Source organism: Acidiplasma sp. (assembly GCF_038728925.1).
Taxonomy (GTDB): domain Archaea; phylum Thermoplasmatota; class Thermoplasmata; order Thermoplasmatales; family Thermoplasmataceae; genus Acidiplasma; species Acidiplasma aeolicum.
In genome coordinates this window covers 1-42,657 of sequence record NZ_JAVYSZ010000012.1, presented here as the reverse complement: position 1 = coordinate 42,657, position 42,657 = coordinate 1, and the positions used below count along the sequence as shown (strand labels likewise).

The following is a 42,657-nucleotide window of genomic DNA, read 5'->3' as shown; positions in this document are numbered from 1 at the left end:
TTATGATGTATCAATTGGAGAAATAATAGTTTCATACAACTGCATTGTAATGGCAAATAAAATAACCGGAATCTCAGGGGGGAAAATAATGTACATCGTGAGTTAACGTATGTTTGGACACTCTATATATACAAAAAAATATATGTAGATTTACAATCCAAATTTATGAAATCTCTGGTAATAGGTGGTTCAGGTTTTATTGGAAGGAACATTATAGAATTATTGAACAAAAAAGGTCATTATACCATATCATATGACATAGCAAAAAAGGATAATGATGCAAATGAACACATAATTGGGAATATATCCGATTATGATAAATTAAATAATTCTATGAAAGGTATTGATTACGTTTTTAATCTTGCTGCGGTTACAGCTCCGCCAGAATTTGAGGATATAGATTCACATGGTTATGAAATTAACATAATGGGAACATATAATATACTCAAGGCAGCGTATAAAAATAATGTAAAAAAAGTTATATTAGCATCATCATCAGCAGTATATGGAAACATAAATGTTCCTGTTAAAGAGGATATGTTGACTGATGCATATCCAAATTTATATGCAGTCACAAAGTATACAAATGAAATAACAGCAAGGTCATTTTCTCTGTTAAGGCATCTGGATTCAGTTTATTTGAGGTATTTTAATACATATGGTCTGGGAGAGAACAGCAAGGGAGCTTATTCAAGCATAATATATAAGTTTATAGAGGATTTAAAAAATAAAAGAAACCCGGTAATATTTGGTGATGGCACACAGAGAAGGGATTTTATTTATATAAAGGACAATGCAAGGGCATCCGTTCTGGCAATGGAGAAAGGTAAAACAGGAGAGGCATACAATATTGGAACAGGAATTTCAACGGATTTTAATACAATATATAAAATTATAAAGGAGGAGATGAATTCTAATATAGAGGCCAAATATGAGAAAAACCCATTTTCAAGCTATCAGATGTTTACACAGGCAGATATAGAGAAGGCAAAAAATGATTTGGGATTCACACCAGAATATGATATAAGATCGGGCGTCCGCGAAATGCTAGGTCAATAAAAATTAAACTTTGATACAACTTTATATAAAAATTTTGGAACATATTCCTTAATTCTTGAATTCATTATTTTAATTGCCAAAATTGTAACAAACATTGGAATTATTGCAGCCTTTATGGGCATATTTGAATTTTTATCATGGTTCCATGTTACAGGGACCTCATTAATTTTGTAACCTGCCCTTTTAACATGGTATAATATAGAAACATCGAATGTCCGGTTTCTTACATACACAGCGGGAAGTATTTTATCTATAACCTTTTTATTGAAAAACTTTGCACCGCACTGGGTATCTTTAACATGAAGCCTAAAAAGTGCATTTACAAGGAAATTAAAACCCCTACTGGATATTCTGTTAAATAATGGTTTTTTATTAATCCATTTGCTATTTTTAAGATACCTTGATGCAATGGTACAGCAGTTATTTTTCATGCTTGAAAGCAAATTTTCAAAATCTTTTGCACTTAAGCTTCCATCTGCATCTACATATCCCATATAGCTATATTTTGCAAGCGAAAATCCCCTTTTAACGGCTCCACCTTTACCTAGTCTCATTAAAGGTTTGTAATAACTTAAATTTTTAATTCCATTTAATAAATTTTCTGTACCGTCTTCTCCATCTATTACCACTATAATTTCATATTTTAGACCAGTGGATTCAAGAACAGGTATATATTTATTTAGGCTTTTCATGATCCTATTTTTTTCATGGTAAGCAGGTATAATCAATGATATTCCCTCTTCGTATTTTATAGGATTTGCATTATATTTAAAAGATTCCATTATATCCAAATAGCCAATAAATACTTGTATATAAACATTGGTATAAAAAACCTTGATTTTACAGTATTTGTAAGATAATATTGAAATATTACATAAATCAAATTATGCAATTCTTTTGAATAAATGTAATGCCACGAATTGAATTAGATTATACCATTACCGTTTATTGATAAAAGGAAAAATAGCGATGGTTTAATGTATTATTATAGAAGTTTATTAAAGAACCTTAATAATGCTTACAGAAGAAAACATAATTATTATAAGATGTTGATAATAATTTCTCATGAAATGGAATGATTTTTGTTTAACAATCAATATTCAAGATAAATATAGAAAAAGTTCAATATTAAAAAATGTCAGGTAAATCCATAAAAGTGCCAAGAACTTTTAGCTTAAAAATAATCTTTTAGAATATTTAAAAACAATAAATAAATTATATAGATCATCTCAATAATTTCTTAAAAATAAAAAAATAAAAATTTTTTTAATACAAGTTTAATATAATCATTACAATGAGTATATTTAATTCAAAATTACAACAGAAATGCAAACTGAAAAAGCACATAATTTCACTCGCAATAATTGCCATTGGTATAATATTATATAACTATATATGGGATATTATAACATCTGCAAAGATATATTCATTTGGGGCATCTGTTTTTGACCTTGGTGTTTTTTATCAAAGCCTGTGGATTACCCTCCATGATCCATTAAAGGTTTTTATTTCAAACCTTAAAAATGCCCCAATAAATTTTCTGCTCTCCCCATTGTCACTGGATGATAACATGTTCTTTTTTGTGCATCTGCAAACCCTCTGGCTATCATTGACGGCAGTGCCATTATATTTTATATCGATAAAAAAATTAAACTCCAGATTTTTGGGCATACTAATATCATTATCCTTTTTGGTATTCTTTGGGTTAGCAGGTGTAAACTGGTTTGATGTTCATAGGCAGTCATTATTTATACCGTTGTTTATATCAGGCTATGCATTATTAATTTATAATAAAAACAGGGGTGCAATAATTTTACTTGTATTATCAGGCCTTGTCAGGTTTCCATATATTATTTTTCCGCTTATATTTGGCCTTTCATATATTATTGAAAATTTTTATTATAAAAATTTTAATTTTAAATCAAATAAGGTGTATTATTATATATTTTTTATTTCACTGATTTTTTTTATAATAGGCATAGTGCATATCAGTTCTGCAGGTTCACTGATATCAGAGGCGCATGGGAATACAAATTATTTTAATAATTTTAAATCCAGTCTTGATAATAAAATTTTTACGGTATTCCTATTCTTAGCACCCTTTTTTATGCTTCCAGCATTATCAAAGAGATGGTTAATATTAATGCTTCCATTCTTTTTTTTATCCTTCTTCTCAGGATATCCAGATTATGCATTCCCAAATGGCCAGTTTTACCAGTATTACAGCGCAATAATTCCCTTTTTATATCTAGGTTTTATTGATGTACTGTCCAATTTAAAATTTAATGATGACCATTTAATAAAAGAAAACATTTTTAGGATAAAAAAATATGTTTCTGCAAAATATAAAATTGTAATTGCCATGTTCATTATAATTATTTTACTGGCACTGTTCTATGAGCCCTACGGAATATTTAATAGTGATACCCAGGCTAATTTTGACCTTAAGGGGACATTGGATTATAACATTACAGAATATCACGACCTTAAAAGTGTTGTTAACCTAATACCCGGAAATGATCCATATATAATTTATCAGAATAGCATGCCAGAGGTTAGCTTTAGGGATCCAATGGCGCAAACTAGCTATGTTTGTTATATTCCAGATAACCATACATTTTACATTAATAATCAATGGACAAAAAACATTAATTATGTTGTAATAGATCCAAATTCCTGGTTTTGGTTTGCTAATAACGGTGCAAACAACAGCATTTACTCCGCATTTAATTATTATATTTTAAGTGGTGATTACAGGGTTAAGGCCGAAGATAATAATGTTGTGCTTCTTGAAAAAAATTATAACGGAAAGCCAGTTATTTATGATCCAGACAATTATGTAAATGCTTATAAAACTCCTCTAAAAATTAATAATACAAGCGGAAGCACATTTTTAGCAAATTACATTTCGTTACAGCCAGGAAATTATACACTTAGTTTATGTGTGTATACCAATAACATATCAGAGCAAAATTATATTGAATTAAATCTTACATATTTATATGAGTTTAATCATAAAAGCTGGACAAAAGTTCCACTATTTAATATAAGCTCTGAAAACATTAAAGTTAAAAATACGTTTGAAGACATAAAATTTAATTTAAATATACCAGTGGAAATGGCAGGTGTCAATCTATACATAAATAAATATAATGGAACAAATTATTTTGAAATAAAATCAATAAAAATGCATCAGGATAATTATATAGTGTAATATCTTTAATGTAAATTCAAATAGCCCTTTACTATCCTTAATCTACGTCCATATTTATGTATTTCCTTATCAGCCATTACTCATTTATATCCATTGCTATGACATAATTAGTCTTGATAATGAATCATTGCTTGGAAATGCACCTATGTTTTAGTCCTTCTCTTTAAATTTAATACATTCTTTTTGATGTACAAATTAAATATTAAGACCTAATGAAATTGAACGGACATAATTTTATATTTAAATTTACATACACAATTTATATGAACGGGATTTTTAACAATCAACATTTAGTTCTTAAGCGCAGGAAGTTCGATAAGAACCTAATTATAACTTTAATAACAGGAATTATATTTTCTGTAATATTCTCGGCATATTCCATTTATAAATATTATTCACTTGATGCATCTGCATATGACCTGGGCCTTCATTCAAATATATTATGGAATGCAATTCATGGAGAATCATTTTATACCGGGCTTTTGGGAGGTAATTTTTTAGCTGAACATTTTGCACCATTTGAATATCTGCAGCTTCCATTATATTATTTATATCCAAGCCCGGTTTCCCTGCTTTTATTCCAGGACATATTCCTTGCAATCTCTGTAATACCCCTATATGAGATTCTTAAATTCCTTTTAAAGAATAAAATAAAAAATGATTTTCTTTATTCAATAATAATTTTCATAACATTGTTTTCGTATGAACTATCACCGTTTACTGCAAGCATTTACTCCTTTGATTTTCATAACATGGCATTTCTTCCATTCTTCATTTTTATGGCTATATATGCATATCTTTACAATAAAAAGATATTAAATATTGCAATGTTGATATTTATAGTTACACTTCATTCAAATTTTGTTTACATTTCACTAATGATTATTCTTTTTGAAATGGTATACAGCAGGAAATATAAAAATCTAAATTTAATGTTTTCAGAAATAAGACCTAAATGGTTATTATTGGTATTATTTATTTTATTTACATTAACAGGATTTGCCTATATTGAGTTTGCAGGAATAATGAAGGGAATTATTTCAGGACATGTATCATCTGTCACACTAACCACCGGCGAATCAGGAACTGTTCCCGGCGGATTAATGGGCATGGTCAGGGCATTATTCACAGACCCGGCATATTTATTTTCGTTTATATCCGCAAATTACATGCTCAAAATTTCATATTTAGTTTTATTATTTGCAACAACCGGTTTCATGCCGTTGTATTTTCCTGAAATATTAATAATAGGTCTTCCTTATTTTGGGTATGCATTTACATCTTCATATGGATCATATTACACATTGGGATATCAGTATGCCGCAATGATATATCCTGTTATGTTTTTGGGCATTGCCTTTGGAATCTCAAAAATTATTGATAATTTAAATTCAAATAATAAGAACAGGTTGACGCCAAAAAAAATATATAATTATTATAAAAGCCATGGCCAGAACAACATTATAAAGGTGATAATAGTTATATTAATAATTGGATTAATTCTTGGCCTTGTATATAATCCACTGGTTCCATATGATTCAATGGCACCAAATGATATATCTGGAATACACATGACACCTGATACAAGATTCCTATTGAATGAGAGAAAGTATATACCTGAAAATTCAACAATACTCGTTGAGAACAATTTAATGCCCTTATTTTCTGATTATAAGAATGTTTACTCACCACCGTTTTCCCCACTGCCCAACTATACAGAATTTGACTATATAATATACATGAACAATACCTTCTGGGCGGATACAGGTGGGAACAACAGTTTAATTTACATAGCAACATATCTGCTTGACCATGGTTATATAACGCCATATGCAGAGTACAATAATCAGGTAATAATCCTTAAAAAGGCTTAAAATAAATCAATGGTATTTTTATAGTATAAACAAAGATAAAATATGTATTATTTCATAATTTTACCATGATATTCCGAAAGTTTATTTATTCAAATATTAATTACATGATGGTGTTTTCTTGATAAGAATTGGCGTGATTGTTCCTGCCGATAATGATACTGTTCTTGATGATTTAAAAATTGGCCTGAATAATAAATATGAGATAATTGACTACAGAATGGAGGAAACCGGGACCAATGGATATCCTGAAAATTGTTATGAAGAGAATAAATTCATTGATGATTTAAACAATGCTGGAAATTATTTTAAAAGAAATAATGTAAAATACATTGTTTACGGCCGTGGATATGGCACATATAATGATGTGGGCAGGGAATCAATAAAGGCAATTCTTAAAAAGTATGCAGAGGATGTTTTGCTCCCAACTGATCTTATAATGCATAGAATTATTGATTCAAATGTAAATACTATTTCAATTGTTTTACCATATACAAGGGAAAGGGGGATAACAGATATAAAGATGTTTGATGAAAAAAATATAAAAGTTGAGCATGATTTTTATTTAAACACAGATGACGGAAAAATAATCTCAGGCATTGATGGTGATAGGTTATGCAATTTATTTAAAGAAAATTTTGAGATGATAAAAAATAGCAAAATCATAGTAATACAGTGCACCGCACTTCATACTGCGGATATAATTGAAAAACTAAAATTATTGGCTGGCACTGAGGTATTATCATCAAATTCGGTCATAATTGATTATTTAAGCCAAAAAATTTAAAAATATGCAAATTTATTTAATTAATTCATTAAAAGTTTTAAGTATACATTAACTATATATCACCATGAATAAAGACCATGACAGGTTATTATGGAATCCTGATATAGCCCCGGTAAATAAAAATGTAAAGAACTGGGGATATCTGCCGCTTCTTGGTGTTTGGGCAAGCATAGCCGCACCAAACTCCATGCTTGTTGGCAGTGCTGGAATAGTGTTTGGATTTAATGTTGTTCAGGTTATTTTAATAGCCCTGTGCGGTGACCTAATAACATTGATACCCTTAATTATACAGAGCCATGGCGCTGTTAAGTATGGGCTTGCAGAGCCACAGCTTGACAGGACAAGGTTTGGTATATGGGGCACATACATTCCTTCATGGATCAGGTTCTTTGCCGCCATGGGGTATTTTGGGGTGCAGACATTTCTTGTCACGGAGGCAGTCATTGGATTTGTGCTTGAGATTACTGGAAAGGCATCAGTACTTGCAGCTTATAAATCTGTTACACCCGCACTTCTTGTATCTCTATTTCCAGATCTTTTCTGGATTACATTTATATCAATAATTATTGTTCAGACGATAATTCTGATACTTGCAAAGCCCATTAGGGGATCGCCATCGCTGAAAATGCTTGGCTATGTAATGCCGTGGGTTTCCATTATTGCATTGACATTCACATTCGTTTACTTTGTATCATTATATCCATCCGCCCTTGTATCGGCACTGCATCAGCCATATGCACCGATATCAATTTCCATAATACCAATATTATTGATATTTCTTGTATCAAACATACACGCAACCCAGATTATTAGCTGGCCTGATATGATGAGGTTTGGCACGGATTTCAGGCACATGGTTGTTGGCCAGATAGGCCTTCCTATATTCTACACACTTGTCGTGGCCTATGGTGCAATAATGTCGGCAATAACAGAGGTTTTAACAAACAGTGCAACCTATGATCCGAGCCTTCTAATAATAAGATTCATAACTGTACCGGCAATAGCCATATTCATACTGATCTTCTATTCATTTACAATGCTTAACACAAATATATTCAGCAATGTGGTCCCGCCAATATATGACCTGAACAATACATTTCCATCCAAATTAACATGGTTCAGGGGGACAATAATCATCACGGCGCTGGGAATATTAATAGGTGCATGGTCGCTTTATTTAAAGGGCATTTATGTGTATTTCAGCACATGGATTTTATTTATATCAGGCCTTCTCGGGCCAATAGCCGGAATTATAGTTGCAGATTATGCAGTATTAAAAAGGTTTAAATTAAATATAGATGATGTTTATAAAAGAAATGGATCATATACTTATTTAAAAGGCTTTAATCCTGTTTCAATAATCACGCTTATAATAACATTCCTCATAGTTTTTGCACCGTTGTATGGAGTAAAATATTATATATTTATAATTCTTAAGGATGCCTCGTGGATATCAGGGTTTATCATAGCATTCATATTATATTTAGTATTGAGCATTATCCTGAGGGATAAAAAATGGGAAAAAGCATCGGAATCATAATATCATCGGAGCACCCAAGGTTTGATGAGGAATATAAAAATACATTCATTAATATTGGTTATGGAGTAAAAAAATACATCATGGATTTTGTTCCGGGCCATGGCCTTAATGATGATGAAAGAGAATTAATAAAGAACCATATGGAAATTGCAGGCAAATCATTGGCTGATTGCGATGCCATTCTCTACGCAAGGTCCTACGGTGCATTTTATGATGATGGCATTAAATATATAAGATCATTTTTTGATATGCCCGTAATATTTTCCACCGAGAGCATCATCAAAAATATCAAAAAATATGGAAATAAAATATATACCATAACACCTTATGCGCAGAAAAGGCATGATCTTGAGATAAGGTGGCTCAACCATTATAAGATCAGGTCAGCGGCATCAATGTCCCTTGGCCGTGATGATGGCTATCTTAAATTTATAGAGCCGGATGACCTTAACGAGGCTGTAAAAATTGCAAACAAGTCATTAAATATTGATGCAATTTATATAGCATGCACATTTATGCCGGGGATATCCGGAAGGAATATTATTGAGAGGGATTCAAAAATACCCGTGATTTCCGCCAATGGTGCCATGCTCAATGACTTCCTAGAATTAAATATTTAAAATTATTTTATTCACAATTTATTTGTATGATATTCTGAAATGGATACCTTAATAAATTTATTGTTTTTCAACTAACTTGCCCTGTTTTCTTTATATTCCATTAATGGTGTTGCCACAAATCTATTATTTATGGATAATGATGTGTGTTCTATCCTATAATTATAATATTCCATTCCTTTAATTGGAAAAGAATTATATACCATATTCCGTTATTATTGCTTTGGGTTTGTCATATATTTGTATTGATTTTATTAGTCTTATTAATCTCAATAATAAATATCTCATGAAATGGAAGGATTTTTGTTTAATTATAAATAGCCAAGATCATTTATGCAATTAGGTTAATTTATAACATCATTTATAAAATTCAACATGCTTTCTTCAAAATTTTTTTGAGAAAATCTGTTTACAGATTCATGTATATTTTTGGCATCTTCATAATTTATGCCTTTTATAATATCAGGGCATTCGTATATATTTTTATATGAATACCCGAATTTACCTCTTGATACTATATCAATCCAGGGACCACCACTTTCCGGTACAACCGGAATGAGCCCATAGGACATTGCTTCTAAGACCGATATACCGTAATTTTCTTTGGGGTTTAAATGAAGGTAAATTGATGATTTCCTGTATAATTCTATCTTAGTATCATTATCAATATTTGGAATTATATTAACATTATTGGGCTTAACAGATAACAATGATTTATAATACGCTTCCATACCTTTATTTACCGCACCTGCTATTGTAAAGTCATAATTCTTTAGATGCCTGGCTATTTCAAATACATATTCATAATGCTTATCCGGGTGTATCCTTCCAATGCTTATAACCCTATTTTTCTGCTTAATTGAAAGGTCTATATTATGGTTTTCCACGGGAATGTATATTACCCTTGCCTTAGATGGCTTTATGCCAAGTACCGGGAATAGGTTCTTAGCGAGATTTTCTGTATAAATGCTATTGTACATAAAATTTGATTTATTATATAATTTATATATGCCCAGAGTTTTAATAATAAATAACATGGTTTTATCTATAATCTGCCCCGCGGAATCAATAATCGGGTCAAGGAAGGAAAAACCATGCATGACGTTTATATTTCCTTTATAAAGGAATACATTTGGATGATTGTTGATTATAAGCTGAAATCCTTTATTATTATCTTTCATAAACCTTTTGGTTTTTAGGGCATAATAATAAAGTTTAAAAAATGGTATATTTTCATAGTATTTATATGGAGTTTTTATTATATTCTCAGCATTAAGGTATGTAGCATATCTATCACTTTCAACAAAGGTTTGGTAATGGTTTTTCACAAGGAAGTTTATAAGTATATTGGCAAATACCTGACCGCCACCGATTCTAGAAAATTCATCAATTACCATAGCCTTTTTTATTTCCATGATTTATAAAGTGATTACATGCATTAATAAATATTTTATATGGTAATAATATAAAATATGAGATTAAATCATTATTAATATATCTTAATGGAGACCAATATACCTGAAATTTTATGTATAAAAATAAATGCATTTATATGTTTTGATTTCTTTTAAATGCTTTCTTAATAAAAGCTTTTTTAACAATTCCTGGTGATAAACTCATAATCATATATATAATTCCTATTTTATATTCATATGACTGCTTTCTTCCATGCATAAAACTAAAAACAAAACGAAAATAATATGTAAATCCAATCTTAATTTTGCTGTTATAAATTTTCATAAGAAATCTGTTTAAAACCATATCATTTATTATTATCTTTGATAAATCTGGAAACATTTTTTTATATTCATTTAACTGTTTATAAATCATTTCTGAAACATCATACTGCATTTTTATAAATTCGTCTATATTATTATGCATTTTAACCGAGGTGCTGTTATGTAGCCTGTACATTGTAAGTTTTAAATCAGTACTGCATATTCTCGCATTTTTTGATAAGGCGCAGTAAAACATAAAATTATCTGGGCAGGTTTTTATGCTCTTTAAAAAATTCATATTTATTAATTCTTTCCTTATTGAAATCGACGATAAATTGAATGATAGATTATTTGTATTATATCTTTTAATATCCATCTCATTTGATGTAAAAACTTTTTGAGAGTTGTGTAAATAGTTACACAAATTACTAAATTTTTCAAATATAATTGTTAATTTATTGTGAGAAAAAAGGTCATCATCATCTAAAAATGAGATTACATCACCCTTTGAAACAGATATCCCCTTGTACAGAAATTCTCCAATAGTGCCGTCCATTATGATATTTATAATACCATTTGAATTCAGAAAATTATCTATATTTGTATCTGTAAAATTTTTAACAACTATAATCTCATAGTATTTCCTTTCCAGATTTTGGTTTAAAACACTATTTACTGCATCAGTAAGGAATTCCTGTCTGTTATATGCAGTAATTATTACAGAGATAAACATAATTCGTTATAACTCTTATTTACTTAAATTATACTTATAAATTTTGTCTTTATTTATCGATGATTTTGGGATTGATTAAGTTCCCCCATTAAACTGTATATTTTCGGAAGAATCTTATTGCAATAATAGTCACTAGCCCTTGAGATAACATTTGGTCTTATTTGTTTTATTATGTATTTATTATTTACAAGCCAGCTTAATTTCTGCTTTAATTCATCCTCATTGTTTACAATAAATCCATTCTCACCATCTTTTATCAGTTCATTTGTTGATGGAATGGAAAATGCAACCGGAATGCATCCATAGGACATTGCCTCCAATAGCCCAATGCTGAACCCCTCATTAATGGATGGAAATAATATAATATCCGTTATTTGATAAATTGCCTGCAGCAGATCATTATCCACGTATCCTAAATTAACAACATTTTCTTGGGGATTTTCATCATTATATCCTGCAGTTATGAGCGTTACATTATCCATGCCTTTAATAGCACGTTTTGCTATGTTTAACCCTTTTCTTACAGGATCCCTGCCAACCCAGAGCAGTAAAGTTCTGCCGGAATTTTTGAGTTCATATATAATATCAAAGTTTTTATTTATTTTATATGGTGGTTCTATGCAGGTATTTATAACATTTATATCATTTCTACCGGTTATTTCCTTGAAATACATTGCTGTATGTTCTGAAACAGAAATTACCATTTGTGATTTTCTGCACGATGCTATTTCAAAAAAACCGTTGATACTATCCAATATATATGATATTATATATTTAATTGAATGGGATTTTGTCCTTAATTTTAAAGTTTCACTAATGCTTCCGTGCAGGGTCATTAATGTTTTAGCTCCCTTTATAAAAGGAATTAATGAGCCATTATCCCCATTAATATGGATGATATCATAGGCAGATTTGTTTTTATTTACGATAAAATAAAGTTTCAGGTTATAATAAAACTTTGCCAAGCCAATTTTCCAGACAAACTTCGGTATATAAACCTCCATTGGGCTGCAACCATTAATTTTATTTTCACTTGCGTATGCAATTTCAACAATATTTTTATTTGATTTCAAAAAATTTGCAAGTTTGTATATATAAGATTCAACACCTGCACCGTTTTTACCATAAGGGTTCCTGTAACTTATTTCAAGTATTCGCATAAATTAGCATAATATATTTATATCTTTAATATTTGTTACATTATAATAATTGTTCATTTATTGAATAAATATTTATCTATTAACCTTGAATGCTCCATGGCAACATTATCCCATACATGTATTTTTATAAATTTTTTCTCCGATTCATTTAATTCTGAAAACCTTGAATCCTTGAGCATATTTAGGGCTGTTGATGCCATGGAGTTTATATCAAATTCCTTAACCATTTTTACGTTGGAAAAGCCCTTAAAATATGAAAGACCGGGTATATCATATGCAACTACCGGAACACTATATGAAAGTGCTTCTAAGATTACCAGAGAAAAGGAATCGCTATGTGATGGGTATAACAGAAGCATTGATGTTTTAAGCTCTTCCCTTAATTCTTCATCTGGTAAATATCCTTTATATTTTATTTTTTCTGTTAATCCGAGTTTTTTAATCCTTGAAAAGAATTCATTTTCCTCATACTTTGTGTTAAATTTTCCAATAACTTCTAGATATACATCAATTCTTTCACTAATTTTTTTGAATATATAAGGTATCTCAAGAAGCCCCTTCATAAAATTCAATCTGGAATAATAAATTATTTTGTTATCCTTTTTTGCTGGTGCCTCTATGTAGCCCATAAACCCACTTGATGGATATAAAACCTCAATTGGTACACGGGCTTTTAAATTTATATTCTTTTTCTGTGATGGATTTACAAGTGCTATAAATTTTAAGTTTTTATCATAATTTATCTGGCCTAATTGTTCTTTTATGTAAAAATAGTCATAAACAAATTCTAAATACGGGTAAAAAAAATATTTTCCCATCTTGGCAGATAGGTAAGAAAATGAATAAAAACTGTAAAATAAATGATTGTTAATATCGCCCAGCCCCTGAATGCATATGCCGTACTTAGAATCTAATAGTTTTGAAAGGTATCTTGTATAATTTAGATAACCGCTTTTAAGTCCGTGGTATAATGCATATAAATAATCCATATTATAAATTGCGTCAACATCAGATTCTTTAATATATTTATCCATTAATTCAAATTTATTTTTTCCACTTTTTTCTATAATTTTATAAAATGCATCTGTAATTTTCACACCGTTATCCTCAAAAAATTTTGCATTCTCTTTAAGAGTTTTGATCTTATTTTGATTTATATCTGAATATATCACAGGATCTGGAAAATATGTCACATCATATCTTTTTGCAAATCTAAGTAATACCTCTTTTTGATGTGTTGATCCGCCGCTGATTTTTTTGGAAAGTATATCTGTACCGGTAACTCCAAGTTTCATTGATGTTGGATATTTATATTTAAACAAAAATCTTCCGTTTAATGAGATATTTATCATGGCCTCTTACTATAATCACTCTCTCTTTTTCTACATTTGATATTCTCAAATGAGTTCCATAATAAAGTTATTGCTTTTCATATAACGTATCTTCCTTTTCTCCATATGCCGTTGATGGTGTTACCGCAGGTCCATTATTTATAAACAATGACATATGTCGTTATGGATGGTTTAAACTTAAACATATCTAAAGAGATATTGATGATGTTCAATATTTATTATTTAATATATTCGATTCTTCCATGGGAATATACCATTTGAATACATTGAGATTATCAATTCATCAATGCTTATGGACTTATTATTGTCTCTTATTGCACTGTGGAATTTATTATTCATTTTCTATGACCTGATAATGGGTAATCATTCCTTATTTTTATTATTAAATCCTATATATTTTTATCAATAATTTTAGTTTTTCTTCCTGTCTTCTATAATTTATTCTTTCCATATTTTAAATAATTGTAATATATTTTATTGATATACCTTGCTGAAACATTGTAAATAAATATAATTTAGTTGATGATTCTCCTTTTTCTTTCTGTTTTATTATATATTTTAATTTTTTATTGTTTAACTTCACCTTTTTTTAATTCTCTTTTCCATATTATAATGTTTATATATGAAATCAATTTGGGGCAAGATATTCACAATTTATTTGGATAAATTATTAATTTTTATTATAATATAAGGCCATGAAAAATTCGGTATTAATACATGGCGGTGCTGGATCGCCATCATCAATGAGCAGCATTCTCGAGGGCATATTGAATAAAATAGAATATGATGATGACCCATTAAACGTTGCCGTAAATTCGGTTGTTTCACTGGAGGATGATCCAGCATTTAATGCAGGCACTGGGTCAGTCCCAAGACTTGATGGAACCATACAGATGGATGCTGCAGTAATGTCCAATGGTAATTTTGGATCTGTAATATGCATAGAAAATGTAAAAAACCCTGTTCTTGTTGCACGGGATGTTATGCTTAACTCGCCGCATATAATATTGTCAGGTGACGGTGCCGTAAAATTCGCAAGGTTAATGGGCCATAAATACTATGACAATAGCACAGAAAAATCAGGCAAAATGTTAAGAAAATTTTATTCTGAAGCTTTTAAAAAGGATTTCCATGAAACGTTTGTTACCAAAAAATCTGGTGATACAGTTGGCGCCGTTGCAAGGATAAACAACAAATTTGCCGCCGCAGTTTCAACCGGTGGATCCTTTCCAATGCTCCGCGGGAGGGTTGGTGATTCCCCATTAATAGGTGCTGGCATATATTCCGGACCTGATGGTGCAGTTGTTGCAACTGGAATTGGAGAGGAAATAGCAAAAAAATTATTGAGCTATAAAATTTACTCAAAAATAAAAACGGATTCGCTTGAAAATATTGTTAAAAACGAGGTGAATTCATTTAAAACAAGCTGTGGAATTATAGCCATAACAGATGATGAATACATTGCATACTCAAATACAGACATGGCGTATGCATATAAGGAATTTTAAAAATTTTTATTATTTTTCAATTACTGTTCCGGTATCAATGGAACCTATGTTTTTTATTGATGTTATATAAACGCGGGTTCCGCCATTTTCAATAAACCTTAAGGATGCCAGAATTTTGGGCTTAATAGTACCCTTCTCAAAGTTGATTTTATTATAATAATCAAGCATTTTAGCATATTTTATTTTGTTTATTTTTCCATTTTTATTTCTGTAATCTAAAAAAACATTGTCAACATCTGTTATTATAATAAATTCAGACGCACCGATTGAACTGACCAGAGCGATGAGCTCAGGTCCTTGTCTATGGCACCATCATATCCTTTATATTCATTTTGATTGTTAATAACCCGAATGCCACTACCCCCAACTGCCATGGGGACATAACCGTTTAAAATCATGGTTTCTAATGGTGTCCTTCTCAAGTATATCAACGGGCTCAGGCGATTTTACCATCTTTCTGTATCCCTTTCTGAAATACCATGCATTGTTATGCATTTCTTTCCTGCAGTCATTAACATTCTCAATAATTACATGAACTGGATGGTACATGTAATTATCCTTCATGGAATGCCAGGAGGGACTGCCACTCACGGTAAACGGGGTACCTCAAAGCTCTAATCCACGAATTGAAATGGATAATGATGATAATCTATTTCTATCATGGATTAAACCCACAGTTAGTGCATTTAGACATTTTCCAGATTGGGGTGCTCTAATTTTCACCACATACAGGACATTCATATGAAGTCCCATCTGGATTAATAAATTCATGAAAATCCTTGAAAATAAAAGGGTTGACCCAACAAAATTGACAACGCACAGATTTGGTTTTGATGATACAGACAAGGCATTTGAAATGATGGATAAAAAAACAGACAATGTTATTAAGCCATTAATTAAATTCTAATTTATTATAAAGAATTAAATAAGAATAAATCATTAACTTATAAAAATGTTTACGGTCACAATAACCCTTGAGAGGACGAAATATGAGAATTACATAAAATCTGTTGAACCTGAACTTGAATACAGCTTTGGGAGGTCTGAAATAAATTTAAATTCTGATGAATCAAACTTTTACATTACAATAAAATCACCTGATATTTCATCCATGCGTGCCAGCCTTTCATCGATTTCAAGGGTTTTAAATGTTACCAAAAAAATAATGGAGGTAGAAGAATGGTAGAACCGAATATAAATGCATATTTGCAGAATCAGTTAAAACAGGCGCAGGAGATACAGGCACAGATAGAGCAGATAGCAAACCAGAGGTACCAGCTCGATATTAAGGTTAAGGAGCTGGACAGAACCCTAAAGGAGCTTGCCAGTGTAAAGGACGGCACACCCATTTATAAAAACGTTGGGCCGGTACTATATAAAATAGATGATAAGAACAAGCTTGTGTCAGATCTGGAGGAACAAAAGGAGTTAAGCCAGATGAGGCTTAAAACGCTTGAAAATCAGCAGAAAAACCTTGAAGAAAAGTATAAGGAACTTGAGGAGACAATACAGAAGAGATACGAGGAAGCAAGCGGTAAAAAACAAAATTAAAGTGATTCAAGAATTTTTTTCCTTATAATTGATGAGCTGTTATTTATTCCATCATATTTTGATGTTCTTTTAACAGTTACATTTAACCCAAGTTTTTTGCATTCATTAATTATATAATTCTCGTCAAATTTCTGGTCATAGCCAAGTGTTATTATATCTGGCTTTAATTCCTCAACTGTTCTGAATATATTATCACTGCTATGGCCCACAACAGCATAATCAACAGGTTTTAAGGCCTTTATTAATTCAAGCCTTTCATTTTCATTGAATATAAGCTTCTTTCCATGCCTTGTGGCGGTGTAATCTGAGGCAACAACAACCATTAAATAATCACCAAAGGATTTGGACTCCTGAAGGTAATGCAAATGGCCAAGATGCACTATATCAAATACTCCCGTAGCCATTACCCTTATCATTTTAGGACTAAAATGCATAAATAATTATAAAGTTTGGCATTAAAATTTTATAATTATTTTTAAATGTTTTACAGCATAATTTATTAAATTATATGTTTATAATTCAGTTAAATATTCAAATAACTTTAAGTTTATATACAGATTTACAATTAATTGTTATGGAAGGCCTGGTTGGAGATGTGTATGCTGCACTCAAAAATTACATAGATTCTTTAAAGGATAAATCATGTGCCATTGCGTTTTCAGGCGGGCTTGACTCATCGCTCCTTCTGGCAATATCAAATTATAAGTTTATTCCATATACTTTAGGGTTTAGAACATCAAGGGATATAGAAAATGCCCAGAAATCAGAACTATTATTAAATATTAATGTTAAAAAAATTTATCTTGATGATTTAAACATTGATGGATATATTGATGAGCTGTTAAAAATAGATAAAAACATAAGTAAAATGGAAATGGGCTATGAGCTCGTGCTGTTCATTTTAATGGATTTTATTTCAGAAAAATATGTTGTAACAGGCCAGGGTGCAGATGAGATATTCTATGGATATCATAAATTTATGGAAAATCCAGGGCTTTCAAATGAAACCTACCTTAACAGATTATTTAATGTGACACTGCCGAGGGAGAAGAAGATGGCAGAGTATTACGATAAGGAATTAATAACACCATATCTAAACCCAGAAATTTTAAAATTACGTTCGAAAATAACAAGGAATGTTAATATAAATGGCGAAAGCAATAAGCTAATATTAAGGGAAATAGCAAAAAATATTGGCATTCCGGATTCAATATTTAACAGGAATAAAAAGGCTGCCCAGTATGGGTCAGGAATAAACAGATATTTAATAAAAAAATTAAAATAATTTTAAAAATATAATCATAAAAAATAAGAAATTAATAAATAGCATTTCACAATATAGTATATAAATTAACGGGATACATAATGACATATATAGGCATAATAGGAGGGAGTGGCCTTTACACATTAATGACGGAAACTGAGACTGTTGATGTTGATACGCCATATGGCAAAACATCAGATAAGATCGAGATTGGAAGAATAAATGGTGTTGAGGTTGCATTTATTCCAAGGCATGGTAAAAAGCACACAATTCCACCGCATAGGGTCAATTACAGGGCAAATATATGGGCATTAAAGCATATTGGCGTTGAGCGAATTATTGGGCTTAATGCAGTTGGCTCTTTAAAGGAGGACTACAGCCCTGGCGATATCGTTGTGCCCGATCAGTTTATTGACCTGACAAGAAGGCGTGATTTAACCTTTTATGATGGCCCGGATGTTTATCATATATCAATGGCAGACCCATTCTGCCCGGAGATAAGCAGAAAAATATATGAAACCGGAAAATCATTAAATTATAATATACACAGTTCCGGAACGTATGTATGCATAGAGGGCCCAAGGTTTTCAACAAGGGCTGAATCAAAATTATTTCATACATTTGGTGATATAATAGGCATGACGCTTGTTCCAGAAATAAATCTAGCAGGGGAATTATCAATGTGCTATGGCATGATAGCCACTGTTACAGATTATGATGCATGGTCTGATACTGCAGTGGAGGCCTCTGATGTTATGAATATTATGAAGGAAAATGAAAAAAAGGTTTCAGATATATTATATAATGTTATTCCTAAAATTAACGATCAAAGAAATTGCAACTGTTCTTTGAGATTAGAAAATGCGAAGGCATAGAGGTGAAAAAAATGAAAATAAAATTTCTCGGAGGTGCCGAGGAAGTCGGAAGACTGGCAATAAAAATAGAGGATAAGCAGAGCAGGATAATGGTGGATTACGGCATAGAGCCAGAAAAGCCACCAGAGTACCCATTACCACCAGAAAAGGTGGATGACATATTTGTAACGCATGCGCATCTGGATCATACTGGTGCATTACCCGTATACTACCATAGTTACAGCGCCAACCTGCATGCAACAGCAATGACTGCAAACAGCATAGTTCCAATTTTAAAGGATTCATTAAAGATAATGAACCTTGAAAATTATACAAAGATGTACAATGAGGATGATATAAGCAATTTATTTAATTCTCTTGTAACAGCAAACTATGGAGAGCCATTTGAGGTTGGCAATCTTACTGCAAAGGCATATTCAGCAGGCCATATACCCGGATCAAGCATGTGGTGGTTCGAGGATTCAAAATCGTTTATGATAACAGGGGATTTATACACAAGGGATACAAACCTTTTAAAAGGTGCAAAGCCTGTAAAAACAGATATACTTATAATGGAAAGCACATATGCAGGAAGGGACCATGAGGACAGGGAGGAGGTCATAAAAAGGCTTAAGGATAGCATAAAGGAGACAATAGACAATGGCGGCAAGGTAATCCTGCCCACATTTGCAATAGGAAGGACGCAGGAAATGGTAATGATTTTAAGGGATATGAATTACACAATTTACGTTGACGGTATGGGTAATAGTATATCAAGGATTTACATGGACACACCAGGATTCCTCAAGGATCCAAAAATGTTCAGGAAATCCATGGGCAGGGTAATACAGGTAAGGAATAACAGAATGAGAAAGGAGGCCCTTGAGGAGGCAGATATAATTATAACAACATCAGGAATGCTGGACGGTGGCCCTGTTTTAGGCTATATCGATGCATTATCACAGGATCCAAAATCCGCAATATTCCTTACAGGATACCAGGTTGACGGCACAAATGGCAGGAGTCTGATGGAAAACGGTACCATAAAAATAGCCGGTGCAACAATTAAGCCGGCAATGAAGGTTGATTTCTTTGATTTATCTGCCCATGCAGGTCATTCTGATCTGGTAAAATTCATTAAGGAGATTGACCCGGAAACAATAGTGCTGTGCCATGGAGACCAGAGAGAAAAACTTCAGGAAGCAATACCTGAATATAACTTTGTGCTTCCATTCAACGGGCATGAATTTGAATTATAATTTTTTATAATTTTTTAATTTTATTTAAAATGGGCTTTTTGCCATTTGATTTATTGTAATATTTGAAACACCATTTATTTCCATTGTATATATTCCAGGTTTTAAATAATATGTATTATTTGTTAAATATAAATTTATAATAAACTGCATATTACCGTTCCTGAAATATTATGCATTGTTATGCACATACTTCTTGCAGTCATTGAAATTCTCAATAATTACATGATCTGGATGGTACATGTAATTATTCCTCATAGAATACCAAGAGGAACTGCCACTCACGGTAAACGGGGTACCGCAAAGGTATAATCCCCTAACAGCAATGGATAATGATGATAATCTATCCCTGTTAAAGGTTACACCACAGTTACTGCATTCTGATATTTTCCAGATTGGGTGCTTTAATTTACCACCACATACAGGACATTCAGAGGAAGTCCCCTCTGGATTTACATATAATGTTTTATTTTTTGATTTATAATCTATAAATCTTTGAAACAATCTGTATGGCCATGTATTTATATCTGTTCTGAACCTTTTTGATTTATTGTTTTTATTGCTTGCCTTACTGTCCTCATTATTATTTTTATATTTCTTTTTCTGACCCTGTTTTTTTATATTCGTTAAATCCTCGAATACAAAGGTCTTACCACTGTTATCATTGACAATTTTGGTTGTTAATTTCTGTAATTTATCCCTTATTATATTTCTCTGCCTGTGCCTTGATTCCTTTAATTTTCTATTCCTTTTTTCAGGATTCTTAATATGCCTCTGTATCTTGGTTCTCTTCCTTGCATAGTCCCTCTGAGTCTTTGCTATATCAGATGTATCTATTGTATTTGTTTCAACTATTTGATTATCCCTTATAATTGTATAATCAATTGTTTTAAAATTTAAATCAAACCCTATTATATTGTTATTTATTAAGGGTTTGTTTAAACTTCCTATTATAAATGTAATGCATACCTTATTATCTGTTAATAACACCTCTGATATTTTATATCTGGAATATTCATTGTATTTCCTATTTTTATCAACAATATCAATATATTCATACTCATTTGGCCTTATTGTGAGCCTTAGTTTATTATTGTCCATCTTTATAAGCTCAGAATCTATCCTCATAGCCAGTCTTTTAGCCTTAATAATTTTTAATTTTCCATTATTATTCTTTTTGTATGACCTTAATATTGCTATTGCATTCCTGCATGCAGGATTGATATGGTGCTTGGCGTAATCAATATTATTATCATAATAATTCTTTAATGATTTTCTTAAAACAATAGGGGATGGTAATTTATTATTATTGGATTTTGCCATTGAATATGCATTGATTATTGCCCTATTTATTAAATCCCTCATATCATTTAGATATTTTAGAATGGTGTCACTTGGTTTGTATTCGAACACTATGGTTCTTTTATCACCACTGGATTTCCATGGGTGTGTCATTTTTTTACCGCCTTTAATATATCCTTCATCTTCTGTGATCTTAATCCATATAATTTGGATGAGAATAATGTTATTATGGATATCAAATTGATGTTGGATATTGATTCTTTAACAAAAATCTTTCCATTTCATGAGACATTTATCATCGACCTCTTATAATAATTATGCTTTCTTCTTCTATAGCTTTCCTTAAGATTTTTTAAAAATCTCATATAATATGCCCTGAAGCTGTTGTCATTTTTCCATTTATCCAAAAACTGTATTGGTGGGTAATAATCCAATGTGGAATGTGGCCTTATATTATTATAATCATGGAATGCCTTTTCTATGATTATTTTTCCATCATTGAAATTATTGATTTCATTGATCCATATATAATCAGTCTTAATTGAATTATGGAAGCTTTCTATGTCACCATTCTCCTCAGGTGTTTCCTTTTCTATGTATTCATGCTTAATTCCCATTGTTTTAAGATAATTATTGAACTCCTTGGATATATACTGTGGACCGTTATCTGTTCTCAATGTAATATTATCCGGTACTATGCCATTGAATTTCCTTATAATAGCATCATCTATTGCATTTATGGTATCTTTAGATGTGCATGATGTATTATAATTATATCCATACCATTCCTTGGAAAATGCATCTTTAATGCACATTAAATATGTCATTCCATTGTTTGTTGGGATATATGTAATGTCTGTTTCTATCAGCATTTCAGGCTTATCAGCCCTGAGTAATTTTAATTCCCTTATATTTTTATGGTTATGCAATGGCAATGTTAAATTATTATTCTTCATTATTTTATACACTGTTTTTTTAGCTATATTTATGCCTGAATTCCTCAATAATGCCCAGATTCTATTATAGCCATATGTTATTCTTTCCTTGCATAGTTCTATTATTTTATCTATAATATTATTATCAATCCTTGTTATACGCCTTTTATCTCCTTTATTTTGATGCTTCTTATTGTAATAGTATGTTATTCTATTAATTCCAGAATAATAGCATGCTTTTGTTATTTCAATTCCATTATTATGCATATCATCCACTGAACTCACCTTTTCCTCTTCATATAATTTTTTTTTAATATTTCATTTGCTATGGTCATCTCACCTATTATTGACCTTAATTTTTCATTCTCTTTAATTAAGGACTTATCAGGATCCTTTCCTTCCAATCCCTTTTTGCCTCCTTCCAAGAATTGTTCCCTCCATTTATAAAATAATGATACTGCTATTCCATGGTTCCTGCATATCTCTGCTATTGTAATATTTGGGATTCTGGAATGATTCCATTATAATATTATATTTCTCCTCACTTGTATATATTCTTTTAAGTATTTACATTACCCCCTTTATATATTTATATAAATCATTAGTTATATATATCTCTTTAGATGAGTTTAACTTTAAACTATCCATAACCACTTTTTATTATCAAAGGATATTCCAGATGATATATCGGAATATATTGCATTTATTGTATAACCATTCATAAAGCACCACTGCCTTAACTGCTGTATCTGATTATCTAAATCTTTCTTCTATTTATTTGTTGAAACCCCTGTGTATATTATGGTTTTTCTTTTTACATCCCTGTTAAGAAGCCTATAAACATCCTCATCACTGTAATCATATTTCCTATTTGGCTATACATGCAATGTTTTTTGATATCCTTAACAGGTTCATTACCTCATTTGCCTTCATGGTTAATATTATTATATAATATTAATATATAAGAGTATCATTTTTATTAACCATATAAATGTATTTCATAAATATATGAATTATGAGCTATGTCTGAGCTGTTGTCCTCAAATTCGGTTATATTTAATACCATATTTTTGCTTGAAGTATTATAATATTCAACACGCTCGGATTTTATAAAATTTATTCCAGTACTGGAGGTTTCTATTTTTGTTTCATTAAGTTTTGAACCAACAATATGTCCTGCATCATCTGAATTCGGAAATCCAAAATGCGATTCATCAACGGTTAAATAATAAATGCCTGATAAAATTACTATTATTGCTATTACTGCAGAAATGATGGCCTTTTGTTTCCCCTTCATTTAGCGCTTATTTTTTGTGTATATAAAGATTTTACGTTTTTAAATATAATTATAAATAAATATTAACACCGATGTTATATGCAATTAATGGGAAAATATATTTTTATCAGGCACGGGGAGAGCAATATAAATGTGCTCGGAGTCCTTTCTGGGGACAGTGATGTAAGCGGATTAACAGAAAAGGGAATGGCACAGGCCAGAAGAACTGCAGAGCAGCTAACTGGAATAAAAATTAATGGCATAATATCGAGCCCATTAAAAAGGGCATTTGAAACTGCAAAAATCATAGGTGAAGTTCTTAATATTGATGTTAAAACTGATGAAAGGCTTATAGAGGTAAATCTTGGCAGGGCCAAGGAAAAGAAGATAAATGAGTTTACAAATCCGCTGTATCCGAATTCACATATAACAGGCAGCATAAGGAATTTAATAGGGATGGAGGACTGGGATGACATGATATCAAGAGTAAAATCCGCAATGGATAGTTTTAACGGAAAATACATATTTGTATCGCATTCAGACCCAATAAGGGCAATAGCATCATATTACCTTGGCTGGACAGAGGATGACAGCTTTGGCATAGATATAAAAAATGCATCAATGACAGTCATAGATTCGGATAAAAATAAGGTTTTATGCCTTGGTGCAATAAATCTTGACCCGGAAATAAAAAAATTATTTTATTAAAATTCAGGCTTTTGTTTTTTTAAGGCCTGCAACATTTCCCGGCCTCCATGTTTTAACCATAATGTAATACAGTGCCCCACCAACGGCCTGTATTGATCCCCCTATTAGAAGCGGAAATGCAAGGTTAAAATCCATTAAATATCCGGATGATCCACTTGTAAGCTGCGATGCCCTTCCGGAAACACCCTGTATGCCTGTGGATGTACCATAATCCTCCTTATTTATTCCCCTAACATTGATTGCGCCCCTCAATGGTGATCCTATCCCTGCCACAGCCATTCTAATAATATATATTCCTGCAGTTATATATAAAAATGGCACAAAGGCTATGACTGCAAATAATAATCCCTGAAGAATTCTCGCAAGGGATGCTATTTTAAGGCCATCAAAATGACCATTTAAATATCTGCCGGATATGAATGACCCAAGTGCAGTGGCAGCATACGATATGGTGTATATATCACCAACATATCCTGCCCCTATGTGATATTTAAGCTCAAACCATAATGGAAGCAAAGGCATGGCAATTCCTATGGCCGCTGCATTAAGGCTGTTTGGTATTATTATTCTAAGCATGTATGAAAAGCTCTCCTTTTTCATGACCCTTGTGGTCTTCCTGGGCCTTTTATATTCCCTTAACCTTGAAAGTGCAAGTGCAGATGATATAATTAAAATCAGCGATATTGCAAAGAATATTCTGTAGAACATTAACGCGCCGGTAATCCTCGAAAGAAATGTATAAAGGCCAAGGAATATCCCGCCAAATATTGAGAAAAACGATGCTGTGGCCGTGAGCAGTGATAATTTTGTTACCCTCTGCAATTCATCCGGATAGTTATTTGCCACAAATGCAGTCATTCCCGGTGAGAAGGCACCGCGCATTCCGCCAGCACTACCTGTTATCCCGGCTATGATTGCACCGGTGGCAATAAAATAAATGTTTGTTGAGACGGTAATTAATAAAAGGCCAAAAACAGGAAATATCTCGCTTAATAAAAGAACCTTTGAATATCCTATGGAATCACCCACCCTGCCAAGTATTAATATTAAAATAATATTAAATAGTGTAATTGGCACATATAAAAGTCCTATAAAAATTAAGGAATAATGCAATAAATGTAAATATAATGGCAGGGATAATGTCACAAAAATAAGGGCAGCACTCCTGGTTGCCCTTGAAACAAGAAGAAAATTAAATGATTTATTAACAATTTCAGGTGAATCGGAAAACATAATATTCTATATAGTTTACTAATATATTATTTATTTGTTTTCCCATTCTTTAAAGTTTTTATATTCCTTGATCTTAATTTGAGATAAACATAAATTACTATGGCAATAAAGATGATGACTGCAACATATGAAAACTGGTCAAAATATTTTAGTATGACCTCCCACCTGGAACCAAGGACTATGCCAATATATATCAGTATTGCATCATATATCAGGTCACCAAGGAGTGTAAAAAATGAGAACTTTTTAAGGCTCATCAGTGCCATGCCAGCAGGTATTGAAATAAATGTTCTGAAAACAGGTAAAAATCTTGTGGTAAAAACAGAAAGCTCACCATAGGCGGCAAACCATGCCTTTGTCCTGTCCACTGTATCCTTCTTAAGCATCAGATATTTTCCATATTTAAGAATGAATGGGTCACCGCCATATTTACCTATTGCATATGCTATTAATGCACCAACAAGGTCACCCACGGAGCCAATTATTAATAATAAAATGACATTGATTATTGAATTAAAACCACCCATTAAACCATAATATGCCAGATAGCCTGAAAATGTCATGACAACCTCTGATGGTATTGGTAAAAGCATGCCCTCCAAGAGCATCAGTATAAAAACACCAGAATACCCAAGGCTTAATATCAAGTTCTCAACAAGCTTTATTATATATACCGTTAATTCTGTAATTACACTCAATTTTAATCAATTACCAATTATAATTGTATATTAAAAGTTAATTGTTAAACAAAAAATGAATTAAAAGAAACTAAAAAATAATAAATAATAATTTTGGTTACACATAAACATGTACAATGTCCTTGTTACACACGATTTACCTGGAAATTATATTGATTCAATAAATGGAATAAATATTATAAGAAGACCTGAGGGAGAGGATGCGAATGCATGGCTTCTTAAAAATATAGAAAATGCTGATGGAATTTTAATCACATTAAATGAAAAAATAGACAAAAATTTAATAAACTTGGGTAAAAAATTAAAGGTTATAAGCACCTACAGTGTTGGATATGACCACATAGATGTTGATTATGCCCTAAAAAAGGGAATTAAAATAGGATACACACCGGAGGTTCTTACAGAGACAACAGCAGATCTTATATTTGGCATAATGCTTGCCGCGGCCAGAAGAATTGTTGAGGGTGATAAAATTGTAAGGGAAGATAAGTGGAAATCAGGCTGGAACCCTGAATTCATGCTTGGAGCCGAGGTTCATGGCGCGACTGCAGGAATTCTTGGAATGGGCAGGATAGGAAATGCAATATTAAGGCGTGCAAGGGGATTTAACATGGACGTGATTTATTACAGCAGGCATAAACGTGATGTTGATGCGAATTTTATGCCACTGGATGATGTTCTTAGAAATTCTGATTTTTTATTTGTATGCCTCGATTATAATAAGGATACATACCATTTTATGGACATGCCCAAATTTAAAAAGATGAAAAAAACAGCATTTATTATAAATGGCACCAGGGGAAAGGTTATAAATGAAAAAGACCTAATATCAGCCCTCAACTCTGGTATAATTGCAGGTGCTGCACTCGATGTTTTCGAAACAGAGCCAATTGATAATAATAATCCATTATTGAAAATGAATAATGTTGTATTAACCCCGCATATAGGCAGTGCAACGGATAATACCAGAAAAAAGATGGCAGAGGTTGCAGTCAGCAATCTTATTAATGGTTTGTCCGGTAAGCCGCTTATATATGAGATAAAAAAATAACATTTTTATTATACATGATAATAATTAAGCTACATGGATAACATGAATGCTGTTTGCCTTATCTCTGGCGGCCTGGATTCACCGACAGTCATGGCATATGCAATAAAGATGGGTTATAAGGTATACCCCTTAAGCATAAATTATGGACAGAGACATTCAAAGGAATTAAACTCATCAAGGGAAATTTGCAGGTACTATAATTTAGATCTAAAGATATTAAATATAGATTTAAGGCAGATTGGAGGGTCAGCCCTAACATCTGATATAGAGGTCCCGGAAAGATCTTTAAACGATATTTCAGATGATATACCAGTAACATATGTTCCGGCAAGAAATACAATATTTTTGAGCCTTGCAGCCGCATATGCTGAAACAATTAATGCAAAATACATATTCATAGGGGCAAATGCCATAGATTATTCCGGATACCCAGATTGCAGGCCGGAATTTTTCAATGCTATGAATGATGCATTAAATCTTGGCACAGAATTTGGCATCAGGGAAAATTTTAAAATCATGGTACCGTTGCAGTATCTTTCAAAGGGTGATATAATAAAACTTGGAAGAAGCCTTGGTGTGCCATATAAATTAACATGGTCATGCTATAATGGAAGAGAAAAGGCCTGTGGAAAATGTGACTCGTGCCTGCTAAGGCTGAAAGGCTTCATGGATGCAAATGATTATGATGATATAGAATACGAATCATACCCAGATTTTTATGTGGAATACTGCAAAAGGACAGGCCATAAATTATAAGATTTTAAAGGGTTCTTTTGATTCCCAGCATGACCGCATAATTGCTAATAATTCCTATTGCGAGCAAAAAATGTAGATATGGCATGTATGTTGAATAAAATGCTGAGCTTTTAAATATTATAAAGCCTGAGCCAATTATGCCTGTTAGTACAATTAATCCCGAATTTACCACCGAGAGATTCCTGAGCCTTTTATTAATTCCGGATGGTTTAATTAATATTAATGCAAGTATAAAAAGCAATGTGCCGGTAATTATATGAACATACAGCATTCTGGAATTGAGAGGGTTTGAAATCTGTGAAAGATAAAAACCCAGTGTCATCTGCAGAACAGTTAGGCCAGATACGGACCATAAAAGTTTTTCAAGTCCATCCATTTTATCAAATTTCAACATTATTTTTATTTTTTTGCAATTATTTACAGAATAGATGCATGTTTATATAAGTGATTTACATATTATGCTTTATGGGAGAATTACTTGCAGTACCTGTAACAGGTGATGAGGTTACCGGGCCCGGTGAGGGCATGGAAATCCATATTTACAGCATTGATGGAAAAAACGCAAAAATGATAGAATCATATGAAAACCCTGCCCTTAAGGCCTCCATGACAAGGGGCATATACATGCTTAAATCAATTCTTGAAAAAAATGTTAGGTACCTTATAGTGTCTGAAATGGGAGGTCCCGGATTTAGATTTGTTAAAAATAAAATAAAAATGTACGATTCGGGAGGGCTCAATGAAAAAGATGCAATTAACGCTTTTATAAATAATCAATTAAGGGAGATTACAGAGCCAACCCATGAACCACATCATAATATGGAAAACAAATAAATTTTTATCCCATTATATATTTTTAATTTATGATAAGAATTGCCTTAACACAGCTCAATCCTCCAGAAACCAAGGAAAAAAGCCTTGAAAATATTGAGAACTATGCCAGGCTGGCGAGCAAAAATCATGCAGACCTCGTTGTCTTTCCAGAGTACTATATGTGCTATTATAAAGGCATTAAACCGGCAGATGAGGCCGAGAACATTCATGGTGGGTATGTACAAACTCTTGAAAAAATTTCACAAAAATATAAAATCGACATAATATCAGGAATTCATGAAAAATATGAAAATAGGATATACGATACAGCAGTTTATATAAACAAATACTCGGGCATTTCCAGTTACTATAGAAAAACACATTTATACGATGCCTTTGGATTTAAGGAATCAGATCTATATTCACATGGAAATGGCCCTTTTGATATTTTTAAAATTAACGATTTTAAAATAGGAATGGTAATATGTTATGATATAAGATTTCCAGAAATATTCAGAAATTATTCATTAAACAGTGCAGATTTAATAGTAATAATTTCTGGGTGGTTTTCAGGCCCGGTTAAGGAGGAGCAGTGGCTTAACCTTGTTTCTGTGAGGGCGCTTGAGAATACGGTTTATGTTGCAAGTTCCAATCTTGTTGGGGGCGATTTCACAGGTATAAGCACGGTTGCAGACCCAATAGGTGTTATAATAAACAGATGTGCTGAGGCACCGGATATAATATATTCTGATCTGGACATTAACAGAATAAGAAATGTTAGAAATAAAATGCCTGTTTTAGAACAGCGCAGGCCTGAACTTTACAGGCTAAGGTAAATTTATTTTATAAATCTAAATAATTTATCAGTTCCAGAGGATGAATTTGTATATGAAAGCCTTTCAAGTATAAACTTTAGCATGCTGAATTTATCAGGTATAATATCAAGGACATAATTCATTTCCTCCCTGCTTATTAATTTAAAAGCCTTTATTTCCAATAAATATATGCCAAATCCGGCAAGCATCAATAACAGTATATTTATTATACTGTATGAAAGATGGAACTGAAGGATAAATACAATGCTGAACATGATAATTGATGCGAACCATATCTTTAAGATTCTGGTCCTGTCAAAATTATTTATCTTGAATTTTCTGGCATAATGATAAACAATAATAAAGTTAACAGCATTCATTGATGAATAGGAAATTGCCGCGCCAAGGATGTTAAATCTTGGTATGAGTATTATGGATAACGCAATATTTGCGACAAGTGAAAGGGCAGATGAATATATAAAAATCCTTGTCTGCCTAACACTTGAAATCCCGGATGATAATACCACCGCACCTGCGAATAATGATGTTATGAACATAATTATCATCAGCGGTATATAACCTATTGAATACTGGTCACCTGCAAATACCACCAGAATCGGCCTTGAGAGTGCTGCAATGCCAAGTGCTGCAGGAACATATATTAAATAGCCTATATTTAGGAGCATTTTAATGCTATTTTTAAATCCATCAAGATTATTTAATGAAAAGAAAGACGATAATTTTGGTATTAAAAGATTGGATATTGGGAGAACCATAATTGATGCGGCTGAGGCCACAACAAGCGCAAAATTATAAATGCCGAGAAATCCAAGATTTATAAAATACGATACAACGATGCGGTCTATATATGTTGCACTTGTGTTCATAATCGATGCAAAGAATAATGGTATAGAATAAATTATTATATTCTTATAAGGCTCCCTGACAGCTTTTTCATTATTGACCTTTGGCATTTTAAAATAATTCCTGTAGACCATCATAATAAAGATTAATGCGTATATTGCATCTGTAAAGGCAATTCCATAGAGCAGGGATATTGTATTTTTAAGCAAAAATAGAAGCAGTAATGGGAAGAAATACAGGATGATATAATAAAAAGTATACATGATTGAATATTTTTTATACTGGTTTAAACCAAGCAGAACAGATGCAAATATATTTATTATTACTGACATTGATATTGCAATTCCGATGATTTTTACTGATTGTGCATATATTATATTATGAAAGAACAGTACTGCAACATAACCTGATATATAATAAACCGTAACAAAGGCAAGGATGGCAAGTCCAATTGCCATATATGTGGTCTTAACAATAATTTTTTTGATTGCCTGTGTATCATTTCTGGCAAGATGATATGATAAATAATGCTGAAGGCCGTTTCCAAGGCCAAAAATGAAAACAGCTGAGAGTATATTCATTATTGCATAGAGCAATGATATTGAACCAACAGTAAAAACCGGTAAAAGATGGGCGAGGGCAAAATAAAAGATGGCGGAGCCGAAAAACATGCTACCGACAGCCGAATACTGGAATACCAAACCCTGCCCAAATGATTCTGTTAAATCTGACAACATTAGCTGATATAAACTTTGTTTAAAAATTTATCTATTAAAATGTAACTATTTATATTATTTAAATGGTTAAAGATAAATTATATCTATCTTATGTATAAAATACAGATACAATTTTTAAATGCCTAAATTGGTGTATAATCATGGTTTTTGTCCGGCTTTTTTTTATGATAGGCCCTCATGCACACAACAATCTCGGTCATGTAATAATAAAATGATTTTTCATCCATAATTATTCTTCTGCAGGATAATGATGATGTTTTTACCATTTTAATATTTCTCGTCCTTGTTGATGCAAGAACATATAAAAGTGCCTTATAAACATCAGGCACCTTTTTATCTCCCCTTATTATTTTCTTATTTATTACAAAAAAATCACTTAAAATATCATCAACCTTTGTTATTCCAGGAAATATTAGATGTGTAAATTTAATAACAATGAGATCAAATGCATCCTTGATTGACCTTATTTTTCCGTTAATAAACCTGGAGCCTATAATAACATCATATCCAGAATCAATGTATTTAATCAGTTCTTTTATATTATTAATATCATTTTTATCATTTAACTTAATTATATAATCACTTTTTGCATGGGAAATCAGGTTTAATTCCTCTGTCCCGGTATATGGTGATTTTTTATTATATATCCTTATATTATCAGTGGTTTCTATTCTGTATTTTGTATTATTAAAAACCATAATTTCATTAACCGGTATGTTTTCATTCTTTATGTAATTTAAAATATTGTTTAAATTGCATCTAAATTTATCAGCATTATTAACTGTATAAACTATAGTGTATGATCTTATTTCTTTTTTTTTCAGTGTATCATTTACCATATTTTCAATATTTTTTTCTATAACACTGTAATTAAAAATTGATAATGCATTATTTTTAATCTGATTTCTTATGTTTATAAAATTATCACCATAAAAATTTTTTATTCTTTTTATTTCGTTTATATAGCTGATATAATTCCTTTTAACTATGCTCATATATTCCGTCATTGATTTTATGTATTCCAGTCCAGATATTTTGGGGGCTATTATATACAGTCCTGATGCAAGACCCTCAATTGAGGTAATGCTCAAGGATTCATATTTTGACAGATTAATCATAACATCCGATCTTGCCAGTATTTCTATTTTTGTATTTTCATCCACGAATCCATGGAATGTTACATTGTAATTTTTAAATTTCTTCCTTAATTTATTCATGTTTCCATAACCTATTATATCAAAATGTATATCCTTTGGAGCATGTTTGATAATTTTAAATAGGAGCTTTGAACCTTTATTTTTAGTAATTTTATTTAAGAACACAACGTTGAATCCATTATGTTCTTCAATTTTATATTTATTAAAATCTATATTATTCTGTGGTATTAAATAAATATCCTTGAAATTTTGATTTATGTAAAAATTTTTCTGATAAATATTCTGGGCCTGTACAGATATTTTGCCTGTTATGCCTGAGAATATCATTATGTTTAATATATATTTGATTAAATTTCCAAAAAATTTATGGTTATCCAGTATTTCAAAGTAGCTACCATGATTTGCCAGTATAACTGCAGGAGGCTTATCAAGCCTTGCAAATTTTTTAACGGCGTTTCTAAAGATAAAATTTGGTGTTACAAAATAATAGAGGTCATAACCCTTTATCTTTTCCCATATTTTGTTAAATGAGAATAGGCCTATAAATCCCATGCTGATTCCATTTGTTAATTTCATTAAATGCCTGTTTGAGAATATATCATCTGAAAAGGCATTCTCTATATAATTAAATTTAACGTTAACATTATTTTTCCTTATAAAGGGATATCCAGATCCCATCAATGTAACATCATAGCCCATTCTCATCAGTATTTCGGCTATCTGAACAGCGTTTCTCTCGCCTCCACCATCGTATTTCAGGTCAGCCGAACCAATAATAAGGGCTCTCATGAAAATAATCCTGTTAGTTATATATCTTATTATGATTAATATTTTGCTGTTTATTTTAATATTATAATTCTGAAATAATTTATTTTGTTTGTATAGATATTCATGTTAAATATAGGAATTAAAAATTAAACAGCAAGAATTTAATATACGATTTAATTAATATGGTAATGAAAGGCAGGTACAAATCATTGGCAGTAATAGCTCTGGTTTCATTATTAATATTTTCAATGGCAATTAATGTTTATAATGATAATTATGGTGAAAAAGCTACAGGTAATGTTACTGAGAGTTCCATAAATCCCTATGTGCTATACACATCGGAACCGGCGCCAATGGGAATATCTGCCATGGGTATTGGCCCTGGAAATACGCCCTATTCATTAAAAACCTCTTCCTTTGAGGGCATTATAAATATAACTGATATAAAGACATACAATGCCAGCCTGCCTTCAGGTGAAAAAAACGACGCATCAATTCAATTAAACCTTCACCTTAACTTCAGCTCAGGTGGACATACCTATGATTACTGGATACAGAATGTTGCCATACTGTCCACGTCAAATAAAACACCTGGTGTAAGTATTTTAGATAATGTGTGGAACCAGACCACAAGGTATGCAAATATATACGGATCAACATTGAGTGGAAATGGAACTTTATATAATAGCAATGGCCAGCAGTTTTATATCGATGAACCCAGCATGTATATAACCACTGACAGTATAGGTCTTAGAGAGGTGTATAAAAATATTTCAGGATATCCAACAGTTTACATGGAATATAATACAGGAAGTGGATGGAATATTTATGATACTGTAAAATTTATATTCGCCAAAAATGCATCAAACGCAGATTTCATTGTACAGGGATACAGGTATACATCAAAGGGAAATCCATGTGATGCTGAATTAATTCTTGGAGGCCCGGGCAATGGTGCCAGCACAACGGATGTAAAATCAAACCTGACAATGCAGTTAAAATACTGGAATGGCCATAATTATCAGGCCATAGAAAATGCATACAATTTTGGGTCTGATACTGCTGAAACAATTTCAAATGCCAATTCCCAGATGGCCAAAAATTTTCCCGGGGTTCAAATAAGCAATGGAACCGGAAAATTAAAGATGATTTATAACCAGAATGAATTATCATATCTAAACATAACCGCAAAATACATTATTCAGGGATATGTTCTTGCAAATAATTATAAAACGAATTTTAGGAATTATGCTATGAACATCACGCTTATTCCTGGGGAATATAACATAAGCATATATTCTTTATATGGCCAGAAGATATCAAATTTTTCTGTCCAATTGGCTGCGAAACAAACTTATTATAAGGCAACGGAAAATGTTTATCCGGTAATTTTTAAAGCCATTGGATTAATTAATGGCACCCTCTGGTTTATAAATATGAATAAATTAAATTTAAGCTCAACAGATAATGAAATTGTATTTTATGAAAAAAATGGTACATACAATTATAATATTAGCGGACTGTTTGGTTATTCAATAAAAAACCAGACAGGCACCATAACTGTTCATGGAAACTTTAATTATGTAAACGTAAGCTTTCATGCAAATCCAATAATAAGAAGCATTGAAAAATACGCATTTTATTATATAATAGCACTTGCATTAATTGCAATTATTCTTATGGGAATTTCGGGCACAGGAAGGAAGGATAGTACTAAAATGTTCAAAGAATACAATATTAATAATGATGATGAAAATAATAATTTAAAGAGATAGTTATTTAAAAATCTATAATATATATTATGCGGAATTTAGAAATGTTTATTAGGCATTATTTTAATTATTAACAGTAATGGAAAACATGGACAAGATAGGCGAGGTAAGGGATTATCTCACCAGCAGTTTTGTGGGAAGAGAGGATGTTATTGACGGTGTGCTGGCCGGTCTCATATCAGGTGAGCCCACGCTTTTAATAGGCCCCCCTGGAACAGCAAAAACATCAATAATAGATACATTGAGCAAACTTGTGAATGCCAAATACTTTTATTACCTTCTGACAAAGTTTACTGAGCCTGAGGAGCTTTTGGGGCCAATTGATATAAACGCGCTTAAAGCCGGTGAGTATAAAAATATCACAAAGGGGAAGCTCCCTGATGCAAATATAATATTCCTGGATGAGATTTTTAAGGCAAGTTCAGCAATAAGAAACACGCTTCTGGACATAATGCTCAACAGGAGGCTTCCAAACGGCGATTCAATGCTTTCATTAAATATACTTGGTATATATTCGGCAAGCAATGAAATATCAAATGATGAGGAGGATATGGCACTGTATGACCGTTATCCAATAAAGGTATTCCATAAATATATCGAAAAAACTCTGATAACCGATTTGCTTGAACATGGCATAGATTTAATGCAGAAATCATCTTTAGGTAAAACCATACTGGACGTTGAGGATATCATTAAAATTCAGAATATGGTAATATCCAGATTGACTGAAATGAAGAATAAGGATAGGGCACTTATGGATAGATATACAGATGCATTGATTCAGCTGGAGGAAAACAATGTTCTTTTAAGCGATAGAAGAAAGATTAAGATGCTGAAAATAGCAGCCGCATTTAGCATCTTAATGAATTCCGGAAAAATATCGGGAAATGATATTGCCATGGCCATGAGATATTCGGCTGATTCTGAGGATGATCTTCCAAAAATAGAGGCTGCAATAATAGATTCAAAGCTTGAGAATAAATCAGAGATAATACAGAAGGCAAACACAATAATAGAGGAGACAAAATCCTTAATAGCCAGTACCGAGGAGTCAATTCACAAAAATTCACCTTATAATGAGGTTCTTGATAAATTAAATCTTTTAGAGATTTTCATAAAAAAGCTTGAGGAAATGAAAATAGATATTGGTTCGGATAATAATCCTTACCATAAGGAGGTAATTTATAAAATAAATTCAACACTTGATTTTGCCGGCAGCAAATACCAGAAGCTAAAGGGAAGGTAAATTTATATGGATCAGGATCTTATTTTTAGGAAAATAAATAGCAATATAATCGGAATTAATCCTGAGAGTAATGTTTACAAAACCACAAGGGAAAGAATAGTAAGATATGCGGGCAAGATGGATTTAACAGGTGAATTTAAGGAGGATTTAAAAACATCGGCAGCCGATATGTATTTCCTTTATTACTCAAATCTGGCATATGTTTCCAGTAATGAGAACAAAAGTCCATTCCTTGAGGGTGTTAGAAAAAAACTTGCATCCTATGTGCAATCCGATGAATTTTCAAAATTCAGGGCGTATTCAAAATTAAATGACAGGGTTTCAATGATATACAGCATTAATTTTTTGAAGGCCCTCAATGAGGAATCAAAAAAAGAAAGGCAGAAAAATGGCGATTCCACGGGAAAAAGTGCTTCCGAAATGGTTGACAGGGCCATGAAGGAATCCATGCAGAGGACTGAAAAGGCAAGGCAGCTTGAAAAACTCATGAAGAATGAAATACCCGGAGGAAGAAGGTCGGGTAATGATGACACTGACATAGATAGACTTATAGACCTCTCAGAAAGAATGATGTCTGTTCAGAATGCTGATAAAATTATAACAACCGCCAATAAGCTCATTGACATTATGCCCAAGTTCACAAGAAAAATGAGGGCGCGTTCCACTTCCGGTGAGCTTGGCGGCTATTATAAAACAAGAAATTTATCAAATGTTTTATCAAGGGAACTTGCAATGCCTGATGAGGTATTTTATTCAAAAATTCTTTATGGCTTCACTGGAAAGGAGAAGGTAATATTAAATGAGGGGGCATACTATGTGCTTCTTGATAAGAGTGGAAGCATGTATGAGGCCGACAAAATGGTTTGGTCCAGATCTGTTGCCCTGGCATTATTTAGATTATCCACAATAAAGCACAGAAAATATTTTTTCAGGTTTTTTGATAACAAACCACATGAAATGTACACAAGGCCATATGATATAGTAAACAATATACTTACTGTTGAGGCAAGCAAGGGAACATGCATAGAATGCGCCATACTAAGGGCAATTGATGATATTAAAAACAGCAAAATCCATGATTTAACAAGCACAATAATAGTGATTACAGATGGCGAGGATAAGGTGAATATAATGAATATAGCATCGGCCCTTGCAAAAACCAGCATAAAAATAATTACGGTAATGATTAATGGCTACAATGAGGGATTAAAAAAAATAAGTGAAAAATATTTAAATGCTGTTCTAACTGAACAGGGTGCATTAAATCTTTTAAATATAGCAAAATCATTTTAATTTTTTAAATACGGTACCAAGAACCTTAAGCATATTCATTAATGCCATTAAACCTGCCGCTATCTCAGGGTCCTTTAGCATTGACATCAATTTTAGTATTGATAATGGTTGTGCAGATGATGCACCGTCAACCATGGATTGTGCTATACCTGTTGAATTAAATGAAATTCCCTTAATAATATCTGACATTTCTGGATTTGAAAGCATATAAAGTAACGAAAATATTGTATTGCCAGATTTGGCAACGACATCCGTGAAATCTGGAGATGTAAATGATTTTGCAAAGAAGTCAAGATTATCAGGAATAACATTCTCTGTAATATAATCAAGAGCCTGAACAAGCCCTGCGCCTTTTAACTTCTCTATTAACCTTGAAAATGCATCAAGCACATCCTTATTCTTCTCAAGCTCTGACATAATCTTCTGCATATCTGTTTCATCCATGTAAATCACCCTATAATATACCCCTTAAAATTGACGAGAAGTATGTATCTGCTGATATATACTTCAGGAAATAATCTGAATGACTGGCAAAATTTAAAAATGGCTTTGATGAATAATCAAAGGATAATGTGAATGCGGTATGGTCAGTAAATACGGTTGAACAGCCCATGAAGCCATCAAAGGATGTTTCTGAATAATTTCCATTTATCTGTGAGGCAATTTTGGATGCAACATATGCTGCCATTGAATGCCCCATTGCCCCCACCTTCATTGGAAAATCAACAGCATCACCAACAACATAAACATTGTCATAGTCCCCGTAATTTAATTTTGTTTTATCAACTGTTACATAACCTGTATTTTCTGATAATCCAGATTTTATTAAAAATTCCTGACCCTTGTGCGGGGGTATTAAAACAAGCATATCATAATTCAATTTTTCACCAGATTCTGATGTTATTGTTTTCGATTTTCCATCAACAGTAACATTCTTAAATTTCGGTATGAAATTTATTTTATTTTCCTCAAATCCGGATCTAACAACGTCTGAAACATTTTTGAACGGTAGAACATCGTCCATGGGCATTATCAAGGTTATATCTGATTTATCCCTTAAACCCCTTGATTTTAAAATCTTATCGATGCCAAAGACAAATTCGGAAGGTGCCACAGGGCACTGGAAGGGAACGCTTGCAGGGCCAACCACAATTTTGCCACCATTGAATGATTCCAGACCTTCCTTTAATTTTAAAACATTGTTTAAATCATAAAAATGATAGATACCATCATTATACCCCGGGACATCCTCTGGAACAAGCCGGTCTCCGGTGGCTATTACCAGGTAATCATATGATATGCTCTTGCCATTATCAAGGTCAACGTAATGATCATTCAAATTTATTTTGGTTGCAAGTGCCTTTATTCTATTTATTCCATAATTCAAAACAAAATCTGTCTTTTTAAATGTTTCTTTATAGTTTATTTCATTAAATGGTATTAAAACGCCGTCAGGCTTAAAATATGTGTATTCTGATTTTCCAACAACTGTAATATCCACATCGTTGTCTGTATGCATCCTCAATTTATTTGCTGTTATTATTCCAGCATTGGCATCACCCAAAATTAAAACCCTCTTCTGCACCATTCTTTTTATATAACACCCTTCTATTAAAATTTTATTTAAATTAATTAAATTTGCACCAAAATAAATAAACATAAAAACAAATAGGAAAATAAAATTATCCTGTAATGGGAAAGGTTTATCTGGTTGGTACCGGCCCGGGTGATACGGGCTTGCTCACATTAAAGGCCCTAAAAATAATAAAGAGGGCGGATGCAGTTATTTACGATCACCTTATAAATCCAGAGGTTTTAAATCTTCTTAAACCCGGATGCGAAAGAATATACGCCGGCAAAAAACCATATGTGTCGTCAATAAGGCAGAACGAAATTAATAAAATAATTCTGGATGCATCTAATAAATTTGATATTACTGTTAGGCTAAAGGGGGGTGACCCATTCCTTTTTGGCAGGGGAGGTGAGGAGGCAGAACTTCTCAAGGAAAACAATATAGACTTTGAGGTTATACCGGGTGTATCAGCATTAATAGCTGTTCCGGAGTATGCCGGAATACCTGTAACACACCGGGACGTTAGCCATGGAATAATAGCCGCCACAGGGCATAACGTTGAAAAATTAAATATACCATCACTTGGTGAAAATAAATCATCATACACCCTTGTTATATTCATGGGTTCAAAACATATTAATGAAATAATAGATAAGTTACTTTTTCTTGGATACAGTGAAAATACAAAAATAGCTGTTATTGAAAATGGGACACATAAGGATCAGAGGGTCTTTACAGGAACATTAAAAACCATAAATTATGAGTACAGTGAGGACCCGGCTCTGATTGTAGTCGGAGATGTTGTTTCATACCATGAAAAATTTGGAAGAAAAAATAATAAATTTAAAAAAATGCTTATCTTTTATGAATTTAAAAAAATCAATGTTGATTATGAAAATTATGGCGTGAATATAATAAATTTTAGGATCAGTGATATTTTCATAAATAATGATGTAAAATTTAGATTTAATAGGAATCTGGTCATATCTGGCAATTATATAGGATACTTTATGAAACTAATTAAAAAAATGCATATTGACATAAGGAATTTTAATAGTATAATCACAGATGACCCGGAAGAACTTCATCGGGCAGGCATTTTTAATATTATAGATTTAAATAATTATAATATAAGTGATGATGATAATATTATAGGATTTAATCATAAAAATGAATTAAACATAATTAAAAAAACACTGATTAAAATTGATAATTACATAATAGATTTAATAAACAGTTCAGATTATATTGTCTTTGCAGATGGTACATTTTCATATTATGATATTATTAAAAAATATATTAAGAATCAAATAGTTTGTGCCTTTGGAATATCTGATAATATAAATGGCATTATGAAAATGAATAAAAAAGAGGATTTAATAAAATTGCTGGAGGCAGAAAAAATTGAATAAAATTAATGTTGTTGGTTCAATGCCCGGCTTTGGCCTTACTGATGTGGAAAAAATGATTATTGAAAATGCCGATGTTATTTTTGCAGGAACCAGAAATATTGAACTTTTAAACGTTAATAAAAAAATTGTTAGGCCAATAAAAAAACTAGACACTGCATTGGATGAAATTAAAGATGAGTTTAATAAGAATAAAAATATAGTTGTTATTGCCTCTGGAAATCCCTTATTTTATGGTATTGGTACAGCATTAATCAGGAATTTTGGCGCTGAATATATAAATATTGTTCCACACATTGGTTCCATTGATGTCGCATTATCAAAACTTAAAATTCCAATAAATACCGTACATGCAATAAGCGTGCATGGAAGACCTATTAAGGGCCTTGCACAGAGAATAAAACATTATAAAAGGGTTATAATTTTAACCGATAAAATAAACTCACCAGATAAAATAGCAGGTTATATGATTGAATATGGATTGACCAATTTTCGCTTTATAGTTCTTGAAAGGCTTGGATATAATGATGAGAAAATAAGATGTTTTAATATTAAAGATGCGCTCAACTCAAAATTCTCGGATCCAAATTTAATTTTTATTGATGAGATTGAAAATTTTTCACCAGATGATTTAAGTGATAAAAATTTTTCAATGATTAATGAGAATATCACAAAGGAGGAGATAAGGCATATCTCTGTTTCAAAAATGGCAGTTAAAAATGGTGATATTATATGGGATATAGGGTCAGGGACAGGATCTGTATCAATAGAGGCATGCCGGTATAATTATGATGGTGGCATATACTGCATAGAAAAAAATAGCATGGCCTGCAATAATATAGAAAAAAATATGAAGAAATTTTCATGCGATTTAAACATTATAAATGGGGAGGCTCCTGACGCACTTTACAATCTTCCAGATCCAGATATTGTATTCATTGGTGGTTCCGGAGGGAAAATCGCTGAAATTCTTGATTATTCATATAAGAGACTGAAAAAAAATGGGAGAATTGTAGTAAATACTGTTTTAATAGGCAATTTAAACAAAATTATTTCATACCTTAATAATAATAAAATAGGGTATGATCTTACCCAGGCACTTATAAATAGAAACCACACAATTAAAAATGATATGATGCTTAAACCTGTAGACCCTGTATTTATATTAACGGCGGTGAAAAAATGAATGAATTATATGTTGTTGGCCTTGGGCCGGGAGACCCGGATTTAATAACAGTAAAGGGATATAAAATGCTAATGGATGCAGATTTAATCTATTATCCATACACATCTTTTAAATACGCAGAGAATATTCTAATATCCCTGGGCATTGACAAAAAGAAAATGCAGCCCCTTGAATTTCCGATAAGATCCTTGGATTTATTAAAAAAAATAAGGGAAAATGCATGCCGGATAAAAAATTCACTTGAGTTTTATGATAGTGTTGTCTACGCTGTTGAGGGTGATCCGATGCTTTACAGCACATTCCTTGATTTATACAGGTATCTGGACTGTAAGGTTAGGTTCATACCGGGGATTAGCTCAATAAATGCTGCCGCCGCGATACTTGGAATTCCCATGGCAGAAAAAGATGAGATATTTACAATAATTCCGGCAGTTAATGATTATGAATACATGAAAAAAATGATAATGGGAACAAAAAATGGGGCAATAATAAAGGCCATTGGGGCAAAGGATGTATTAAAAAAATTACTGGATGATGAGCATTTGAAAAAGTATTATATTATGGAAAATGTATCCCTAAAA

44 protein-coding genes and 2 pseudogenes are annotated in these 42,657 nt (G+C 31.9%); 25 read left to right on the top strand and 21 right to left on the bottom strand.

All coding sequences use genetic code 11. The features are described 5' to 3' along the window. Window positions 1–165 precede the first annotated feature (165 nt). On the top strand, window positions 166–1,059 hold the full coding sequence (locus QXW15_RS05745) for an NAD-dependent epimerase/dehydratase family protein (protein WP_342790126.1): 894 nt from the start codon (window positions 166–168) through the stop codon (window positions 1,057–1,059). Here the strand turns inward: QXW15_RS05745 and QXW15_RS05740 are convergent. Then, window positions 1,053–1,841 carry a glycosyltransferase gene (locus tag QXW15_RS05740; RefSeq protein ID WP_342790125.1) on the bottom strand — a complete coding sequence of 263 codons (789 nt, stop codon included), beginning with the start codon at window positions 1,839–1,841 and terminating at the stop codon, window positions 1,053–1,055. The genes QXW15_RS05745 and QXW15_RS05740 overlap by 7 nt on opposite strands. A 512-nt stretch (window positions 1,842–2,353) precedes the next feature. Between QXW15_RS05740 and QXW15_RS05735 the strand changes: the two genes are divergently transcribed. The 5 genes from QXW15_RS05735 to QXW15_RS05715 all read left to right on the top strand — a co-directional run bounded on the left by QXW15_RS05735 (window position 2,354) and on the right by QXW15_RS05715 (window position 9,091). Next, window positions 2,354–4,273: a DUF2079 domain-containing protein gene (locus QXW15_RS05735; RefSeq protein WP_342790124.1), complete on the top strand. Its 1,920-nt coding sequence runs from the start codon at window positions 2,354–2,356 to the stop codon at window positions 4,271–4,273. Window positions 4,274–4,536: 263 nt separating this feature from the next. Further along, window positions 4,537–6,147, top strand: coding sequence for a DUF2079 domain-containing protein (locus tag QXW15_RS05730; protein ID WP_162216769.1), 1,611 nt, complete (start codon window positions 4,537–4,539; stop codon window positions 6,145–6,147). Window positions 6,148–6,265: 118 nt separating this feature from the next. After that, on the top strand, window positions 6,266–6,931 hold the full coding sequence (locus QXW15_RS05725) for a hypothetical protein (protein ID WP_342790123.1): 666 nt from the start codon (window positions 6,266–6,268) through the stop codon (window positions 6,929–6,931). A gap of 64 nt (window positions 6,932–6,995) precedes the next feature. Beyond that, entirely contained in the window at window positions 6,996–8,471 is a 1,476-nt protein-coding gene (locus tag QXW15_RS05720; protein WP_342790122.1) for a cytosine permease, read from the top strand. Further along, a complete protein-coding gene (locus QXW15_RS05715; protein WP_342790121.1) occupies window positions 8,447–9,091 on the top strand; it encodes a hypothetical protein in 645 nt (214 codons plus the stop codon). The genes QXW15_RS05720 and QXW15_RS05715 overlap by 25 nt, the downstream gene beginning before the upstream one ends. Window positions 9,092–9,432: 341 nt before the next feature. Here QXW15_RS05715 and QXW15_RS07815 read toward each other — a convergent pair whose 3' ends face one another. Further along, the gene (locus tag QXW15_RS07815) at window positions 9,433–10,068 is read right to left on the bottom strand and encodes a glycosyltransferase (protein ID WP_405021911.1); all 636 of its coding nucleotides are present in this window, start codon (window positions 10,066–10,068) and stop codon (window positions 9,433–9,435) included. 114 nt (window positions 10,069–10,182) lie between these two features. On the opposite strand from QXW15_RS07815, the gene QXW15_RS07810 reads away from it, so the two are divergent. After that, window positions 10,183–10,287: a hypothetical protein gene (locus tag QXW15_RS07810; protein WP_405021910.1), complete on the top strand. Its 105-nt coding sequence runs from the start codon at window positions 10,183–10,185 to the stop codon at window positions 10,285–10,287. A 349-nt stretch (window positions 10,288–10,636) separates the two neighbouring features. On the opposite strand, the gene QXW15_RS05705 is transcribed toward QXW15_RS07810, so the two are convergent. The 3 genes from QXW15_RS05705 to QXW15_RS05695 are packed head-to-tail and all read right to left on the bottom strand — an operon-like array spanning window position 10,637 to window position 14,051. Further along, entirely contained in the window at window positions 10,637–11,539 is a 903-nt protein-coding gene (locus tag QXW15_RS05705) for a glycosyltransferase family 2 protein (protein ID WP_342790119.1), read from the bottom strand. A 53-nt stretch (window positions 11,540–11,592) separates the two neighbouring features. After that, complete coding sequence (locus QXW15_RS05700; protein ID WP_342790118.1) at window positions 11,593–12,699, bottom strand: glycosyltransferase; 1,107 nt, start codon at window positions 12,697–12,699, stop codon at window positions 11,593–11,595. Between the two features lie 53 nt (window positions 12,700–12,752). Then, window positions 12,753–14,051 carry a glycosyltransferase gene (locus QXW15_RS05695; RefSeq protein WP_342790116.1) on the bottom strand — a complete coding sequence of 433 codons (1,299 nt, stop codon included), beginning with the start codon at window positions 14,049–14,051 and terminating at the stop codon, window positions 12,753–12,755. Between the two features lie 695 nt (window positions 14,052–14,746). On the opposite strand from QXW15_RS05695, the gene QXW15_RS05690 reads away from it, so the two are divergent. Next, window positions 14,747–15,559 carry an isoaspartyl peptidase/L-asparaginase gene (locus tag QXW15_RS05690; protein WP_342790114.1) on the top strand — a complete coding sequence of 271 codons (813 nt, stop codon included), beginning with the start codon at window positions 14,747–14,749 and terminating at the stop codon, window positions 15,557–15,559. Between the two features lie 9 nt (window positions 15,560–15,568). Here the strand turns inward: QXW15_RS05690 and QXW15_RS05685 are convergent, their stop codons facing one another. Genes QXW15_RS05685 through QXW15_RS05675 form a run of 3 tightly spaced genes read right to left on the bottom strand, consistent with a single transcriptional unit; the run spans window position 15,569 to window position 16,150 of the window. Continuing rightward, window positions 15,569–15,802 (bottom strand): hypothetical protein, encoded by a 234-nt coding sequence (locus QXW15_RS05685; RefSeq protein ID WP_342790129.1) that lies wholly within the window; start codon window positions 15,800–15,802, stop codon window positions 15,569–15,571. Continuing rightward, window positions 15,802–15,933, bottom strand: coding sequence for a hypothetical protein (locus QXW15_RS05680; RefSeq protein ID WP_342790113.1), 132 nt, complete (start codon window positions 15,931–15,933; stop codon window positions 15,802–15,804). Before QXW15_RS05680 ends, QXW15_RS05685 begins: the two co-directional genes overlap by 1 nt. Beyond that, entirely contained in the window at window positions 15,917–16,150 is a 234-nt protein-coding gene (locus tag QXW15_RS05675) for a hypothetical protein (RefSeq protein ID WP_342790112.1), read from the bottom strand. Before QXW15_RS05675 ends, QXW15_RS05680 begins: the two co-directional genes overlap by 17 nt. 187 nt (window positions 16,151–16,337) lie before the next feature. Between QXW15_RS05675 and QXW15_RS05670 the strand changes: the two are divergent. From QXW15_RS05670 to QXW15_RS05660, 3 genes and pseudogenes are all read left to right on the top strand, one after another. Next, a pseudogene (locus QXW15_RS05670) lies at window positions 16,338–16,466 on the top strand (NAD(P)-dependent alcohol dehydrogenase); the annotation flags it as partial. 45 nt (window positions 16,467–16,511) lie between these two features. Further along, window positions 16,512–16,745: a KEOPS complex subunit Pcc1 gene (locus QXW15_RS05665; protein WP_342790110.1), complete on the top strand. Its 234-nt coding sequence runs from the start codon at window positions 16,512–16,514 to the stop codon at window positions 16,743–16,745. Continuing rightward, window positions 16,739–17,110: a prefoldin subunit beta gene (locus QXW15_RS05660; RefSeq protein WP_342790109.1), complete on the top strand. Its 372-nt coding sequence runs from the start codon at window positions 16,739–16,741 to the stop codon at window positions 17,108–17,110. The genes QXW15_RS05665 and QXW15_RS05660 overlap by 7 nt, the downstream gene beginning before the upstream one ends. Here the strand turns inward: QXW15_RS05660 and QXW15_RS05655 are convergent. Continuing rightward, window positions 17,107–17,526 carry an adenylyltransferase/cytidyltransferase family protein gene (locus QXW15_RS05655; protein WP_342790108.1) on the bottom strand — a complete coding sequence of 140 codons (420 nt, stop codon included), beginning with the start codon at window positions 17,524–17,526 and terminating at the stop codon, window positions 17,107–17,109. The genes QXW15_RS05660 and QXW15_RS05655 overlap by 4 nt on opposite strands. Window positions 17,527–17,684: 158 nt before the next feature. On the opposite strand from QXW15_RS05655, the gene QXW15_RS05650 reads away from it, so the two are divergent. The 3 genes from QXW15_RS05650 to QXW15_RS05640 all read left to right on the top strand — a co-directional run bounded on the left by QXW15_RS05650 (window position 17,685) and on the right by QXW15_RS05640 (window position 20,487). Then, a complete protein-coding gene (locus QXW15_RS05650; protein ID WP_055032326.1) occupies window positions 17,685–18,395 on the top strand; it encodes an asparagine synthase C-terminal domain-containing protein in 711 nt (236 codons plus the stop codon). An 80-nt stretch (window positions 18,396–18,475) separates the two neighbouring features. Continuing rightward, complete coding sequence (locus QXW15_RS05645; protein ID WP_048102230.1) at window positions 18,476–19,249, top strand: S-methyl-5'-thioadenosine phosphorylase; 774 nt, start codon at window positions 18,476–18,478, stop codon at window positions 19,247–19,249. Between the two features lie 11 nt (window positions 19,250–19,260). Continuing rightward, on the top strand, window positions 19,261–20,487 hold the full coding sequence (locus QXW15_RS05640) for an MBL fold metallo-hydrolase (protein ID WP_054964334.1): 1,227 nt from the start codon (window positions 19,261–19,263) through the stop codon (window positions 20,485–20,487). Window positions 20,488–20,655: 168 nt separating this feature from the next. Here the strand turns inward: QXW15_RS05640 and QXW15_RS05635 are convergent, their stop codons facing one another. The 5 genes and pseudogenes from QXW15_RS05635 to QXW15_RS05620 all read right to left on the bottom strand — a co-directional run bounded on the left by QXW15_RS05635 (window position 20,656) and on the right by QXW15_RS05620 (window position 24,018). Continuing rightward, window positions 20,656–21,939, bottom strand: coding sequence for a transposase (locus QXW15_RS05635; protein WP_342790106.1), 1,284 nt, complete (start codon window positions 21,937–21,939; stop codon window positions 20,656–20,658). A gap of 128 nt (window positions 21,940–22,067) precedes the next feature. Further along, window positions 22,068–22,988 (bottom strand): IS3 family transposase, encoded by a 921-nt coding sequence (locus QXW15_RS05630; RefSeq protein WP_342790128.1) that lies wholly within the window; start codon window positions 22,986–22,988, stop codon window positions 22,068–22,070. A 14-nt stretch (window positions 22,989–23,002) separates the two neighbouring features. Further along, window positions 23,003–23,212 carry a transposase gene (locus QXW15_RS05625; protein WP_342790127.1) on the bottom strand — a complete coding sequence of 70 codons (210 nt, stop codon included), beginning with the start codon at window positions 23,210–23,212 and terminating at the stop codon, window positions 23,003–23,005. A 162-nt stretch (window positions 23,213–23,374) separates the two neighbouring features. Next, window positions 23,375–23,654 (bottom strand): annotated as a pseudogene (locus QXW15_RS07805) (recombinase family protein); the annotation flags it as partial. 46 nt (window positions 23,655–23,700) lie between these two features. Beyond that, window positions 23,701–24,018 (bottom strand): hypothetical protein, encoded by a 318-nt coding sequence (locus QXW15_RS05620; protein ID WP_342790105.1) that lies wholly within the window; start codon window positions 24,016–24,018, stop codon window positions 23,701–23,703. A gap of 87 nt (window positions 24,019–24,105) precedes the next feature. On the opposite strand from QXW15_RS05620, the gene QXW15_RS05615 reads away from it, so the two are divergent. Continuing rightward, window positions 24,106–24,705, top strand: a complete 600-nt coding sequence (locus tag QXW15_RS05615) for a histidine phosphatase family protein (protein WP_287950560.1) — start codon at window positions 24,106–24,108, stop codon at window positions 24,703–24,705. Window positions 24,706–24,708: 3 nt separating this feature from the next. Here QXW15_RS05615 and QXW15_RS05610 read toward each other — a convergent pair whose 3' ends face one another. Next, window positions 24,709–25,938, bottom strand: a complete 1,230-nt coding sequence (locus tag QXW15_RS05610; RefSeq protein ID WP_048102225.1) for an MFS transporter — start codon at window positions 25,936–25,938, stop codon at window positions 24,709–24,711. 26 nt (window positions 25,939–25,964) lie between these two features. Further along, window positions 25,965–26,636, bottom strand: coding sequence for a DedA family protein (locus tag QXW15_RS05605; RefSeq protein ID WP_287950562.1), 672 nt, complete (start codon window positions 26,634–26,636; stop codon window positions 25,965–25,967). Between the two features lie 109 nt (window positions 26,637–26,745). Between QXW15_RS05605 and QXW15_RS05600 the strand changes: the two genes are divergently transcribed. Both QXW15_RS05600 and queC read left to right on the top strand, forming a co-directional pair. After that, on the top strand, window positions 26,746–27,687 hold the full coding sequence (locus tag QXW15_RS05600) for a D-glycerate dehydrogenase (RefSeq protein WP_287960131.1): 942 nt from the start codon (window positions 26,746–26,748) through the stop codon (window positions 27,685–27,687). Between the two features lie 33 nt (window positions 27,688–27,720). Further along, the gene (gene queC, locus QXW15_RS05595) at window positions 27,721–28,443 is read left to right on the top strand and encodes a 7-cyano-7-deazaguanine synthase QueC (RefSeq protein ID WP_342790103.1); all 723 of its coding nucleotides are present in this window, start codon (window positions 27,721–27,723) and stop codon (window positions 28,441–28,443) included. 4 nt (window positions 28,444–28,447) lie between these two features. Here queC and QXW15_RS05590 read toward each other — a convergent pair whose 3' ends face one another. Beyond that, window positions 28,448–28,819, bottom strand: a complete 372-nt coding sequence (locus QXW15_RS05590) for a trehalose synthase (protein ID WP_342790102.1) — start codon at window positions 28,817–28,819, stop codon at window positions 28,448–28,450. 89 nt (window positions 28,820–28,908) lie between these two features. Here QXW15_RS05590 and QXW15_RS05585 point away from each other — a divergent pair, with 89 nt between their 5' ends. Both QXW15_RS05585 and QXW15_RS05580 read left to right on the top strand, forming a co-directional pair. Next, complete coding sequence (locus tag QXW15_RS05585) at window positions 28,909–29,277, top strand: NifB/NifX family molybdenum-iron cluster-binding protein (RefSeq protein ID WP_342790101.1); 369 nt, start codon at window positions 28,909–28,911, stop codon at window positions 29,275–29,277. A 29-nt stretch (window positions 29,278–29,306) separates the two neighbouring features. After that, window positions 29,307–30,092, top strand: coding sequence for a carbon-nitrogen hydrolase family protein (locus QXW15_RS05580; RefSeq protein WP_342790100.1), 786 nt, complete (start codon window positions 29,307–29,309; stop codon window positions 30,090–30,092). Between the two features lie 2 nt (window positions 30,093–30,094). Here the strand turns inward: QXW15_RS05580 and QXW15_RS05575 are convergent, their stop codons facing one another. Both QXW15_RS05575 and QXW15_RS05570 read right to left on the bottom strand, forming a co-directional pair. Further along, window positions 30,095–31,669 carry a polysaccharide biosynthesis C-terminal domain-containing protein gene (locus tag QXW15_RS05575; protein ID WP_236689059.1) on the bottom strand — a complete coding sequence of 525 codons (1,575 nt, stop codon included), beginning with the start codon at window positions 31,667–31,669 and terminating at the stop codon, window positions 30,095–30,097. 125 nt (window positions 31,670–31,794) lie between these two features. Beyond that, on the bottom strand, window positions 31,795–33,618 hold the full coding sequence (locus QXW15_RS05570; RefSeq protein ID WP_055032502.1) for a glycosyltransferase: 1,824 nt from the start codon (window positions 33,616–33,618) through the stop codon (window positions 31,795–31,797). Between the two features lie 167 nt (window positions 33,619–33,785). Here QXW15_RS05570 and QXW15_RS05565 point away from each other — a divergent pair, with 167 nt between their 5' ends. The 3 genes from QXW15_RS05565 (at window position 33,786) to QXW15_RS05555 (ending at window position 37,908) form a co-directional block, all read left to right on the top strand. Next, window positions 33,786–35,372: a thermopsin gene (locus tag QXW15_RS05565; protein WP_162200868.1), complete on the top strand. Its 1,587-nt coding sequence runs from the start codon at window positions 33,786–33,788 to the stop codon at window positions 35,370–35,372. Window positions 35,373–35,448: 76 nt separating this feature from the next. Next, complete coding sequence (locus QXW15_RS05560) at window positions 35,449–36,615, top strand: AAA family ATPase (RefSeq protein ID WP_054964103.1); 1,167 nt, start codon at window positions 35,449–35,451, stop codon at window positions 36,613–36,615. Window positions 36,616–36,621: 6 nt separating this feature from the next. After that, entirely contained in the window at window positions 36,622–37,908 is a 1,287-nt protein-coding gene (locus tag QXW15_RS05555) for a VWA domain-containing protein (RefSeq protein WP_055032503.1), read from the top strand. Here QXW15_RS05555 and QXW15_RS05550 read toward each other — a convergent pair. Beyond that, window positions 37,900–38,352, bottom strand: coding sequence for a DUF1641 domain-containing protein (locus QXW15_RS05550; RefSeq protein WP_156324216.1), 453 nt, complete (start codon window positions 38,350–38,352; stop codon window positions 37,900–37,902). The two genes, QXW15_RS05555 and QXW15_RS05550, sit on opposite strands and share 9 nt — an antisense overlap. A 10-nt stretch (window positions 38,353–38,362) precedes the next feature. Further along, on the bottom strand, window positions 38,363–39,496 hold the full coding sequence (locus QXW15_RS05545) for an NAD(P)/FAD-dependent oxidoreductase (protein WP_048102263.1): 1,134 nt from the start codon (window positions 39,494–39,496) through the stop codon (window positions 38,363–38,365). A 104-nt stretch (window positions 39,497–39,600) separates the two neighbouring features. Between QXW15_RS05545 and cobA the strand changes: the two genes are divergently transcribed. From cobA to QXW15_RS05530, 3 genes are all read left to right on the top strand, one after another. Continuing rightward, a complete protein-coding gene (gene cobA / locus QXW15_RS05540; RefSeq protein ID WP_287950776.1) occupies window positions 39,601–40,893 on the top strand; it encodes a uroporphyrinogen-III C-methyltransferase in 1,293 nt (430 codons plus the stop codon). Further along, window positions 40,886–42,076 carry a precorrin-6y C5,15-methyltransferase (decarboxylating) subunit CbiE gene (gene cbiE / locus QXW15_RS05535; RefSeq protein ID WP_342790099.1) on the top strand — a complete coding sequence of 397 codons (1,191 nt, stop codon included), beginning with the start codon at window positions 40,886–40,888 and terminating at the stop codon, window positions 42,074–42,076. Before cobA ends, cbiE begins: the two co-directional genes overlap by 8 nt. Then, window positions 42,073–42,657: precorrin-2 C(20)-methyltransferase (locus QXW15_RS05530; protein ID WP_342790098.1), on the top strand; the 585-nt coding region annotated here is incomplete at its 3' end. The genes cbiE and QXW15_RS05530, both read left to right, overlap by 4 nt.

Excerpts from the sequence above, each read along its gene's own strand:
- QXW15_RS05745 (WP_342790126.1), top strand. The coding sequence starts at position 166 with ATGAAATCTCTGGTAATAGGTGGTTCAGGTTTTATTGGAAGGAACATT.
- QXW15_RS05740 (WP_342790125.1), bottom strand. The coding sequence starts at position 1,841 with ATGGAATCTTTTAAATATAATGCAAATCCTATAAAATACGAAGAGGGA.
- QXW15_RS05735 (WP_342790124.1), top strand. The coding sequence starts at position 2,354 with ATGAGTATATTTAATTCAAAATTACAACAGAAATGCAAACTGAAAAAG.
- QXW15_RS05730 (WP_162216769.1), top strand. The coding sequence starts at position 4,537 with ATGAACGGGATTTTTAACAATCAACATTTAGTTCTTAAGCGCAGGAAG.
- QXW15_RS05720 (WP_342790122.1), top strand. The coding sequence starts at position 6,996 with ATGAATAAAGACCATGACAGGTTATTATGGAATCCTGATATAGCCCCG.
- QXW15_RS05715 (WP_342790121.1), top strand. The coding sequence starts at position 8,447 with ATGGGAAAAAGCATCGGAATCATAATATCATCGGAGCACCCAAGGTTT.
- QXW15_RS07815 (WP_405021911.1), bottom strand. The coding sequence starts at position 10,068 with ATGTACAATAGCATTTATACAGAAAATCTCGCTAAGAACCTATTCCCG.
- QXW15_RS07810 (WP_405021910.1), top strand. The coding sequence starts at position 10,183 with ATGCATGACGTTTATATTTCCTTTATAAAGGAATACATTTGGATGATT.
- QXW15_RS05705 (WP_342790119.1), bottom strand. The coding sequence starts at position 11,539 with ATGTTTATCTCTGTAATAATTACTGCATATAACAGACAGGAATTCCTT.
- QXW15_RS05700 (WP_342790118.1), bottom strand. The coding sequence starts at position 12,699 with ATGCGAATACTTGAAATAAGTTACAGGAACCCTTATGGTAAAAACGGT.
- QXW15_RS05695 (WP_342790116.1), bottom strand. The coding sequence starts at position 14,051 with ATGATAAATATCTCATTAAACGGAAGATTTTTGTTTAAATATAAATAT.
- QXW15_RS05690 (WP_342790114.1), top strand. The coding sequence starts at position 14,747 with ATGAAAAATTCGGTATTAATACATGGCGGTGCTGGATCGCCATCATCA.
- QXW15_RS05680 (WP_342790113.1), bottom strand. The coding sequence starts at position 15,933 with ATGGCAGTTGGGGGTAGTGGCATTCGGGTTATTAACAATCAAAATGAA.
- QXW15_RS05665 (WP_342790110.1), top strand. The coding sequence starts at position 16,512 with ATGTTTACGGTCACAATAACCCTTGAGAGGACGAAATATGAGAATTAC.
- QXW15_RS05660 (WP_342790109.1), top strand. The coding sequence starts at position 16,739 with ATGGTAGAACCGAATATAAATGCATATTTGCAGAATCAGTTAAAACAG.
- QXW15_RS05655 (WP_342790108.1), bottom strand. The coding sequence starts at position 17,526 with ATGATAAGGGTAATGGCTACGGGAGTATTTGATATAGTGCATCTTGGC.
- QXW15_RS05650 (WP_055032326.1), top strand. The coding sequence starts at position 17,685 with ATGGAAGGCCTGGTTGGAGATGTGTATGCTGCACTCAAAAATTACATA.
- QXW15_RS05645 (WP_048102230.1), top strand. The coding sequence starts at position 18,476 with ATGACATATATAGGCATAATAGGAGGGAGTGGCCTTTACACATTAATG.
- QXW15_RS05640 (WP_054964334.1), top strand. The coding sequence starts at position 19,261 with ATGAAAATAAAATTTCTCGGAGGTGCCGAGGAAGTCGGAAGACTGGCA.
- QXW15_RS05635 (WP_342790106.1), bottom strand. The coding sequence starts at position 21,939 with ATGACACACCCATGGAAATCCAGTGGTGATAAAAGAACCATAGTGTTC.
- QXW15_RS05630 (WP_342790128.1), bottom strand. The coding sequence starts at position 22,988 with ATGCATAATAATGGAATTGAAATAACAAAAGCATGCTATTATTCTGGA.
- QXW15_RS05620 (WP_342790105.1), bottom strand. The coding sequence starts at position 24,018 with ATGAAGGGGAAACAAAAGGCCATCATTTCTGCAGTAATAGCAATAATA.
- QXW15_RS05615 (WP_287950560.1), top strand. The coding sequence starts at position 24,106 with ATGGGAAAATATATTTTTATCAGGCACGGGGAGAGCAATATAAATGTG.
- QXW15_RS05610 (WP_048102225.1), bottom strand. The coding sequence starts at position 25,938 with ATGTTTTCCGATTCACCTGAAATTGTTAATAAATCATTTAATTTTCTT.
- QXW15_RS05600 (WP_287960131.1), top strand. The coding sequence starts at position 26,746 with ATGTACAATGTCCTTGTTACACACGATTTACCTGGAAATTATATTGAT.
- queC (WP_342790103.1), top strand. The coding sequence starts at position 27,721 with ATGGATAACATGAATGCTGTTTGCCTTATCTCTGGCGGCCTGGATTCA.
- QXW15_RS05590 (WP_342790102.1), bottom strand. The coding sequence starts at position 28,819 with ATGGATGGACTTGAAAAACTTTTATGGTCCGTATCTGGCCTAACTGTT.
- QXW15_RS05585 (WP_342790101.1), top strand. The coding sequence starts at position 28,909 with ATGGGAGAATTACTTGCAGTACCTGTAACAGGTGATGAGGTTACCGGG.
- QXW15_RS05580 (WP_342790100.1), top strand. The coding sequence starts at position 29,307 with ATGATAAGAATTGCCTTAACACAGCTCAATCCTCCAGAAACCAAGGAA.
- QXW15_RS05570 (WP_055032502.1), bottom strand. The coding sequence starts at position 33,618 with ATGAGAGCCCTTATTATTGGTTCGGCTGACCTGAAATACGATGGTGGA.
- QXW15_RS05565 (WP_162200868.1), top strand. The coding sequence starts at position 33,786 with ATGAAAGGCAGGTACAAATCATTGGCAGTAATAGCTCTGGTTTCATTA.
- QXW15_RS05560 (WP_054964103.1), top strand. The coding sequence starts at position 35,449 with ATGGAAAACATGGACAAGATAGGCGAGGTAAGGGATTATCTCACCAGC.
- QXW15_RS05555 (WP_055032503.1), top strand. The coding sequence starts at position 36,622 with ATGGATCAGGATCTTATTTTTAGGAAAATAAATAGCAATATAATCGGA.
- QXW15_RS05550 (WP_156324216.1), bottom strand. The coding sequence starts at position 38,352 with ATGGATGAAACAGATATGCAGAAGATTATGTCAGAGCTTGAGAAGAAT.
- QXW15_RS05545 (WP_048102263.1), bottom strand. The coding sequence starts at position 39,496 with ATGGTGCAGAAGAGGGTTTTAATTTTGGGTGATGCCAATGCTGGAATA.
- cobA (WP_287950776.1), top strand. The coding sequence starts at position 39,601 with ATGGGAAAGGTTTATCTGGTTGGTACCGGCCCGGGTGATACGGGCTTG.